50 protein-coding genes and 2 pseudogenes (1 of these 52 cut by a window edge) are annotated in these 56,461 nt (G+C 70.1%); 17 read left to right on the top strand and 35 right to left on the bottom strand.

All coding sequences use genetic code 11. The features are described 5' to 3' along the window. The 6 genes from ACZ7L6_RS37940 to ACZ7L6_RS37915 all read right to left on the bottom strand — a co-directional run. Positions 1–687: the 5' portion of a maleylpyruvate isomerase family mycothiol-dependent enzyme gene (locus ACZ7L6_RS37940; protein ID WP_471932109.1), read on the bottom strand. The gene continues 333 nt to the left of window position 1, outside the view; 687 of the gene's 1,020 nt are visible here — the first part of the coding sequence; the start codon lies at positions 685–687; its stop codon lies beyond the left edge, outside the window. A gap of 55 nt (positions 688–742) precedes the next feature. Next, positions 743–1,360, bottom strand: coding sequence for an RNA polymerase sigma factor (locus ACZ7L6_RS37935; protein WP_471932107.1), 618 nt, complete (start codon positions 1,358–1,360; stop codon positions 743–745). A 46-nt stretch (positions 1,361–1,406) separates the two neighbouring features. Further along, complete coding sequence (locus ACZ7L6_RS37930; protein WP_471932105.1) at positions 1,407–2,459, bottom strand: aminotransferase class V-fold PLP-dependent enzyme; 1,053 nt, start codon at positions 2,457–2,459, stop codon at positions 1,407–1,409. A 107-nt stretch (positions 2,460–2,566) separates the two neighbouring features. Beyond that, entirely contained in the window at positions 2,567–3,298 is a 732-nt protein-coding gene (locus ACZ7L6_RS37925) for a DsbA family oxidoreductase (protein ID WP_471932103.1), read from the bottom strand. A 76-nt stretch (positions 3,299–3,374) separates the two neighbouring features. Further along, positions 3,375–3,878, bottom strand: coding sequence for a GNAT family N-acetyltransferase (locus ACZ7L6_RS37920; RefSeq protein ID WP_471932101.1), 504 nt, complete (start codon positions 3,876–3,878; stop codon positions 3,375–3,377). Beyond that, positions 3,875–4,870: a GlxA family transcriptional regulator gene (locus tag ACZ7L6_RS37915; RefSeq protein WP_471932099.1), complete on the bottom strand. Its 996-nt coding sequence runs from the start codon at positions 4,868–4,870 to the stop codon at positions 3,875–3,877. Before ACZ7L6_RS37915 ends, ACZ7L6_RS37920 begins: the two co-directional genes overlap by 4 nt. 70 nt (positions 4,871–4,940) lie before the next feature. On the opposite strand from ACZ7L6_RS37915, the gene ACZ7L6_RS37910 reads away from it, so the two are divergent. Continuing rightward, the gene (locus ACZ7L6_RS37910) at positions 4,941–6,347 is read left to right on the top strand and encodes an MFS transporter (RefSeq protein WP_471932097.1); all 1,407 of its coding nucleotides are present in this window, start codon (positions 4,941–4,943) and stop codon (positions 6,345–6,347) included. Here ACZ7L6_RS37910 and ACZ7L6_RS37905 read toward each other — a convergent pair. After that, positions 6,307–6,915 carry a DUF1349 domain-containing protein gene (locus ACZ7L6_RS37905; RefSeq protein WP_471932095.1) on the bottom strand — a complete coding sequence of 203 codons (609 nt, stop codon included), beginning with the start codon at positions 6,913–6,915 and terminating at the stop codon, positions 6,307–6,309. The genes ACZ7L6_RS37910 and ACZ7L6_RS37905 overlap by 41 nt on opposite strands. A 176-nt stretch (positions 6,916–7,091) precedes the next feature. Next, positions 7,092–8,621: an aldehyde dehydrogenase (NADP(+)) gene (locus ACZ7L6_RS37900; RefSeq protein ID WP_471932093.1), complete on the bottom strand. Its 1,530-nt coding sequence runs from the start codon at positions 8,619–8,621 to the stop codon at positions 7,092–7,094. Between the two features lie 132 nt (positions 8,622–8,753). Here ACZ7L6_RS37900 and ACZ7L6_RS37895 point away from each other — a divergent pair, with 132 nt between their 5' ends. The 5 genes from ACZ7L6_RS37895 (at position 8,754) to ACZ7L6_RS37875 (ending at position 14,033) form a co-directional block, all read left to right on the top strand. Continuing rightward, on the top strand, positions 8,754–9,527 hold the full coding sequence (locus ACZ7L6_RS37895) for an IclR family transcriptional regulator (protein WP_037743746.1): 774 nt from the start codon (positions 8,754–8,756) through the stop codon (positions 9,525–9,527). Between the two features lie 103 nt (positions 9,528–9,630). Then, a complete protein-coding gene (locus tag ACZ7L6_RS37890; RefSeq protein ID WP_471932091.1) occupies positions 9,631–10,635 on the top strand; it encodes a hypothetical protein in 1,005 nt (334 codons plus the stop codon). Then, entirely contained in the window at positions 10,632–11,885 is a 1,254-nt protein-coding gene (locus ACZ7L6_RS37885; RefSeq protein WP_471932089.1) for a sensor histidine kinase, read from the top strand. The genes ACZ7L6_RS37890 and ACZ7L6_RS37885 overlap by 4 nt, the downstream gene beginning before the upstream one ends. Beyond that, complete coding sequence (locus tag ACZ7L6_RS37880; RefSeq protein WP_471932087.1) at positions 11,882–12,532, top strand: response regulator transcription factor; 651 nt, start codon at positions 11,882–11,884, stop codon at positions 12,530–12,532. The genes ACZ7L6_RS37885 and ACZ7L6_RS37880 overlap by 4 nt, the downstream gene beginning before the upstream one ends. A gap of 55 nt (positions 12,533–12,587) precedes the next feature. Then, positions 12,588–14,033 (top strand): peptidoglycan D,D-transpeptidase FtsI family protein, encoded by a 1,446-nt coding sequence (locus ACZ7L6_RS37875; protein WP_471932085.1) that lies wholly within the window; start codon positions 12,588–12,590, stop codon positions 14,031–14,033. 2 nt (positions 14,034–14,035) lie between these two features. Here ACZ7L6_RS37875 and ACZ7L6_RS37870 read toward each other — a convergent pair whose 3' ends face one another. Next, positions 14,036–15,487, bottom strand: a complete 1,452-nt coding sequence (locus tag ACZ7L6_RS37870) for an NCS2 family permease (RefSeq protein ID WP_471932083.1) — start codon at positions 15,485–15,487, stop codon at positions 14,036–14,038. Positions 15,488–15,736: 249 nt separating this feature from the next. Here ACZ7L6_RS37870 and ACZ7L6_RS37865 point away from each other — a divergent pair, with 249 nt between their 5' ends. The 4 genes from ACZ7L6_RS37865 to ACZ7L6_RS37850 all read left to right on the top strand — a co-directional run bounded on the left by ACZ7L6_RS37865 (position 15,737) and on the right by ACZ7L6_RS37850 (position 19,831). Further along, positions 15,737–16,306 carry a SigE family RNA polymerase sigma factor gene (locus ACZ7L6_RS37865; protein WP_471932081.1) on the top strand — a complete coding sequence of 190 codons (570 nt, stop codon included), beginning with the start codon at positions 15,737–15,739 and terminating at the stop codon, positions 16,304–16,306. Continuing rightward, positions 16,303–17,169 carry a hypothetical protein gene (locus ACZ7L6_RS37860; RefSeq protein WP_471932079.1) on the top strand — a complete coding sequence of 289 codons (867 nt, stop codon included), beginning with the start codon at positions 16,303–16,305 and terminating at the stop codon, positions 17,167–17,169. The genes ACZ7L6_RS37865 and ACZ7L6_RS37860 overlap by 4 nt, the downstream gene beginning before the upstream one ends. A gap of 86 nt (positions 17,170–17,255) precedes the next feature. After that, entirely contained in the window at positions 17,256–18,089 is an 834-nt protein-coding gene (locus ACZ7L6_RS37855) for a pectate lyase (RefSeq protein ID WP_471932077.1), read from the top strand. Positions 18,090–18,148: 59 nt separating this feature from the next. Then, on the top strand, positions 18,149–19,831 hold the full coding sequence (locus tag ACZ7L6_RS37850) for a rhamnogalacturonan lyase B N-terminal domain-containing protein (RefSeq protein ID WP_471932075.1): 1,683 nt from the start codon (positions 18,149–18,151) through the stop codon (positions 19,829–19,831). A gap of 103 nt (positions 19,832–19,934) precedes the next feature. On the opposite strand, the gene ACZ7L6_RS37845 is transcribed toward ACZ7L6_RS37850, so the two are convergent. After that, positions 19,935–21,089, bottom strand: coding sequence for a right-handed parallel beta-helix repeat-containing protein (locus tag ACZ7L6_RS37845; RefSeq protein WP_471932073.1), 1,155 nt, complete (start codon positions 21,087–21,089; stop codon positions 19,935–19,937). 237 nt (positions 21,090–21,326) lie between these two features. Here ACZ7L6_RS37845 and ACZ7L6_RS37840 point away from each other — a divergent pair, with 237 nt between their 5' ends. Further along, entirely contained in the window at positions 21,327–23,525 is a 2,199-nt protein-coding gene (locus tag ACZ7L6_RS37840) for a glycoside hydrolase family 43 protein (protein WP_471932071.1), read from the top strand. 3 nt (positions 23,526–23,528) lie between these two features. Here ACZ7L6_RS37840 and ACZ7L6_RS37835 read toward each other — a convergent pair whose 3' ends face one another. From ACZ7L6_RS37835 to ACZ7L6_RS37715, 25 genes and pseudogenes are all read right to left on the bottom strand, one after another. Next, the gene (locus ACZ7L6_RS37835; RefSeq protein ID WP_471932069.1) at positions 23,529–24,326 is read right to left on the bottom strand and encodes an HAD family acid phosphatase; all 798 of its coding nucleotides are present in this window, start codon (positions 24,324–24,326) and stop codon (positions 23,529–23,531) included. 100 nt (positions 24,327–24,426) lie between these two features. Beyond that, a complete protein-coding gene (locus ACZ7L6_RS37830) occupies positions 24,427–25,539 on the bottom strand; it encodes a right-handed parallel beta-helix repeat-containing protein (protein ID WP_471932067.1) in 1,113 nt (370 codons plus the stop codon). Positions 25,540–25,577: 38 nt separating this feature from the next. Continuing rightward, positions 25,578–26,738 (bottom strand): dienelactone hydrolase family protein, encoded by a 1,161-nt coding sequence (locus ACZ7L6_RS37825; protein WP_471932066.1) that lies wholly within the window; start codon positions 26,736–26,738, stop codon positions 25,578–25,580. Beyond that, a complete protein-coding gene (locus ACZ7L6_RS37820; protein WP_471932065.1) occupies positions 26,725–26,901 on the bottom strand; it encodes a hypothetical protein in 177 nt (58 codons plus the stop codon). The genes ACZ7L6_RS37825 and ACZ7L6_RS37820 overlap by 14 nt, the downstream gene beginning before the upstream one ends. 1 nt (position 26,902) lies before the next feature. Next, positions 26,903–27,925 (bottom strand): pectinesterase family protein, encoded by a 1,023-nt coding sequence (locus ACZ7L6_RS37815; RefSeq protein WP_471932063.1) that lies wholly within the window; start codon positions 27,923–27,925, stop codon positions 26,903–26,905. Between the two features lies 1 nt (position 27,926). After that, complete coding sequence (locus ACZ7L6_RS37810; RefSeq protein ID WP_471932061.1) at positions 27,927–29,057, bottom strand: pectinesterase family protein; 1,131 nt, start codon at positions 29,055–29,057, stop codon at positions 27,927–27,929. Between the two features lie 103 nt (positions 29,058–29,160). Beyond that, entirely contained in the window at positions 29,161–30,471 is a 1,311-nt protein-coding gene (locus tag ACZ7L6_RS37805) for a pectate lyase family protein (RefSeq protein WP_471932059.1), read from the bottom strand. Positions 30,472–30,506: 35 nt separating this feature from the next. Beyond that, the gene (locus ACZ7L6_RS37800) at positions 30,507–31,301 is read right to left on the bottom strand and encodes a rhamnogalacturonan acetylesterase (RefSeq protein ID WP_471932057.1); all 795 of its coding nucleotides are present in this window, start codon (positions 31,299–31,301) and stop codon (positions 30,507–30,509) included. Between the two features lie 108 nt (positions 31,302–31,409). Beyond that, a complete protein-coding gene (locus ACZ7L6_RS37795; protein WP_471932055.1) occupies positions 31,410–32,765 on the bottom strand; it encodes an ABC transporter substrate-binding protein in 1,356 nt (451 codons plus the stop codon). A 79-nt stretch (positions 32,766–32,844) separates the two neighbouring features. After that, positions 32,845–33,101 (bottom strand): annotated as a pseudogene (locus ACZ7L6_RS37790) (pectinesterase family protein); the annotation flags it as partial. Positions 33,102–33,358: 257 nt separating this feature from the next. Beyond that, positions 33,359–34,768: a pectinesterase family protein gene (locus tag ACZ7L6_RS37785; RefSeq protein ID WP_471932053.1), complete on the bottom strand. Its 1,410-nt coding sequence runs from the start codon at positions 34,766–34,768 to the stop codon at positions 33,359–33,361. A gap of 33 nt (positions 34,769–34,801) precedes the next feature. After that, complete coding sequence (locus ACZ7L6_RS37780) at positions 34,802–36,304, bottom strand: glycoside hydrolase family 43 protein (protein ID WP_471932051.1); 1,503 nt, start codon at positions 36,302–36,304, stop codon at positions 34,802–34,804. Next, positions 36,301–37,146 carry a DUF6807 domain-containing protein gene (locus ACZ7L6_RS37775; RefSeq protein WP_471932049.1) on the bottom strand — a complete coding sequence of 282 codons (846 nt, stop codon included), beginning with the start codon at positions 37,144–37,146 and terminating at the stop codon, positions 36,301–36,303. Before ACZ7L6_RS37775 ends, ACZ7L6_RS37780 begins: the two co-directional genes overlap by 4 nt. Next, positions 37,146–38,315 (bottom strand): Gfo/Idh/MocA family protein, encoded by a 1,170-nt coding sequence (locus ACZ7L6_RS37770; RefSeq protein ID WP_471932047.1) that lies wholly within the window; start codon positions 38,313–38,315, stop codon positions 37,146–37,148. The genes ACZ7L6_RS37775 and ACZ7L6_RS37770 overlap by 1 nt, the downstream gene beginning before the upstream one ends. Next, positions 38,312–39,745, bottom strand: a complete 1,434-nt coding sequence (locus tag ACZ7L6_RS37765) for a pectate lyase family protein (protein WP_471932286.1) — start codon at positions 39,743–39,745, stop codon at positions 38,312–38,314. The genes ACZ7L6_RS37770 and ACZ7L6_RS37765 overlap by 4 nt, the downstream gene beginning before the upstream one ends. Positions 39,746–39,921: 176 nt before the next feature. After that, positions 39,922–40,818, bottom strand: a complete 897-nt coding sequence (locus ACZ7L6_RS37760; RefSeq protein ID WP_471932045.1) for a carbohydrate ABC transporter permease — start codon at positions 40,816–40,818, stop codon at positions 39,922–39,924. Beyond that, on the bottom strand, positions 40,815–41,750 hold the full coding sequence (locus tag ACZ7L6_RS37755; RefSeq protein ID WP_471932043.1) for a carbohydrate ABC transporter permease: 936 nt from the start codon (positions 41,748–41,750) through the stop codon (positions 40,815–40,817). Before ACZ7L6_RS37755 ends, ACZ7L6_RS37760 begins: the two co-directional genes overlap by 4 nt. A 156-nt stretch (positions 41,751–41,906) precedes the next feature. Further along, positions 41,907–43,652 (bottom strand): L-arabinonate dehydratase, encoded by a 1,746-nt coding sequence (gene araD / locus ACZ7L6_RS37750; RefSeq protein ID WP_471932041.1) that lies wholly within the window; start codon positions 43,650–43,652, stop codon positions 41,907–41,909. After that, entirely contained in the window at positions 43,649–44,557 is a 909-nt protein-coding gene (locus tag ACZ7L6_RS37745) for a dihydrodipicolinate synthase family protein (RefSeq protein WP_471932039.1), read from the bottom strand. Before ACZ7L6_RS37745 ends, araD begins: the two co-directional genes overlap by 4 nt. Next, complete coding sequence (locus tag ACZ7L6_RS37740; RefSeq protein WP_471932037.1) at positions 44,554–45,222, bottom strand: GntR family transcriptional regulator; 669 nt, start codon at positions 45,220–45,222, stop codon at positions 44,554–44,556. Before ACZ7L6_RS37740 ends, ACZ7L6_RS37745 begins: the two co-directional genes overlap by 4 nt. Before the next feature lie 162 nt (positions 45,223–45,384). Then, positions 45,385–46,171 (bottom strand): annotated as a pseudogene (locus ACZ7L6_RS37735) (MBL fold metallo-hydrolase). A 56-nt stretch (positions 46,172–46,227) separates the two neighbouring features. Continuing rightward, on the bottom strand, positions 46,228–46,875 hold the full coding sequence (locus tag ACZ7L6_RS37730) for a dihydrofolate reductase family protein (RefSeq protein WP_471932035.1): 648 nt from the start codon (positions 46,873–46,875) through the stop codon (positions 46,228–46,230). A 79-nt stretch (positions 46,876–46,954) separates the two neighbouring features. Continuing rightward, the gene (locus ACZ7L6_RS37725; protein WP_471932033.1) at positions 46,955–47,551 is read right to left on the bottom strand and encodes a TIGR03086 family metal-binding protein; all 597 of its coding nucleotides are present in this window, start codon (positions 47,549–47,551) and stop codon (positions 46,955–46,957) included. Positions 47,552–47,829: 278 nt separating this feature from the next. Beyond that, entirely contained in the window at positions 47,830–49,008 is a 1,179-nt protein-coding gene (locus ACZ7L6_RS37720; protein WP_471932031.1) for a hypothetical protein, read from the bottom strand. Beyond that, positions 49,005–49,958, bottom strand: a complete 954-nt coding sequence (locus tag ACZ7L6_RS37715; RefSeq protein WP_471932029.1) for a 5-dehydro-4-deoxyglucarate dehydratase — start codon at positions 49,956–49,958, stop codon at positions 49,005–49,007. The genes ACZ7L6_RS37720 and ACZ7L6_RS37715 overlap by 4 nt, the downstream gene beginning before the upstream one ends. A 177-nt stretch (positions 49,959–50,135) precedes the next feature. On the opposite strand from ACZ7L6_RS37715, the gene ACZ7L6_RS37710 reads away from it, so the two are divergent. The 6 genes from ACZ7L6_RS37710 to ACZ7L6_RS37685 all read left to right on the top strand — a co-directional run bounded on the left by ACZ7L6_RS37710 (position 50,136) and on the right by ACZ7L6_RS37685 (position 56,360). Beyond that, a complete protein-coding gene (locus ACZ7L6_RS37710; RefSeq protein WP_471932027.1) occupies positions 50,136–50,945 on the top strand; it encodes an NAD-dependent epimerase/dehydratase family protein in 810 nt (269 codons plus the stop codon). A 348-nt stretch (positions 50,946–51,293) separates the two neighbouring features. Continuing rightward, positions 51,294–52,076 (top strand): DeoR/GlpR family DNA-binding transcription regulator, encoded by a 783-nt coding sequence (locus ACZ7L6_RS37705; protein ID WP_471932025.1) that lies wholly within the window; start codon positions 51,294–51,296, stop codon positions 52,074–52,076. Between the two features lie 123 nt (positions 52,077–52,199). Further along, positions 52,200–53,561, top strand: a complete 1,362-nt coding sequence (locus tag ACZ7L6_RS37700) for an ABC transporter substrate-binding protein (RefSeq protein WP_471932023.1) — start codon at positions 52,200–52,202, stop codon at positions 53,559–53,561. Further along, on the top strand, positions 53,561–54,508 hold the full coding sequence (locus ACZ7L6_RS37695; RefSeq protein ID WP_471932021.1) for a carbohydrate ABC transporter permease: 948 nt from the start codon (positions 53,561–53,563) through the stop codon (positions 54,506–54,508). The genes ACZ7L6_RS37700 and ACZ7L6_RS37695 overlap by 1 nt, the downstream gene beginning before the upstream one ends. Continuing rightward, on the top strand, positions 54,508–55,374 hold the full coding sequence (locus ACZ7L6_RS37690) for a carbohydrate ABC transporter permease (protein WP_471932019.1): 867 nt from the start codon (positions 54,508–54,510) through the stop codon (positions 55,372–55,374). The genes ACZ7L6_RS37695 and ACZ7L6_RS37690 overlap by 1 nt, the downstream gene beginning before the upstream one ends. Further along, complete coding sequence (locus ACZ7L6_RS37685; RefSeq protein WP_471932017.1) at positions 55,371–56,360, top strand: zinc-dependent alcohol dehydrogenase family protein; 990 nt, start codon at positions 55,371–55,373, stop codon at positions 56,358–56,360. The genes ACZ7L6_RS37690 and ACZ7L6_RS37685 overlap by 4 nt, the downstream gene beginning before the upstream one ends. Positions 56,361–56,461: the final 101 nt, after the last annotated feature.

Raw genomic sequence — 56,461 nt, 5'->3', positions numbered from 1 at the left:
GATCCACGTCTCGAAGGCACGCGCCAGGAAGTGGTCGGCGACGGGCAGCCGCAGTCCCATCAACTCCACGGCGCGGGCCGCGAGTTCGGGTTCGTGGGCCTCCGCCGAGGCGAGCAGGGAGCTTGCCTGCGCCGACCAGGCGGCGACCGTCTTCGCCGGGCTCCGGCGTCGCTCATGGGCGATCACATCGGCCGTGCGCCGGTTCCAGGCGGCCTCCCAGCCCGTGCCCTCCTCGATCCGCGAGAGCGGCACCTGCGCCTCGATCCCGAGCAGCACCGCCAGGTGCTCGTCGGCGGCGAGGAGGTGGGCGACGGTCGCGTGCACGTCCCAGTCGTGCACCACCGGGGCGTTCCAGCGGTCGTACCCCCAGCGGCCGTACACCTGGGGCAGCAGGGCTTTCAGCCCGGTGACGGCGGCGGCATAGGGCGCGGCGTGCGCCGCGACGCGCGGTGCGGCGGGCCGCTCGCGCAGGGCGGAGGACACCACGTCGGCGGCCGGCCGCTCCGGGACGCCGGGCAGCGCCGGTCCCTCCAGCAGCCGTACCGTCTCCCGCAGTCGTTCCGCCTCCGCCGCGCAGCTCTCGCACTCGGCGAGGTGTGCCGGGACCGTCCTCTCCTCGACCGGGTCGAGGGCACCGAAGGCCCAGGCGGCCAGCAGGTCGCGTACCGTCTCGTGTTCGTCGGTCACCGTGCACCTCCTCCCCGTGGCCCGTGCCTGTTCCCTGCTCGTACCCCTGTCGCCATCATGCGCCCCTTTCGAGCGCCGGATCCGGCGGGTCGGCCAAGGACTGGGCCAAGGTGCGCAGGGCGGTGCGCAGCCGGGTCTTGGCCGTGCCCTCGGGGATGCCCAGCTCGACGGCGGCCTGCCGGTAGGTGCGGCCGGCGAAGTAGGCGAGGTGGACGACCTCCCGCTGGGGCTGCGGGAGTTCGGCGAGGGCGGTGTGCAGCAGGAGGGAGCGCTCCCGGTCGACGACCGTCTCGTCGGGGCCGGGCCGGGCGTCGGGGATGGTCTGCAGTGCGGAGTCGTCGGTTCCGGCGTCCTTGCGGTGCCGGGCCTCGCTGCGGACCCAGTCCACGGCCCGCCGGTGGGCGAGCACGGACAGCCAGGTGCGCAGCGAGCCACGGCCCGGCTCGAAGGCGTACGGCCTGCTCCACAGCTGGGCGAAGACCTCCTGGGCCACGTCCTCGGCGGCGGCCGCGGAGCGGGTGACCCGCATGGCGACCCGCCGCACCAGCCCGCCGTACGCCGCATACGCCTCGGCCAGCGCGGACTCGTCGCCGTAGACCAGCCGCCGGTGTATCTCCGCGTCGGCAGGCAGCTGTACGGACGTGTCGTCCGTGGACTCCACCGGCACCACCACCCCTTGGTGCCTTTCCTAGCGTCCTCGCGAGGCCCGCGCCAGTGGTTCAGGCAGACAGGACGTCCAGCAACCGGTCGACGTCCTCGGGGGTGTTGTAGAGGTGGAAGGCCGCGCGCAGGTTGCCCGCGCGGTTGGACACCTCGATGCCGGCCGCGCTCAGCTCGGGCTGGCGGTGGCCGAGTCCGGGGACGGAGACGATGGCCGAGCCCGGTGAGGGCACCGGTTCGTGGCCGAGGCCGGCGAGGCCCGCCCGGAAGCGGTCGGCCAGGGCGAGGTCGTGGGCCTGGACGGCGGCCACGCCGAGCTCCTCGATCAGCTCCAGGGAGGTGCGCAGCCCGGCGTAGGTGAAGAGGCTGGGGCTGATGTCGAAGCGCCGTGCGGAGTGGGCGAGGTCCTCGACGGGGCCGTAGCAGCTGTCCCAGGGGACCTCCCCGGCGACCCAGCCGGCGAGCAGCGGCGTCAGCCCGCCGAAGTCCTCGGGGACGACGCAGAACGCGGCACCGTGCGGGCCCATGAGCCACTTGAAGCCGACAGCGGCGAGGAAGTCGTACTCACCGGCCTCCAGCGGCAGCCAACCGGCCGACTGGGAGGCGTCGACGTAGGTGCGCGCCCCGTGCGTCCGGGCCGCCTCGCGCACCGCGGGCAGGTCGGCGACCCGGCCGTCGGCGGACTGCGCGGCGCTGACCGCGACCAGGGCGGTGTCCGGGCGGACCGACTCGGCGAGGCGCTCCAGCGGGACGGCGCGCACCTTGAGGTCGCCGCGCATGTGGAAGGGGTTCACGAGGGAGGCGAAGTCGGCCTCCGCGGTGAGGACTTCGGCCCCTGCGGGCAGCGAGGCGGCGATCAGCCCGCCGTACTCGGCGACCGAGGCCCCGGTCGCGACCCGCGCGACGGGGACGCCGGCCAGCCGGGCGAAGGAGGCGCGCACGGCCTCCACGTCCTCGTAGAGCGGGCCCAGCGGCGTGCCCTCGGCCCGCATCCGGACGGCCCGGTCCAGGGCGGTCACGGTGCGGGCCGGCAGCAGACCGTTGCTCGCGGTGTTGAGATAGACGTTCTTCGACGCGAACTCGGCACGGACGAGGCTCTCGAAGGTCTCCATGGCTCCACTGTGGGCCCTGAACACCTATTGGTCCATTGCGAATCTTTACGTGGTTTCGCTAAGGAACGCTTATAGATCGCCCTCGACCTGCGTGTTCTTTCACCAGCTCAGCGCTGCGGCACCGCGCACCCGTCGGGCCCGCACGCGTCCGCGTCACCGGGTGCGGCGGCTCCGCCGTCGATGAGCGTCAGCGGCGAGCGCTCGCCCCACGCCTGCGTCAGCGCCTGCTCGAAGACCTCGGCGGGCTGGGCGCCGGAGACGCCGTACTTGCGGTCGAGGACGAAGAACGGCACGCCGGTCGCGCCGAGTTGGGCGGCCTCGCGCTCGTCGGTGCGGACGTCGTCGGCGTAGGCGGAAGGGTCGGCAAGGACCTTGCGGACGTCGTCGGCGTCGAGGCCGGCCTCGACGGCCAGCTCGACCAGCCGCTCGTCGCCCTCGGTGAAGAGGGACCGCTCCTCGGCGAAGTTCGCCCGGTAGAGGATCTGGATCAGCTCGTCCTGCCTGCCGTGCTCCTTGGCGAGGTGGAGCAGGCGGTGCAGGTCGAAGGTGTTGCCGTGGTCGCGGCCCTTCGTGCGGTACTCCAGGCCCTCGGCGGCGGCCTGCGCGCCGAGGTTCTCCTCACCGGCCTGGGCCTGCGCCGCGCTCATGCCGTACTTCCTGGTGAGCATGGTGATCACGGGCTGGACGTCGCCCTTGTCGCGCCCCGGGTCCAACTCGAACGAGCGGTGCACCACCTCGACCTGGTCGCGGTGCGGGAAGGCCTCGAGCGCCTTCTCGAAGCGGGCCTTGCCCACGTAGCACCAGGGGCAGGCGATGTCGCTCCAGATCTCGACGCGCATGTCTGTGGCTCTCTCCAGGTCGTACGGATGCGGAGGCTCTCTCCGCTCTCGTACGTGAACGTTCAAGCAGCCGGGTTCATTCCCCGGCCACGGAGAAGCACAGGAACAGGTGATGGTCCCCCTCGGCGGGCGGGTTCTCCGGGTCCGGGTACCAGCCCCGGCCGACGTAGAAGTTCTGCGCACGCCGGTTGTCCACGTGCACGTCGAGCACGGCCCTGCGCTTGCCGTCGGCCCGCCATTGCTCCACGCAGGCCGCGTGCAGGGCCGTACCGACGCCCCGGCCCCAGTGGTCGGGGTCGACGTGGAACTGGAAGAGCTTGACCGTGCCGGCGGGGGCGTCCTCGGGTGCGCGGAAGGACGCGATCGCGAGGATGCGGCCCTGCTCGACCAGGCACAGCACATGGCCGTCGGGCCGCTCGATGACGCCGCGCCAGGCGGCGGTCCAGTCGGTGCCGTCGTCCGGGATCCCGTCCGGGTAGTACGTCGCCCGGGCACGCGCGTGCAGGGCGACGACCGCCTCCGCCTCGGCGGGCAGGACGGTGCGGATCACCCGGCTGCCGACCACTCGGTCACTGATCATGCAACGGAGGACGTGGCCCCGGGCGCCCCGGTTCCGAGCCGGCTGAACTGCGCCCGGTAGGCACTCGGCGTCAGCCCCGTACGCCGGACCAGATGCCCGCGCAGCGAGTCGGCCGTGCCCAGCCCGCAGGCGCGGGCCACCTGGTCCATGGGCAGGGCGGTGGTCTCCAGCAGTTCCTTGGCGCGCTCGATGCGCTGGTGGAGCAGCCACTGCAGCGGGCTCACCCCGCTCTCGGCGTGGAAGCGGCGGGTGAGGGTGCGGACGCTGACGCCGGCGTGGCGGGCCAGGTCGGTGAGGGTGAGCGGCTTGTCGAGGTTGCGCATGGCCCAGCCGCGGGTGTCGGCGCAGGCGGTGCCGCGCTCGGGCGGCAGCGGGGTCTGGGTGAACTGGGTCTGGCCGCCGGGCCGTACGGGCGCGACGAGGGCACGCCGGGCGACCTCGTTGGCGACGGCGGCGCCGTAGTCGGTGCGGATGACGTGCAGGCACAGGTCGATGCCGGCGGCGTACCCGGAGGAGGTCACGTACGGTCCGTCCTGCACGTACAGCACATCGCCGCGCAGGTCGACGTGCGGGTAGCGGCGGCGCAGTTCCTCGGCGTGCGCCCAGTAGGTCGTGGCCCGGCGTCCGTGCAGCAGCCCCGCCTCGGCGAGTTGGAACGCGCCCGTGCACAGCGACGCGATCCGCTTGCCGTCGTCGGCCGCCTCACGGACGGCGGTCACGATCCGCGACTCCGGCTCGAAGGGCTCCCCGGTCCCCGCGACGAGCACGGTGTCCGCCTCCCGCACGGCGTCGAGCCCGTGCCGTACGTACAGGTCGAGCCCGCCACTGGTGGGCACCGGCCCCGGCTCTGCCGCACAGATGACGACCTCGTAGCCGGGCCGCCCGTCCACCTCGACCTTGCCGAACAGCATCTCCGGGATGGCGAGGTTGAACATCGACACGGGCGAGGGCGCGACGACGGCGATGCGGTGCGGGGCACGCGACTGGGGCATGGCCAGAACCTCCGGGGACATGGCATTCCGGCCACTACTGTACGGCGGCGGAGATCCGCAGCATGGAGGCATGTCCACGAACGAGACACGCACCGGCACTCAACTCGCCCACGGCGGAACCGAGTCGGAGCAAGGCAAGCCCAGGGGGCCCAGGAAGGCCTCCCCCACCCTGACCCTCACCGCCGGTCTCCTCGGTTTCGCGCTGGTCTGCCTCGACGCGTCCGTGGTGAACGTGGCCCTGCCCGCGATCGGTTCGTCCTTCGGCAGCGGAATGTCCGGCCTGCAGTGGGTGGTGGACGCCTACACCCTCGCCTTCGCCGCGCTGATGCTGTCCACCGGGGCGTTCTCGGACCGGGCGGGGGCGAGCCGCGCGTACGCGCTCGGCACCACCGTCTTCACGCTCGCCTCGGCGGCCTGCGGCCTGGCGCCGAACCTGCCCGCGCTGATCGGCGCACGGGTGGTGCAGGGTGTGGCGGCCGCCGTGGTGCTGCCGGCCTCGCTGGCGCTGGTGCGGCAGGCGTACGCCGATCCGGCACGGCGGGCCCGCGCGGTGGCCGTGTGGGCGGCGGGCGGTTCGGTGGCGGTGGCGCTGGGTCCGGTGGCGGGTGGTGCGCTGACCACGGCCTGGGACTGGCGGGGGATCTTCTTCGTCAACCTCCCGATCGGTGCGCTGATCCTCGCGCTGCTGATCCGGGCGCCACGCTCGGAGTGCCGTCCGGCACCGCTGGACCTGCCCGGCCAGGTGACGGCGGTGGTGGCGCTCACGGCCCTCACCTTCGCGGTGATCGAGGGCGGGACGGCGGGCTGGGCGGCACTGGCGGTGGCTGTAGTGGCCGCCGTCGCGTTCCTCCGGATCGAGGCACGCCGACCGCACCCGGTCGTCCCGCTCGGCCTCTTCCGCAACCGGACCGTCGCGGTGACGGTGGCCGCGGGGGCGGCGGTGAGCGTGGCCTTCTACAGCATGGTGTTCGTCTTCTCGCTCTTCTTCCAGCAGGTGCAGGGCCGTTCCGCACTGCAGGCAGGCCTGATGTTCCTGCCGATGACGGGCCTGATCGCGGTGACGAACGTGGTGGCGGGCAAGCTCGCGGGCCGCTACGGTGCGCGGCTGCCCATGCTGGTGGGGCAGGGCCTGGCCGTCGCCGGACTGCTCGCGACGCTCTACGTCGACACCGGCACGCCCGCGGTCGTGGTGGCCCTGCTCCTCGTCCCCATGGCGCTGGGCTGCGCCCTGACGGTGCCGCCGCTGACCGCGGCGATGATGGACGCCGTACCCGCCGAACGGGCGGGCCTTGCGGCCGGCGTCCTCAATGCCGCGCGGCAGATGGCCGGTGCGCTGGGCATCGCGGTGTTCGGGGCGCTGGTCTCCGACGGTTTCGTGGCGGGGATGCGGCTGAGCGTGGGGATCAGCGCGGCCCTGCTCGCGCTGACCGGCCTGCTCAGCTTCCGTCTCGCAGGTCCTTCGGCCAGTTCGGCCTGAACTCGAGATGGTCGTACGTCACGACACACCCCTCCCCCATCGGCGACTGCGTCATGAACCCGACCAGGGCGGCGTCGCTCTCCTTCTCGTCGCCCAGCGTGAAAAGGCGGACGAAGGTCCACCGCTTGCCGTCACGGGAGGCGTGGAAGGCGAAGGCCCGGCCGGTCCGGCTCACCCGGAGCCATACCGAACTGCCGTCCACGGTGAAGGAGTTGGCGTCGTCGGAGTGCCCCCGCGTGACCACCGTGCACACGGTCGGCACATCCGGCGAGTACTCCAGACAGAGCTTGGCCCAGGCGCGGTCGCCGACATGGACGTAGAGCACTCCGGCATCGAAGGCGGCGGCGAACCCGACGGTGACACGGGCTATCAGCTGGAAGTCACCTTCGGGAGCCCCCAAGAGCCGCGGCGCATCGGAGGCCGGGTCCAGGGCCTCCCCGGTGGGCGGCACGAACCGGTCCTGCCGGGGGCCGGCCCATCCGGAGAGGATGCCGTCTTCGTAGGCCCAGTGCCCGTCGGGCCCGTAGGTACGGAGGGGGAAAGGCAGTTCGGGAAGTTCCACGTCCATCGCCACAGTGTCTCAGTAGATCTTCCGCAGCACCTTGAAAGCGCCCGGATCTGCAACGCCCCATAGGGGCGCGGGGCTGTGTTTGATATGCGGCTACCGCCGCGTGGGCGCGACCAGCCACAACCGACCGGTACCCAGCAACGCACCCGCACCCCTACGGCGAATCCCGCGGAGCGTCACCGCTCCAGACGCCCGTTGAACCTACGAGGCAGCCCCAACGGGTTGTCATCCCGCAGCTCCGCCGGCAGCAGGGCCTCAGGCGCCCCCTGATAGGCAACCGGCCTCATCCACCGCTCGATGGCCGTACCGCCCACCGACGTGGACGTCGAGGTCGTCGCCGGGTAAGGCCCACCGTGATGCTGGGCCGGCGCCACGGCAACTCCCGTCGGCCACCCATTCACCAGCACTCGCCCGGCGAGCGGCGTCAGCTCCGCCAGAATCTCCGCGCCCCGGCCCTCACCGGCGGCCTCCTCGGCGGACAGATGAACCGTCGCCGTGAGGTTGCCCGGCAGCCGGGACAGCACGGCCCGCGCCTGCGCGTCGTCGTCGTACCGGACCACCACGGTCACCGGCCCGAAGCACTCCTCGAGAAGAAGGTCGTACGCCCCCTCACTCGCCAGCTTCTCGGCCGCGACCGTCAGGAACCCCGCGCTGACCGTGTGCTCCCCGCCCGCCCCCGGCGTCACCGGCGACTCCACGTCCGGCAGCTCGGCGCGCTCGACGACCCCGGCGAGGAAGTTGTCCCGCATGCGGTGGTCCAGCAGAACCCCCGCCTCGGTGTCGCTCACGGCGTCGGTCAGCGACTTCACCAGCCCGTCACCGGCCGCACCGGACGGCACCAGCACCAGCCCCGGCTTCACACAGAACTGCCCGACGCCCAGCGTCATCGAACCCGCGAGCCCGGTGCCGATCGCCTCGGCCCGCTCGGCCGCCGCGGCCTCGGTGATCACGACGGGGTTCAGCGACCCCAGCTCGCCGTGGAACGGAATCGGCACCGGCCGCGCCGCCGCCGCGTCGAACAGCGCACGGCCGCCCTTCACGGAACCGGTGAAGCCCGCGGCGGCGACCAGCGGGTGCTTGATCAGCTCGATGCCGGCCTCGAAGCCATGCACGAGACCCACGACGCCGGCCGGAATGCCGTGCGCGGCGGCAGCCGTACGCAGCACGTGAGCGACCAGCTCGGACAGGCCCGGGTGGTCGGGGTGGGCCTTGACGACGACCGGGCAGCCCGCGGCCAGCGCGCTCGCCGTGTCACCGCCGGCCACGGAGAAGGCGAAGGGGAAGTTGGAGGCCGAGTAGACGGCGACGACACCGAGGGGCACCTTGTAGCGGCGCAGGTCCGGGATCGGCGGGGTCGCGGTGTCGTCGGGGTGGTTGATGACGACGTCCAGGAAGGCGCCCTCGTCGACGATGTCCGCGAAGGCCCTCAGCTGGTAGCAGGTGCGGGCGAGTTCGCCGGTGAGGCGGACCGGGCCGAGCGCGGTCTCGGCGTCGGCGGCCTCGACGAGCTGGTCCTTGGCGGCCTGGAGCCTGTCGGCGGCGGTGCGCAGGAAGGCCGAGCGGACGGTCCGGTCGGCGAGGGAGCCGCGCGCGTCGTGCGCGGCGCGGACGGCGGTGTCCACCTCCTGGGCTGTGGCCTCCACCGCAACCTGTTCACGCTGCTTCCCGGTTCGGGGGTCGACACTCCAGACTGGTGCTGCTGCCACCGCGGGTCCCTCCACACATGTCATGCCGCAGTACGGGGTCATTCACCAGGCTCGTTCGATATACTGAACGCTGTCTCTGATGATGAATATGCTGTGGAGACTATTTCCCGTCGAACGAAGGGGTCAAGGGCGATGTCGGCTGGCGAGACGGGCGGCGGGGCGCAGGTCAAGTCCGCGGTACGGACGGTTGAACTGCTCGAATACTTCGCCGGACGCCCCGGTATGCACTCCCTGGCGGCGGTCCAGGAGGCCGTCGGCTACCCCAAGTCCAGCCTCTACATGTTGCTGCGCACACTCGTCGAGCTGGGCTGGGTGGAGACGGACGCGACGGGCACGCGGTACGGCATCGGGGTGCGGGCACTGCTGGTCGGCACCTCCTACATCGACGGCGACGAGGTGGTCGCGGCGGCCCGCCCGACGCTGGACCGCCTCTCGGACGACACGACCGAGACGATCCACCTGGCCCGCCTCGACGGCACCAACGTCGTCTACCTCGCCACCCGCCAGTCCCAGCACTACCTGCGCCCCTTCACCCGGGTCGGCCGCCGCCTCCCGGCCCACTCCACCTCCCTCGGCAAGGCGCTGCTGAGCACGTACACGGACGAGCAGGTCCGCAAGATGCTCCCGGAGACGCTTCCCGCGCTGACCGAGAACACGATCACCGACCGGGAGAAGCTCATCGAGGAGCTCCACCAGGTCCGCGAGCAGGGCTTCGCCGTCGACCGCGAGGAGAACACGCTGGGGCTGCGCTGCTTCGGCGTGGCGATCCCGTACCGCACCCCGGCCCGCGACGCGATCAGCTGCTCGGTCCCGGTGGCCCGCCTGACGCCGGCCCACGAACAGATGGTGAAGGACGCCCTGTTCGACGCCCGGGACCGGCTGACGCTGGCGACGCGCAGGCTCTGAGGCAGGTCTCCCCCTGCGAAACGATCGGTCTCCCCCGTCCGGCGGAGACGGATCGTCGCCGTGCACGACGTGCCCGCCCGGCTCCTCGCGGGAGCGTGGACGTATGACGCAGACACTCGCTCCCGCTCCGGAGACCGACGAAGGCGCCGTCGGTCCCAGCCGGTCCCGCCGTGCCCTGAGGGCCGTCGCCGTCGCCTCCTGCGTGCCGTACCTCGCGCTCAAGATCGCCTGGATCGCCGGGAGCCGCATCGGGATCCCGGACGGCAGCTCGCTGCTGGAGCACCGGGGCACCATGGTCGTCGCCAACGGCATCACCGTCCTCATGGACGGGGCCGTGATCGTGCTCGCGCTGGTGCTGACCCGGCCGTGGGGGCTGCGGCTCCCCGCGTGGCTGCTGGCCTTCCCCGCGTGGGTGGCCACCGGGCTGCTCGCGCCGCTCATGGCCGGGTTCCCGGTCCAGCTCGTCGTCAACGCGCTCGGCGGGACCATGGACGACTCCGACGACGCCGGCAGGCCGTTCCTCGACGCCTGGGTCTTCGGGGTCGTCTACACCGGGTTCATCGTGCAGGGCCTCACCCTCGGCGCCCTGTTCGTGCTGTACGCCCACGATCGCTGGGGCCGGCTGTGGGAGGGGCGGGTCTGGGAGCTTCCGGTCGGTGTCATCGGTGCGGCCCAGCGGGCGGTCGCCGTCGCGGCCGCCGTACTCGCGCTGCTGCCGCTGACCGCCCACGTGCTGTGGGCGTGCGGCAGCACCGCGGGGCTCAACGACACCCGGATCGCCGACCGGACCAGCGACTTCTACGTCATGGAGGTCCTGTACGCCGTGTTCCTCGCCATGGCCGTCACCGGCGGCGTCCTCCTCGCCTTCCGGCGCGGCCGGGCTCTGCCCGTCAGGCTTCCCCTGGCCCTCGCCTGGGTCGGCTCCGCCGCCATGGTCTGCTGGGCGGGCTGGCTGTCGCTGGCCTCGCTCACCGAGGTGGCCGACGCCCCGACACAGCTGATGAACCTCGCCTACGCTGGCGAGATGATCGTCGGCATCCTCGTCGCCTGCCTCGGCGTCCACTTCCTCGCGGAGCGCGCCGCGTGCCGGAATCGTCGTACCGCGTGAGCGAGTTCGTCCGGCTCCTGTTCGGCCGGCAGGCGCGTCGCCGATGGCTGCATCTGATCATCGGCGGCGCGCTCGCCATGCCGTACGTCTTCGTCGGCCAACTGGTCGTCAATCCCGCCACCGACTCCCGATACGTCTTCAACGACCTCTCCCTCCAACTCCTCTCCTTCGCCCTCGGGTTGCCCCTCGCCGCGGTCACCGCCGTGCTGTTCCCGCTGACCCGGCCGCTGGAGGCCGGCGCCGTCAGGTGGCTGTGCGGGGTCGACCGGGACCGGCTGGCCTACGGGCCGGCCCGGACACGGGGCGCGAAGGGGCGTACGGCGGCCTGGTTCACGCTGCATCTCGGGTTCGGGGGGATCATCTCCGGGATGTCGCTGGCGGTGCCGCCGTTCGCGGGGTTCCTCGTCGCCCTGCCGATGCTGGCCTGGCTGGGCCACACCGGTGTCGAGTTGCCCGAAGCCCTCGACCACACCTGGGTGTTGGCGCTCGCGCCGGTCGCCGGAGTGGCGACGCTGGTCGCACTCGCCGGCTGCGCGGCCGCCTCCGGGACGCTTCTCGCCCGCTGGGCGCCCGCGTTGCTCGGGCCGACCCCCGAGGACCGGCTCGCGGCGGCCGAGGCGCGCGCCGCCGACCTCGCCGTGCGCAACCGGCTCGCACGCGAACTGCACGACTCCGTCGGCCATGCCCTCAGCGCCGTCACCCTCCAGGCGAGCGCGGCCCGCCGGGTCCTGGACACCGACCCGGAGTTCGTCCGCGAGGCCCTCGCCGCGATCGAGGACACGACCCGGCGCACCGTCGGCGAACTCGACGCCGTGCTGGGCGTGTTGAGGGACGGCGACGCTCCCGGTACGGCCCCGGCGCCCACCCTCGCCGCCGACCTCGACGGACTGCTGCGCCGCACCCGGGCGAGCGGGCTGCGGGTCCAGGCCACGCTCACGGCCGACCCCGACACCCTGCCGCCGGTCGTCTCCCGCGAGGCCTACCGCATCGTGCAGGAGGGGTTGAGCAACGCCCTCAAGCACGCCGGTGACGGGGTGACCGTGGGGCTGCGGACCGCGGTGGCCGACGGGCACCTGGAGATCACCGTCGAGAATCCCGTCGCCCGCACCCCCGAGTGCCGGCCCGGCGGCGGCCACGGCCTGCGGGGCATCGCCGACCGGGCGCGGCTGCTGGGCGGGACGACTCAGGCCGGCGCCGCCCAGGGGACGTGGCGGCTGCACGTACGACTGCCCATGAAGGGACCCGCATGACGATCCGGATCGTCCTCGCCGACGACGAACGCATGGTCCGCAGCGCCCTGCGCGCCATCCTCTCCGCCGAGCCGGACCTGGAGGTGGTCGGCGAGGCGGCCACCGGTGCCGAGGCGGTGGCGGTCGTGCGGGACCGCAGACCCGATGTCGTCCTCATGGACGTCCGCATGCCCGAGATCGACGGCATCCGGGCCACCGAGCAGATCCTCGCCACGCTCACCGACCCGCCCCGGATCGTCGTGGTCACCACCTTCGAGAACGACTCGTACGTGTACGACGCCCTGCGCGCCGGAGCCGCCGGGTTCCTGCTGAAGCGGGCGGAGGCGGACGCGCTGGTCCAGGCCGTACGGCTGGTCTCGCGCACCGACACCCTGCTGTTCCCGTCGGCCGTACGCAGCCTCGCGGCCGAGCACGCGCGCGCGTACCCGGCGCCGCCGCCCTGGGTGGCGAGGCTCACGTGCCGCGAGAGCGAGGTGCTGCGGCTGATGGCGCAGGGTCTGACCAACGCGGAGATCGCACGGCGGATGGACGTCGGTCCGGCCACCGTGAAGTCGCATGTGGCGGCGGTCCTGGCGAAGACCGGCACCCGGGACCGTACGCAGGCGGTGATCGCCGCGTACGAGGCGGGCTTCATGAACGCTCGATGAGAAAACGGGGCGCAAGGGAACGATTGCCCCCATCCCGATCGTCGTCCCGAGTGGGATGAACAAGACGATCAGGCGGGCGTCCGTCTTCTCGCTGCTGCTCGTGCTCGCTCTGCTGGTCAGGGCGACCTGGGTGCAGTTCTACGAAGGCCGGGCCCTCGCGGACGACAAGGACAACCGGCGGAATGCGATCGCGCTGTACAGCGAGCCGCTCGGCAACATCGTCGTGGGCGGCGAGGCGGTCACCGGCTCGGCGCGGACGAAGAGCGGCGACCTCGCGTACAAGCGGACGTACAAGGAAGGCTCGCTGTACGCGGCCGTCACCGGGTACAGCTCACAGGCGTTCGGCGCCACCCAGCTGGAAGGCATCTACCAGGACCTGCTCGACGGCACCGACAACCGCCTGAAGAGCGTGCTGGACACCGTCACCAACAAGCGGTCCGACCCCGGCAACGTGATCACGACGATCGACCCCGATGTGCAGAAGGCGGCGTACGACGCGCTCGGCGACAAGAAGGGCGCCGCCGTCGCGATCGACCCCGCCACCGGGAAGATCCTGGCGGTCGTCTCCACTCCGTCGTACGACCCGTCGACGATCACGACGGGCGACTCGGCCGCCTGGAAGCAGCTGACCAAGGACGCCGACAAGCCGCTCACGAACCGCGCGCTGCGCCAGCCGCTGCCGCCGGGTTCGACGTTCAAGCTGGTCGTCGCGGCGGCCGCGCTGGAGGACGGCCTGGTCTCCTCGGTGGACGAGAAGACGGTCAGCCCGGACCCGTACCCGCTGCCGCAGTCGAGCAGCAAGCTGACCAACGAGAACCCGTCCGCCCCCTGTGAGAACGCCTCGATCCGGGTGGCCCTGCAGTACTCCTGCAACAACGTCTTCGGGAAGATGGCCGTCGACCTGGGCCAGGACAAGGTCCGGGCGATGGCGGAGAAGTTCGGCTTCAACGACGCCGAGCAGGACGTGCCGGTGCGGGCGTACGAGAGCGTGTACCCGACGGACATGGACAAGGCGCAGACCGCGCTGTCCGGCATCGGCCAGTTCGACGTCACCGCGACCCCGTTGCAGATGGCCATGGTGTCGGCCGCCATAGCCAACGGCGGCAAGCTGGTCTCGCCGCACATGGTTTCGCAGATCACCGACGGCGGCGGAAACGTCCTGGAGAACTACGACGACAACGCCGGCACCAAGGAGATCGTCAGTTCCGACACGGCCGAGCAGCTCCAGTCGGCGATGCAGACGGTCGTCGAGAAGGGCACGGGCACGAACGCCCAGATCTCCGGCGCCACGGTGGGCGGCAAGACGGGCACGGCCCAGCACGGCGAGAACAACAGCAAGACGCCGTATGCCTGGTTCACGTCGTATGCGAAGTCCGGGGACAAGGAGGTCGCGGTCGCGGTGGTGGTGGAGCAGTCGGACGCGGCACGTTCGGAGGTCAGCGGCAATGGACTGGCCGCCCCCGTCGCCCAGAAGGTCATGGAGGCGGCACTCGAGAAGTAGGGCTACTTGACGCCCAGAACCTGCTCGATCGGGTTGATCGCGAAGTAGACGAGGAACAGCACCGAGGTCCCCCACAGCAACCAGTGGATGTCCTTCGCCTTCCCCAGCACCGTCTTGATCACGACGTAGGCGAGGAACCCGGCCCCGATGCCGTTGGTGATGGAGTACGTGAACGGCATCACGGCGATGGTCAGGAACGCGGGGATGGCGATCTCGTACTTGTCCCAGTCGATGTGCTTGACCTGGGTCATCATCAGGAACCCGACCGCCACCAGGGCCGGGGCGGCGGCCTGGAGCGGGACGATCGTCAGCAGCGGCGTCAGGAACAGCGCCAGCCCGAACAGACCACCGGTGACCAGGTTCGAGAAGCCCGTGCGCGAACCTTCACCGACACCCGCCGCCGACTCGATGTAGGACGTCGCGGAAGAGGACGACGACGCGCCACCCGCGACCGCCGCCGCACCGTCGATCAGCAGCACCTGGCCGAGGTTGGGCACCTTGCCCTGCTCGTCGAGGAGACCGGCCTCCGCACTGATGCCGACGACCGTGCCCATCGTGTCGAAGAAGTCGGACAGGACCAGCGTGAAGATCAGCAGGACGACGGTGATGGCCGTGGTCTCGCCGAACGCGCCGAACAGGCTGAAGTCACCGATGAGTCCGAAGTCCGGGGTGTCGACGACCTTGTCCGGCCAGGCCGGCGTGGTCAGGCCCCAGGCCTTGATGTCGGCGATCGAGTTGATGATCATCGCGACGACCGTCATGGTGACGATGCTGATGAGGATGGCGCCCTTGACCTTGCGCGCGAGCAGGGCGATCGTCAGCAGAACACCGAGACAGAAGACGAGAATCGGCCACCCGGTGAGCTGGCCGGTACCACCGAGCTGAACCGGCACGGTGGTGTTCGCGGCGTCCGGGATACGGCTGACGAACCCGGCGTCGACGAAGCCGATGAAGGCGATGAACAGGCCGATGCCGACACTGATCGCCTGCTTGAGCGGCTGCGGGATGGCGTGCATGACGGCCTCGCGCAGACCGGTGACCACGAGCGCGCAGATCAGCAGGCCTTCGAGGACGACCAGGCCCATCGCGTCGTCCCAGGACATCAGCGGGGCGATCTGGAAGGCGACGACGGCGTTCAGGCCGAGGCCCGCGGCGAGGGCGAGCGGCAGGTTGCCGCCGACGCCCATGATGATCGTCATGACCGCGGCCACCAGGGCGGTGGCGGTGGTGAGTTGGACCGCATCCAACTGGTGGCCGAACTTGTCCTTCGCGCTGCCCAGGATGATGGGATTCAGGACAAGGATGTAGGCCATCGTGAAGAACGTGGCGAAGCCGCCGCGTATCTCACGGGCGAAGGTGGACCCCCGTTCGGAGATCTTGAAGAACCGGTCGACGCTGTTCACGCCCGGTGGTGTGGCATCTGACCGGTCGGCCACCTTCTGGGACTCGGACATGGCGGTTGCTCCTTGGTGCCTGATTGATCGGTGTGCGGATGCTGGCTGGATTGTTCCCGCGTTGAACCCGTTTCAGGTTTTCTCCGTGTTACGGAATCAGCGCCGCTCAACGTACGGCCTGCCACACGATGTTCGAAGCCTCGTACGAACCAAGTGCTCGATCGCTGCTACGCTTCCGCATCTCGCCCGGATGATCTCCGGACAAACACATGTCATTCACATGACACGCACAGGCAGGAGGGGTCGCCCGTGGGCACAGTCGTCGACGACGCCGCCTCCGTGGAGTTCCACGCCTTCTTCGAGCGCCACTACGCCGAACTGTCGCGCCTGGCCCATCTGCTGACGGGCGAGGCGGACGCCGCCGACGACCTGGCGGCGGACGCGCTGCTGGCACTGTGGCACCGCTGGGACCGGGTACGGGCGGCCGACCACCCGGTGGCGTACGCGCGCGGGGTCGTGGCCAACCTGGCCCGCACCAGGATCCGCAGCGCGGTCCGGGAGCGGCGGCGGATCGCCCTGTTCTGGTCGCAGCGCGAGGAGAAGGCCGAGAACCCGGACGTCGCGGGCGTCGTCGACGTCCAGGAGGCGTTGCGTAGACTTCCGTTCCGCAAACGCGCCTGTGTGGTGCTGCGGCACGCCTTCGACCTCTCCGAGAAGGACACCGCGCTCGCCCTCGGCGTCTCGGTCGGTACGGTGAAGAGCCAGACCTCGAAGGGGATGGCCGAGCTGCAGCGGTTGCTCGGGACGCAGGGCGCTCCGCTCAAGGTGCACGCGGCGGCGATGGCCCGCACCGGGAACGCCGCAGGAAGGAACCGATGATGCGGCGGGACGTGCACGACGAACTGCGCGCCAAGCTGCATGAGGCGGCCGAGGCGCACGAGCCCCACCGGGAGCGGATCCTGGCCCGCGTCGAGCGGGGCATGGCGGATCCGTCGGGGCAGGCCCGCCGCGACCACCGGGCGACCCGTCCCCCGGTGTACGGCTGGTTCCGGGTGGCGACGGCCACTGCCGCGGTGGCCGGTGTCCTCGCGGTCGGCGGTTACGCGGTGGCGTCCGCCGTGAAGGAGGACACCCCGCAGCAGACGGTGGCCACGTCGCCGACGCCCACCCCGTCGCCGGACGCGACGAGCCGCGCCCCGGTCCCGCCCGCCCCGCCGGCCGACCCGACGCCCAAGGACACACCGAAGTCCCGCGAGACGGCCGAGAAGCCGGCGCAGCCGACCGCCCCGGCCGAGCCGCCCGCAGCCCAGGGCGAGGAGGACGGCCCGCTGTGGTCGGACGGCTCGGTGGACCCGCACAGCAACGACTTCTGGGCGCAGAGCAATCTCACCCTCAAGACGAGCGAGCAACTCACCGCGCTCACCGTGCGGTTGAAGGTCGCCCAGACCGGCGGGGTCACCTCGACCGGCGCCTGGCGTTCCCTGCCGGAGGACGACTTCACGCTGACGGTCGAGGAGAAGGACGGCTTCGTCGTCTACACCTGGGTGCTCAAGGAGGGCCGTACGGTCCGCGAGGGCGAGTGGGTGTTCGCGGGGCAGTACGACCATGAGCGCGGCGGCCGGGACGCCAAGGACGACAGCTATGCGATGACGGCCACGGCGGGCGGCGAGCAGCTGTCCGTGGCGGGCGACTTCGCCTCGCACGACGGTGACGACGACGCGACGTCCGACGGGGACTCGTAAAGAATTTCCTACCGGACCGGCAACCCTTTCCGCACGCGTGGCGACCAGGAGACGCAAGGATCCCCCTCCACGCAAGGAACCGGGTCATGACAGCTCAGTCCGAACAGCGCGTCCGTCACCGTCGCAGGGTCACCAAGCGGCGGGCCCTGATCGCCGGGGTCTGCGCGCTCGGCATCACCGGCGCGGCCATCGTCACCACCACGTCGTTACTGTCCACCGCGGGTGCCGCCGCGTCCTGGCCGACGCCCAACGGGAGCAAGCCGGTGTCGAAGACGATCCCCGTGTCGGGCACTTACGACGGCAGGATGGCGAAGTTCTACGGCACCGGCGACCTGGGCGGCAGCGGCCAGGAGGAGGGCCAGGACCCGGTCTTCGAGCTGGCCGACGGCGCGGTCCTGAAGAACGTGATCATCGGCACCCCGGCCGCGGACGGCGTCCACTGCAAGGGCTCCTGCACGCTGCAGAACGTGTGGTGGCTGGACGTCGGCGAGGACGCCGCGACGTTCAAGGGCAAGTCGTCGTCAGCCGTGTACACGGTGTACGGCGGCGGCGCGAAGAACGCCGACGACAAGGTGCTCCAGTTCAACGGCGCCGGGAAGCTGGTCGTCTCCAAGTTCCAGGTGGAGAACTTCGGCAAGCTGGTGCGCTCCTGCGGCAACTGCTCCACGCAGTACAAGCGCACGATCATCATCAACGACGTGGACGTCACCGCGCCCGGCAAGTCGATCGTCGGCAGCAACTCCAACTACGGCGACACGGCCGCCCTGCGCAAGATCCGCGTCCACGGCGACAGCGGCAAGAAGATCAAGACCTGCACCCGCTTCCAGGGCAACAGCAGCGGCAAGGAGCCGAAGGAACTCGGCAGCGGCCCGGACGGAACCTCCTGCAAGTTCTCGTCATCTGACATCACGTACCAGTGAGTGAACGTTCAAGCACTTACCCCGGGGCTTCTCCCGGGCCGTTCCCCGGAGCACGACCTGTGAGCACGCACAAGAGAAGCCTCACCCGCAGACGGGTGCTCGGGGCCTCCGCGATCGGCGTCGCCGCCACCGGCGCCGCCGTCGCGGGCGGCACCGGCCTTCTCTCCTCCGCCTCCGCCGCGACCTTCGGCTACAAGGACGACGGTTCGAACTACGTCGTCGACACCGGAGCCTCGCTGGTCTTCAAGGTCTCCAAGTCGACCGGCGACCTCACGTCCCTGGTCTACAAGGGCAAGGAGTACGAGGGGTACGGCGGCAAGCACTCCCACGTCGAGTCCGGGCTCGGCGCGTCCACGGTCACCATCCGGCAGTCGGGCTCGACGGTCCTGGTGAAGGTCGTGCACGGGGCGATCACCCAGTGGTACGCGGCGCGCAGCGGCCAGAACAACGTCTACCTGTGGACGCACAAGGCGGACGCCTCCTTCACGGCGACCCGCTACATCGTCCGCCTCAAGCCCGGGATCTTCCCGAACGAGGGCTCGGACACCTGGATCGAGGCCTCGGACAAGGTCATCGAGGCCGGTGACGTCTTCAAGCGCGCGGACGGCACGACCCACTCCAAGCACTACTCGGGCAAGCGCACCCTCGACTACGACCATGTCGGCTTCACCACCGGCAAGGCCGGCCTGTGGCTGGTGCGCTCCAACCACGAGAAGGCCTCGGGCGGCCCGTTCTACCGCTCCCTGCTGCGCCACTCCAACGACAAGGGCGCCGCGCTGTACGAGATCCTGCACTACAACCAGGCGCAGACGGAGCCGGAGCGCTTCGGCCTGCAGGGCCCGTACGTGCTGTCCTTCACCGACGGCGGCGCACCCTCGTCGTCCCTCTTCCACGCCAAGCTGGACACCTCGTGGGTGGACGGCCTCGGCATCACCGGCTGGGTCGGCGCGTCGGGCCGCGGCAAGGTGGCGGGCGTCGGTCTGAAGGGCATGGACGCCAAGTACACGTACACCGTGGGCTTCGCCAACAAGGACGCCCAGTACTGGACGAAGGCCGCGGCCGGCTCCGGGGCGTTCTCCTGCAAGGGGATGCTGCCGGGGACGTACACGATGACCGTCCACAAGGGCGAACTCGCCGTGCACACCGGCACGGTGAAGGTGACGGCGGGCGCGACGACCTCGCTGCACACCATCACCCTCACCGGTGACCCGTCGGCGGCCAGGACCATCTGGCGGCTCGGCGACTGGGACGGCACGCCCGGCGAGTTCAAGAACGCCGAGCTGATGACGTACGCGCATCCGTCCGACGGCCGCGCGGCCAAGTGGACGGGGAACGTGACGATCGGCGGCGGGAGCGAGGCGGCGTCCTTCCCGGCGTACATGTGGAAGGACGTCAACGACGGCATCCTGATCTACTTCAAGCTGACCAAGGAGCAGGCGGCCGCCGCGCACACGCTGCGGGTCGGGGTGACGGACGCGTTCCTGAACGGCCGGCCGCGCATCACCGTGAACGACTGGGTCTCGGCCGTCCCCTCGGCTCCCACTCAGCCCTCGACACGCTCGCTCACCACGGGTTCGTACCGCGGAAACAACCACATGTTCACCTTCAGCGTCCCTAGTAGTGCGTGGAAGACGGACACGACCCAGTACAACGTCCTGAAGATCAACATCGTCAGTGGTTCGAGCGGCTCGGCGTACCTCAGCCCGGGCACCTCGTTCGACTGCCTGGACCTGCTGGCCTGAGCCCCCCTCGGCCAGCAGCGCCGCCGGCTAGAGCCCCCCTCGGTCGGCGACAGGAACGCCCCGCCTGTGACGACAGGCGGGGCGTTCTTCTTGACCCTGAGAGCTAGTTCATCGTGGAGCCGATGGTGGTGGAGCCGGTCGTCAGGAATGTCGTCGCGGGCAGTGAGCCGTCCGCCTCGCGGGCGCCGTACGCCGTCGTCGCGGCCGTGGACTTGAAGGAAGGGGCGGACACCCCGCTGTCCCAGTTGTTCGCCGCGGAAACGGCCGACGACCCCAGCTTGGCCGGACCCTTCCTGTTGCTCACGGCGAGATTGCGAGCCAGCCGCGCCTTGCCGGTGGCGAAGTAGAAGCCCGACTCGGCGTTGGTGTACGCGGTGTTGCGGTTCAACACGATCGCCCCGGTGTTGGAGTTCTCCGTGAACCCGTGCAGGGTGTTGTCCCATGCCGCGTTGTTGTTGACGACATGCGCGACCGATGCACCACCACCGCCGAGCTTGAACCCGTTGCCGTTGCCCTCGAAGGCGGAGTCGTTCCACCGGTTCTTGCCGTTGCCGAAGGCCCAGGTGTGCTCGATGGTGACCGGCGAGGAGAACTGCCAGAGGTCGATGCCGTCATCCGAGTTGTTGTACAGACGCGCCCCGGTGATCTTGTTACCCGTCCCGGAGCCGAACTTGATCGCAATCCCGTCGGCGTTCTGACCGTGCCCGGCCGGGTCGTAGTTGCCGTAACTGTCCAGGTTCTGCACGAGGTTGCCGGACGTGCCGTCGCCGCGCAGCGTGAACCCGGAGTCGCCGTTGTTCGCGGTGACGAGGTTCTTGAAGACGCCGCCCACCGACGACGTGGCGACGAAGCCCTGCGCCGGGGAGTTGACGAAGGTGAGGTTCTGCACGGTCCAGTAGTCGCCGTAGATGCCGGCCAGCCAGGAGCCGTCGGGCAGCCTGGACCCGTCGATCCTCACCTTCTCGCTGCCGTACGCCTTCAGCGTGATCCGCGCCGAACTCGTGCCGCTGGCCGTGGACTTGAGGGTGGCGGTCGGCTGGTACGTGCCGCCGCGCACCTGGATCGTCGTACCGGCGGCGGCGTTCTTGACGGCCGACTCCAGCTGGGCGGTGCCGGACACGGTGACCGTCGTCGAGGCGGCCTCGGCGCCGCCGCTGGAGAGGCCGAGGTAGACGCCGCCCGCTCCGGAGGCGACGGCGATCGCCGCGGCGATGGAGAGGGTACGGGTCCTGCGGTGACGGCCGGTGCTCGGACGCACGGGGCGTTCCTTTCCTGGGCAATGGGGACGACGAAGCGGGCCGGAGGGGCCGCCCCGGCCCGCTTCTGACATCCGGTCGCCGCCATGGCCGCGAAGGTTGCCGCACCTCACCGAAAACAAGCGAAACTTTCGCGCCCGCTCATCGCGCACTCACCGATTGACGTGCAGTTTCCCGCTGGTGAGACTCCCAAGGCGCACACCACTCAACAGGAACCCCCACACTCACACAGGACTGATATGCGCCCACGCATACTTCTCGCCGCCTGTCTCTCGCTGCTTCTCGCCCTCCTCACCGCCCCACCCGGTTCCGCCCACTCAGGAGCACCACCCGTGAGCAAGCCCAAGTACGCCGGCTACCTCTTCGCCTACTTCATCGGCGAGGGCACCGCCGACGGCGAGCAGATCCGCTACGCCCTCAGCCGCGGCAACGACCCGCTGCACTGGCGCGAGCTGAACGCCGGGAAGCCGGTCCTCACGTCGACGATCGGTGAGAAGGGGCTGCGCGACCCGTTCGTGATCCGCTCCCCCGAGGGCGACAGGTTCTACATGATCGCCACGGACCTGCGGATGTACCAGAACAGCAGCGGCAGCTGGGACCACGTCCAGCGGCACGGCAGCAAGTCCATCATGGTCTGGGAGTCGACCGACCTGGTCCACTGGACCGACCAGCGCCTGGTGAAGGTCTCCCCCGGCAACGCGGGCAACACCTGGGCGCCGGAGGCCTACTGGGACGCGGGCCTCGGTGAGTACGTCGTCTTCTGGGCGTCGAAGCTGTACGCCGCCGACGACCCCGACCACACGGGATCGACGTACAACAAGATGCTGTACGCGACCACGAAGGACTTCCGTACCTTCAGCGAGCCGAAGATCTGGAACGACCCCGGCTACTCGGTCATCGACTCGACGGTCGTCGAGCACAAGGGCATGTACTACCGCTACACCAAGGACGAGCGGGACCCGACCTCCTCCAGCCCCTGCGCGAAGTTCATCACCGGGGAGAAGTCGACCTCGCTGACCTCGACGAAGTACGACTTCGTGGCCGACTGCATCGGCAGCGGGGCGATGGACCGGGGCGAGGGCCCGACGGTGTTCAAGTCGAACACCGAGGACAAGTGGTACCTGTTCATCGACGAGTACGGCGGCCGCGGCTACATCCCCTTCGAGACGACCGACCTCGACTCCGGCAAATGGAGCCCGTCGCGGAACTACCAGCTGCCGGCCAGCCCCCGGCACGGCACGGTGATCCCGGTGACGCAGGCGGAGTACGACCGGCTGCTCGCCGCGTACCCCGCGAGCCCCGCCTCGGTCGTGGACGCGACGGCGAAGGACCAGAAGGGGTACGCGATCGTCACGGAGAGCGCGTCGAAGGTCGTGCTGCCCATGCGGCCGGACGCGGACCTGTCGCGCCTCGCGCCCAGGCTCTGGGCCGGTGAGGGCGCCACCGTCACCCCGCGCTCCGGCACCCGGCGCGACTTCCGCAAGCCGCAGACGTACACGGTGACGGCGGCGGACGGCACGCGGCGCACCTGGACGGTCGAGGCGGTACGGACCGGCAGTCCCGTCCTGCCGGGCCTCAACGCCGACCCGGATGTGCACTACCTGAACGGCGAGTACTGGATCTACCCGACGACGGACGGCTTCCAGGGCTGGAGCGGGACGCGGTTCAAGGCGTACTCGTCGAAGGACCTGGTCCACTGGAAGGACCACGGGGTGATCCTGGACCTGGGGCCGGACGTGGGCTGGGCCGACAAGTACGCCTGGGCCCCTGCGATCGCCGGGCGCGACGGCAAGTACTACTTCTACTTCTGCGCCGAGCAGCAGATCGGCGTGGCGGTGGCCGACTCCCCGGCGGGCCCGTTCAGGGACGCGCTGGGCAAGCCACTGGTGGCCAAGGGCGGTTCGCTCCCGGGCCAGATGATCGACCCGGCGGTCTTCACGGACGACGACGACCAGGCGTACCTGTACTGGGGCAACGGGCACGGGTACGTGGTCCCGATGAACGACGACATGGTGTCGTTCGACGCGTCTGAGGTGCGGGACATCACCCCGGACAACTTCCGCGAGGGTTCCTTCGTGATCAAGCGGAAGGGCACGTACTACTTCATGTGGTCCGAGGACGACACCCGCAGCGAGAACTACCACGTGGCGTACGCGACGGGACCGTCCCCGCTCGGCCCGTGGACCAAGAAGGGGACGATCCTGTCCAAGCGTCCCGAGTACGGCATCCTCGCGACCGGCCACCACTCCGTGGTGAACGTGCCCGGCACGGACGACTGGTACATCGTCTACCACCGCTTCGCCCTGAACGGGCCCGGCAAGCCGGGCGGCGACGGCATGCACCGCGAGACGACCGTCGACCGCCTGAAGTTCGCGGCCGACGGCACGATCGAGCCGGTGGTGCCGACGCTGGAGGGGACAAGGCCGGTGAAGGGCTGACGCTCAGCTGACGAAGTACGTCGGGTTCGGCAGCTTGTACGTCCGGTCCGCGAAGCCGCCCTCGAGGTCGCTGTACTGGTCGCCGAAGTTGGCGATGATCTCGTACCCGAGGTCGTCCTCGATGTGCTGCCGGGTGCCGGACTTGTACTGCACGGTCGTGCAGTTCCAGGTGCCCGGCGTGGCGCACTCGCCGAGATAGGCCGGCGGGTTCGCCTTGTCCTTGAGGAACATGTGGTCGGCGTCGAGGTTCACATCGGCGCCGACCTTCTTCAGGTTCTCGACGGCGGCGGAGCGCTGGGCCTCGCTCAGGCCGGAGTTGTAGAAGACCTCGACGCCCTTCTTCTCGGCGTACCGCACGAGCTCCGGGCTGCCGAAGACGGCCGGGCGGTCGGCCTTGTTCACGTACTCGGCCCAAGTGGTGCCGTTGTACGTGTAGTTGGTCTTCTTCTCGTAGTCGAGGCTGAGCAGCAGCGTGTCGTCGATGTCGAACACGACGGCCGGCTTCTCGCCCTTGTGCAGCGCCTTGCGAGCCGCCTTGTCGATGTACTTCCGCGCGTCGGCGTCGATGCGCGCGAGGTCCTTGGCGTAGGGGCTGTCCGGGGACGCCTGATACACACCGTTCGCGTCGAGCGTGGTGCCGTAGTAGGTGTCTATGTCCTTGACCAGCACCCCTATGTTGTACGGCTCGTGGGTGCTGTTCGCGGTCGACTGTCCGGCCGTGGCCGCGCCGGCGCCGTAGAGAGCGGCACCGGCGACGGCACAGGCGGCGGTGACGGCCGCGATACGCAGTGGTTTATGCATGACAAAGATTTCTACGCGCGTCACCCTCATGAGCGCGAGACCCGTTGCCCGATCTTTACCTGTCTCACGGACGAACGGGTCTCGCGCTCCCCCGGGCAGATCAGTCCATCGTCGCCCCGATGGTCGTGCTGCCCGTGGTCAGGAAGGTCGTCACCGGCAGGGAGCCGTCGGACTGGCGGGCGTTGTACGTGGTGGAGGCGTCCGTGGACCGGAAGGCCGGGGTCGAGATGCCGGAGTCCCAGTTGTTGCCCGACGAGACGACCGAGCCGCCCTTGCTGACCAGGCCGCTGCCATTGCTCACGGCGAGGTTCTTGCCCAGCCGGGCCGCACCGGTGGCGAAGTAGTAGCCCCACTTGGCGTTGGCGTACGCCGTCGTGCGGTTGATGACGATGGCGCCCTTGTTGCTGTTCTCGGTGAAGCCGTTGCCGGCGTTGTCCCAGGCGGCGGAGTTGTTGACGACGTGGGCCACGGTCTCGCCGTCGCCGCCCAGCTTGTAGCCGTTGCCGTCGCCCGCGAAGGCGGAGTCGCCCCAGCGGTTCTTGCCGTTGCCGAAGGCCCAGGTGTGCTCGACGGTGACCGGGGAGGAGAAGGACCAGAAGTCCAGACCGTCGTCGGAGTTGTTGTAGAGGCGGGCGCCGGTGATCAGGTTGCCGGTGCCCGAGCCGAACTTCACGGCGATGCCGTCGGCGTTCTCGCCGTGGTTGGCGGCGTCGTAGTGGCCGTAGGAGTCGATGTTCTTCACGGTGTTGTTCACCGTGCCGTCGCCGGTGAGCGTGAAGCCGGAGTCGCCGCCGTTGATGGTCTTGATGTTGTTCCAGACCGTTCCGGTGCAGGACTGGCAGACGACCGCGCTGTCCGGGGAGTTCTGGAAGGTGATCTTCGAGACGTTCCAGTAGTCGGCGGTCAGCTTGAAGATCCAGTCGCCCGAGGGGAGCGACGATCCGTCGATCTTGACCGTCTCCGAGCCGTACGCGGTGAGCGTGATCGGCGACGACGAGGTGCCGTTGGCCGTGGACTGGAGCGTGGCCGTCGGGTAGTAGGTGCCGCCGCGGACCTGGATGACGGTGCCGGGCGTGGCGTTCTTGATGGCGTTGGCGAGGTCGGTCGAGTTGCTGACGACCACGGTCGCGGCCTGGGCCTGGGTGGGGAGGACGGCAAGGCCGGTGCCCAGGGCCAGGGCCGTCGCGGTGGCCAGAGCGGTACGACGAGACATGGCGAGCGGGTCCCTTCTCGTGCGGGTGGGGGGATGGTTCACAGGACGGAGTCGAGCCAGTCGAAGACCTCGTCCTGCATGCGGTCGACGAAGACATGGCCGAGGTCGGGCCAGGTCTTCAGGTGCAACCGCTCCTCGGCGTGGCGGGAGCGCCAGACGGCGCGCAGCTTGTCGTACGCCACGCGGACGCCGTCGGCGGGGAACAGCGGATCGAGGCCGCCGTTGAGGAAGAGCATCGGCCTGGGGGCGGCGATGCTCGCCACGTCGGGGAAGTCGAGGAACCGGGGAAGCCCCGGATGGAGCATGTAGTACGACGACTGCCCGCGCAGCGTGTTGTTGCCGGGCACCATCATTTGCTTCAGGCCGGTCATCCAGCAGACGCTCGCCGCGGCGGCGACGTGGTCGCTGAGCGCGGCGGTCTGCCAGGCGCGGTAGGCGCCCATGGAGAACCCGACGGCGGCGATCCGGCGGGCGTCGACGCGGTCGAGACCGGCGAGGAAGCCGGCGGCCCGTGCGTCCTCCCTGGCCATGAGCCCGGCCAGGGACGAGCCCAGGTTGTAGAAGTTGCTCGCGAGTGCCTGCTGCTGGTCGTAGGTGATCGGCCCGCGGTCGCCCCAGCCGAGGGCGTCCAGGGCGAGCACGACATAGCTGCGCCGGGCGAGTTCGTCGCCGACGAAGCATCCGCTGAAGTAGCGGTCGGCCCACGCCTGGGCGGAGGCGAGCCGGGTGTCGTCGTACCAGGGCCGGACGAGTTTCTCCTTGCCGATGTCGAACCGGGCGCCGTGGTCGTGCAGGAGCAGGACGGCGGGGAAGGGCCCGGGGCCGTGCGGGGTGAGCAGGGCGCCGCGGACGCGTTCGTGGCGGGTGAGGGAGAGGGTCACCAGCTCCCGTGTGAAGCCGTCGGCCGGGGATGGTCTCGTGTGTTCGGGTGTGTACGGAACCCCGTCCTGCCGGTCGACGAGGAGGTGCTCCTCGACCTTGGCGCGGGCCGCGCGGCGCCAGGCGCGGAAGTCGCGGACCGGGGACCGTCCCCAGGCGAGCGGGAAGGTCAGCTCGTCCTTCAGCGCGGGGTGGAAGTCGGGCAGCGGCCCGCCCACCACGGCCGCTTCCGCCCGGCTCGTCGCTCCCCCGGCGAACAGCGCGGCCGCGCCCGCTCCCACGACGAACGCCCGGCGCCCCACTGCCTCATGGCCGCTCATACGGCCTCCCCGCCCCGGCATGCCGGACGACGTACTGCTCGACCGCCGACGCGGACGGCAGGGCCTGGTAGTCGTAGCCGTCGGCGGGGTCCCACTCCGGGGCGGGGGCCGCCGAGGCGGGGGTGGGCCAGAACAGGCCCACGCAGACGAGGAGAGCGGCCACCCTACGCATACGGCCGCCAGTCGCCGAGATACGTCCTCCGCGTGTGCAACCGAGCCTCGGCAGCGGCCAGTTGAGGCCGGTTCTCCGGAACCGGGATCGCCGCACCCGGCCCGCTGTTGTGGTACTCCGCGAACCGCATGCTCTGCCAGGGATACTGCTCCCGCATGTCGGTGTACGGCGCCACCGCGTCGATCCCCGGCCCGATCCGGGTGTCCCGCACGACGAGGGACGGCCAGGCGGTGGTCTCGTACGACGGCACCCAGGGCCGTGCCAGCTTGTACGCCCCGTCCTCGGCGCCGGAGGTGACGCGGGAGCGCAGGGCGAGGATGCCGTACGGGTTGGCGCGGGCGGTGGACGGGGCGAAGACCATGCCCTTGGGGGTGAAGCCCACGTCCCGTTGGAGGGTGTGGAAACGGCATTCGTCGAAGACGGCCGTCGCCCGGCCGAAGACGAAGTCGACGTCGCCCTCGATGTAGCAGTGGTGGAAGTACTGCCGGTCGAAGGCGTCGAGCGCGGTCGTGTCGACGAAGAGGGTGTCCTGGTGGGCGAGGAAGCGGACGTTCTCGAAGGACGACCGGTCACCGGTGACGTACGCCGCCACGGCCTGCGTACCGGTGATGTCGGGGTGGTCGGCGCGCAGCCAGTCGTTGGCGAGGGTCAGATCGCGGACGGTCAGTCCGGGGGCGGCCGAGGCGAAGGTGGCGGAGCCCGCCGTGCCGTAGGTGGTGCCGTCGGGCTTCTTAGTGCCGTTGGCGTTGTCGTGGACGATGACGGCGTCGCGCGGGTCGCGGGAGGCGCCGCGCAGGGTCAACTCCACCTTGTCGACGGGCACGTTGACGACCTCGCGGTATGTCCCCGGATGCACGACGATCGTCCAGCCGGGCCCGTCCACCGCGTCCACGGCCGCCTGGACGGAGTCGCCGGGGCGGACGTGCAGGACACGGCGGGACCCGGCGGCGAAGGCGGGGGTGGCCCCGGCGACGAGCAGGCCCGTCCCGGCCGTGAGAAAAGCGCGCCTGCGCATGTCAGCACGCCTCCTTCCACGGCTCCCAGTCGCCCAGGTACGCCGCACGGGTCGCCGACCCGGCCTGCCCGTCGCTGAGTTGGGGCCGGTTCTCGGGGACGGGGACGACCGCGCCGGGGCCGGTGTTGCGGTACTCGGCGAAGCGCTGCTTCTGCCAGGGGAAGGCGTCCGACATGTTGGTGTAGGGCGCGACCGCGTCGATGCCGGGGCCGAGGTGGGTGTCCCGGACGACGAGGGACGGGCGGGCGGTGGTGTCGGAGCTGGGCACCCAGGGGCGGGCCAGCTTGTAGTAGGCGTCCGGGGCCTCGCTGGTGACACGGCTCCGGGTCACCAGGTAGCCGCGCGGGTTGGCGCCCGCCGTCGAGGGCGCGAGGACGAAGCCGTAGGGAGCCGACGCCAGGTCGGTCCGGGTCAGGGTCCGGAAGTGGCAGTGCTCGAAGACGGCGGTGGCCCGGCCGAAGACGAAGTCGACGTCGCCCTCGGCGTAGCAGTGCGAGAAGTACTGGCGGGCGAAGACGCCGAGAGCCATGGAGTCGGCGTACAGGGTGTCCTGGTGGCCGAGGAAACGGCAGTGGTGGAACGCGGACCGGTCGCCCTGCACCTTGATGGCGACGGCCTGGGTGCCGCTGATGCCTGGGTGGTCGGCGCGCAGCCAGTCGTTGGCGAAGGTGATGGCGCGGGCGGTGAAGCCGTCGGCCTGGACGAGGGTGGTGGCGGACCCGGTGGTGCCGTAGGTGCCGCCGCCGGGCTTGGGGGTGCCGGCGGCGTTGTCGTAGACAATGACGACGTCGCGCGGGTCGCCACTGGCGCCGAGCCAGGTCGTCTCCGTGCGGGACACGTCGAGGGTGACCGTCTCCCGGTACGTCCCCGGCGCGACCACCAGCGTCCAGCCACTGCCGATCGCGGCGGCCACGGCGGCCTTGACGGTGGTGAAGTCGCCCTGGCCGGACGGGTCCACGTACAGGGTCTGCGGGGTCAGGCGCGCGGCCGGGGAACCGTGGCGGCCGAACGGTCGCGGTCGGACGGCGGCCCGCGCGGGGACCGTCGCGAGCGCGAGGGCGGTGCCGGCTCCGGCGCCCGCCGTCAGGAATCCCCTTCTGGACAGGGGGAGTGGGTGGTGGGGCGAGGGCATGCGGGTGCTCCTTCGCAGTGCGGCTCTTCGGGGGTGTCGGGGTACTTCCTCGCCGTGGGGGTGGTGGGGCCGGGGCTCGGCGCCCCGGCCCGGTGCGGGTGGGTCAGCCCAGTCGGCCGGCGCCGGCGCAGTGGTCGACGATCCCGGGCACTGCCTTGGGGTTGTCGACCTTCGTCCGCAGGGTCGGCTTCCACCCCGCGCCGGACTGGAGGGTCTCCCCCGGAATCTCGGCGTTGTGGACGGCGATGAGGTCGGTCAGCTTCCCGTTGACGTAGTTGTTCTCGGCGGTCAGCGGGGACTCGTTCCACTTCTTCAGCGTCTTGGCGGCGCTGACACCGGACGGCAGCGAGAAGGCGTTGTCCGTGGCGTACAGCTGCGACTCCTTGCCGACGCCGAAGGTGTAGGCGTACGACTGGTCGCCGGTCACGACGAAGTGGTTGTTGTACGAGTCCACCTGGCCGAACCGTACGCGCGGCGCCCGCTCCACGATGCCCCGGAAGAGGTTGTGGTGGAGGGTGACCTTGAGCTTGCCGCTGTCGGTGGAGCCGGCGCTGTCGCTGTTGCCGATCAGCATCGTCTTGTCGTGGTCCTCGAAGTCGTTCCAGGAAACGGTGACGTGGTTCGCGCCGCGCACGATGTCGAGGAGCCCGTCGTGCTGCTGGAAGACCTTGCCGAAGTACGACGGCAGGGAGCTGTCGGGGTAACGCCCGTCGGTGAGCGTGTTGTGGTCGACCCACACATGCGTGGAGCCGTACACGACGACACCGTCGTACTCGGAGTTCCAGGCGCCGGTCTTGTTGTCGTCGGTGGGGTCCCACTGCGGGAAGCAGTCGATGGGTGCCTCGATCGTCAGGTTGCGGACGATGACGTTGTCCACGGCCTTGATCTGGAGGCTGCCGCCGCGGATCCCGGACCCGTTCCCGACACCGACGATGGTGGTGTTGGCGGGGACGTCGGCCTTGATCTCCTTGTCCTGGTTGGCGGCGGAGGCGGCCCGCAGGTCCTCCTGCTCACCGCTGACCGGCTTGTCGTGACCCCAGACGTCCGGGTCGTAGTCGGCGAGGTACTGCTGGAAGTCGTAACCCTCGACGGCGAAGGCCTCACACCCCTCCGAGACGGCGTCGATCATGCCCTTGACCTTGATGATCTTGGGCGCACTGCCGCCGTCTTTGAGGGCGGCCTTGAACTCGGCCCACGTGGTCACGGTGTAGACGTGCTCGGCGTCGGCGGCCGATCCACCCGTGGTCCCCGCCCCCTCCGAGCCCCAGCCGTCGCCCGCACCGAGGACCTCACGCCCGAGGTCACGGGAGCGGGCCTCCGCCGCGGTGCCGGTGAGGCCGAGGACGAGCGCGGTGCAGCCGATCAGAACGGCGGCCCTTCTTGTGGCATGCCCATGCCATACCTGTGCCTTCATTGTGCGGCTCTCTTTTCTGCAGTCCGGGTTTGGTCCTACGCGGCGGCCTGCGGCCAGGTGATCCAGGACTCCGGGATCTCCTCGTCCAGCCGGCGCACGTCCTGCGGGCCGAGCACCCGCGTACGCAGCAGCTCCCGCGCCACAAGCCGCGCCACGGCGATCGCGCCGGGCGGGTTGAAGTGGGTGTTGTCCTGCTCGGTGGCGGTCCAGTTGAAGTACTTCTTCGTCTCCTCGACCCCGAGCCGCTGCCACAACGCCAGCGACAGCGCCTGGATGTCGAGCAACGTGACGCGCTCCTCCTGGGCCAGCGCGCGCATCGCCGCCGGATAGTCGCCGTGGGTCGGCACGGCGTTGCCGCTCGCGTCGAACTTCCGCCGCTCCACGGAGGTGGCCAGCACCGGCCGCGCGCCCCGGGAACGGGCGCCGTCGACGTACAGCCGCAGATAGTCCTGGTACGTCGTCCAGGGCTCGGTGTACCGAGTGGGATCGGCGACCTTCTCGTCGTTGTGCGCGAACTGGACGAGAAGAAAGTCCCCGGGCCGAATGGCCTGGAGAATGACGTCGAGCCGCCCTTCATCGACGAAGCTCTTGGAACTGCGCCCGTTCACCGCATGATTGGAAACGGGCCGATCCTTGTGCAGAAGGAAGGGCAGCGCCATGCCCCACCCGGTCTCGGGAGCGGCGTCGGCGTATTTCTGGGCGGCGGTGGAATCACCGGCGATGTAGAGGGTGCGAGGGCGCTGCGCCGCTCGAGCGGTACCGGTGCCCGCGAGGGCGAGAGGAACGGCGGCAACGGCCGCCACGGTTACCTGTCTACGGGTAAGAGACACGACAGTCCCTTTCAAGCGCGGGTGGTGCAACCCCCTGAGGGGCGCGGGGAACTGCGCGACCAGCCACAAACAACCCGCAGCCGGCCGCGCACAGAACCGACCGAGCTCTCAGCCGTTCCTTTCCTTCCACTCGGCCTGAGCCTCGTTCAGCTGCCCGGCCATGGTGTCCAGGAATTCCTTGGCACTCAGGTCGCCATTGAGCACCTTCTGGAAGTTCGGCTCGTTGTCCGCCTTGGAGATGGTGTTCCAGTCGGGCAGGTAGTACGGCAGCTGCACGATGGTGGTCGAACCGTCAGTGAGCGCGGCGGCAGCCAACTTCGTCGGCTCGGCCTTGGAAATCCACGCATCCTTGGCCGCGTCATTGTTCGCCGGCACCTGCCCCGCCGCCTCGTTGAACTTCGAGTTCTCCTCGTGCGAGGTGGCGAACTCGATGAACTTCCAGGCGGCCTCCTTGTTCTTGGAGCTCTTGAACAGCCCGATCCCGTCCACGGGGTTGGAGACCTGAACCCGCTTGCCGTCGGCCAGTGTCGGCTGAGGAATGCCCCGGAACTTCTCCGTGCCCAGCGCCTTCACATGGTCCTGGTACGACCCCAGGTTGTGGTTCAGCATCCCGATCGTGCCGGAATCCCACTGGGCGACCATCTTGGTGAAGTCGTTGTTGAGGTCGGCGGCCGGAGTGACCTTCTTGTAGAGCGCGGCGTACTTCTCCAGCGCGGCCACGTTCTTCGGATCGTTGACCGTGGTCTTGTCACCTTTCCAGAAGGACGTGATCCCGGACTGCCCGTACATCGCGTCCAGCGCCTGGGCGATGGACCCGGCACCACCGCGGATGGTGTAACCGAACTCGTTCTTCTTGGCGTCGGTGAGCTTGTCCGCGGCCTCGTAGAACTTGTCCCAGGTCGTCGGCTCGTCCAGCCCGGCCTTCTTGAACAGATCGGTGCGGTAGTACAGCACACCGTTGTTCGCGGAGGTCGGAATCGAGTACAGCTTGCCGTCGCCACCGCCCGCGGCCTTCAGCGAGGCGACCATGTCCTCGTTGAGCTTGCCGTTGAGGGAGGATTTGGCGAGCCGGTCGTCCAGCGGCTCCAGCGCGTTCTGCGCGGCGAACCCGGCGAGCATCGCCGCGCCGACACCGCCGACGTCCGGCAGGCCGCCGCCCTGGATGGCGGTGTCCACCTTGGACTGGTAGTCGGTGGACGGGATCCCGACGTACTCGACCTTGATGTCCGGGTTCGCCTTCTCGAAGTCGGCGATGATCTCCTTCCAGATGTCGGTGCGGACACCGCCGTTGTTGTCCCAGAAGACGATCTTCCCCGTGCCGCTGCCCTCGGCGCCCTTGTCGCCACCGCCGCCGCTGCCGTCGTCACCGCAGGCGGTGGCGGTCAGGGCGAGCACGGCGCTCAGGGCGACGGCGGCCGACGTGCGGCGCCCGCCTGTGCTGCTCCTGCGATTGCTGATCTTCATTGGTCGGCTCTCTCTTCTGGATCAAACGGAGATATGAAGTTGTGGGGGGTCATCGGGTCCCTCAGGCGCAGAGAGACACTCAGCGCCGGACGTGCGGCACCCAGCCATCTGCGCCCTTCAGGTAGTCGGCGACGGTGTGGGTCCGCGCCTCCTCGTCGCTCATCTGCGGACGGTCCGCGGTGATCGCGGTCCCCGCCCGAAGTTCCGGTACTCCGCGAACCGCGCGTCCTTCCACGAGAACCCGCTCATGTCGGTCCACGGCGAGGCCTTGATCGCGGCGGGCAGCTCGGTGTCGCGGATCAGCACCTGGGCGACGGCGCCCGGCTGACCGCGCGGCAACACTGCGTAGTCAAACTGGTACGGTTGGCAACGCCCGTCAGTGATAACCAAGTTGGCGGACATTCCGCCGGGCTGGTGGATGTGGCCTGTGGAGCGAACGTAAGACCGTAGGGCGGCACACCGTCCCTTGCACGTACGTGGACGGCGGGACGCTGCGAAGCAGGAAGCCGAGTCAGCAATGACCGGAGCCTCGTCTCCGACGAGGTCAGGCCAACAGGGTGTCCTGGTTGCACCTACCCACTGGCCATGGGGACTCATCGGGGCGCCCCCATGGCCAGCGCCTGCTCGCCGTTCAGCTCGTGCGCGGCCTCGTCGAAGCCGTTGCTGAAGGTGAGGTTGCGGGCGGTGACGTCGTTCGCGGCGATCCTGACCGTCGCGCTTCCCGTCGAACCGCCGTACGCGGCGGGCGTGTCGAAGACGATGACGGTGTCGGACCGGTCGCGTCCAGTCCCCTGCAGCACGATGTTCGGCTTGCTCGCGGGAACGAACACCTTCTCGCGATACGTCCCCGCAGCCACCGCGACCGTCACCGGGACGGCGTTCCCGTCGGGCACGGCGTCCACGGCCGCCTGCACGGCCGGGTAGTCCCCGGGGACATGAAGGGTCACACCGATCCGCTTCTGCGGCCCGGAGAACCGCGTCACCAGCGCCGGGACGGCCGCCGCCGGATCCAGCCGGTAGTCGTAGAACTCCCGCGGATCGAAGGCGGCACCCCACTCGTCCTGCCGCCCGCTGGCGTTCCTCAGAATCGACCCGCGCTCGACCAACTGGGCCGTGGCATCGGCCTGATAGGGATGCTGAACCCCGTCGTAGTAGCTGTTCTCGATGACCATCCGGGTCTTGCCGCGCGCCCAGTTCCCGTACGTCCACACCGGGTCGCCGTCGGCCACCTGCGCCGACAGGTAGTTGTTGTACAGGTGCGCGTAGGCGCAGTTGTCGGCCGACGGATTGCGCTGCTTCGTGCCCGTGAACCAGTTGTGGTCGATGGTGATCTGCGTCCGGACGTTGGTCGTCCAGCCGATCCCGAACGCCTTGTTGTGGTTCGTGAACTGGTTGTAGGAGACGGTGATGTACTGGCTGTCCTTGCGGATGTCGAGCAGTCCGTCGCCCATGTGCGTGAAGCGGTTGTGGTCGATCCAGACGTGGTCGACGGTGTCCATCTGGACGGCGTCGAAGTCGGTGGTCTTGCCGTCCCAGTCGCCCTCGACGTAGGAGTCGCGGATCGTCAGGTTGCGGATGATGACGTTGCTCGTGCCGGGGTTGAGATGCAGCTCGCCGTGGACGATCTCACCGGTGTCACCGACACCGACGATGGTCTTGTCCGACCCCACCACGATGTCCGAGCCGAAGGGTTCGACGTCGATCGACCCCGCCACCCGGATGATGTACGGCTCCGGCGCCGCCGCGTACTTCACCAGCGAGGCCTGGTCCGTGACCGTTACGACCTTGCCGCCCGCGCCTCCGGTCGTGCCGCCGGCGAGGGAGGCGAAGCCGTGCGGCCGGTCGGTCCAGTGGGCGGCGGAAGCCGGCGTCGCCGTCGGGCCCGCGGCCCTCGCCTCCCCGATCGCCCCGAGGCTCAGCGCGGTGACCAGGCCGAGCACGGCGGCCAGGGCCTTGCCGCCCCCCGATCTGCGCAAGCGCTTGCTATCAAGGTGCTGCGTCATTGCGGCTCCCAACAGGCATACGGGTCAGGTGCGTTACAGGGTGTCGATCCTGAAGTGCGAGAAGGTTGCCGCGCCGGCGTGTCCCGCTCCGGCGGGCGCGAGAGCGAACAGGCCGAGCAGGGCGCCGACCCAGCGCCACGGAGTGGCGGCGAAGACGGGCCCGGACGGACGGAGCCCGTCACCGGTGTCGGAGAAGAACCGGCACCGCGCCCCCGCCCCGATCTCGATCCGCAGCCGCACCCGACCGTCCGGTGCGAGCCGCGCGTGCTCGGCGTCCCGTTCCCTCTCCGCGACGGCCTCGGCGAACCGGTGCACGACTTGCACCGCCCCGTCCGTGCCCCGCTGCAGCCCGATCCAGCCGAACGCGTCCCCGAGCACCGCGAGCCCGGCCCGCGCCCCCGGCTCCTCGCTGTCCAGTCGTAGCTCCACCTCGACCGCGCAGGGCGTGCCCGGCAGTCGCTGGGTGAGGATGTTCGGCAGTCTGCGCAGGTCGTGCGCGTCGGCCGAGCGGACGCAGGTCAGTTTCAGCCCGTCGCCGGAGTGCTGGGTGGCCCAGCCGTCCTGCGGGTTGGCGGTCCAGCTCCACTGGCGTCCGAAGCGTCCGCCGGGGAAGTCGTCGTCGGTGGCGGGCGCGGCCGGCGGCTGCGCCGGCAGGTCGGGCAGCGGGTGTACGGCCACGGGGGCGCCCTCGTCGCCGAGCACCGGCCAGCCGTCGGTCTCCCAGCGCATCGGCTGGAGGTGGACGACCCGGCCGTAGGCGCCCCGCTGCTGGAAGTGCAGGAACCAGTCCTCACCGGACGGGGTGCGCACCCAGCCGCCCTGGTGCGGTCCGTTGACGTCGGTGTCCTTCTGCTCGAGGACGATCTTCTCCTCGTACGGCCCGAAGAACTCGCGCGAGCGGAAGGCGCCCTGCCAGCCGGTCTCCACGCCCCCGGCGGGCGCGAGGATCCAGAACCAGCCGTCGTGCCGGTAGAGCTTGGGCCCTTCGAGGGTGAACCAGCCGGGGATCCGGTCGCCGTCGACGACGACCTTCCCTCCGTCGAGGAGTTCGGTGCCGTCGGGGTGCATGCGGTGGCCGGTGAGGCGGTTCTTGATCCCGGAGCGGGACTTGGCCCAGGCGTGCACGAGGTACGCCTCGCCGGTCTCGTCGTCCCAGAGGGGGCAGGGGTCGATCAGGCCCTTGCCCGCCTTCACCAGGTGGGGCTCGGTCCAGGGGCCGCGGATCTCGGGGGCGTTGACCTGGAAGATGCCCTGGTCGGGGTCGCCCCAGAAGATCCAGAAGCGGTCGTCGTGGTGGCGGATCGACGGGGCCCAGACACCGCAGTCGTGCCGGGGTGCCGCGAACTCCTCGGCCGGTTCGAGGCGTTCGACGGCGTGTCCGACCAGGGCCCAGTTGACCAGGTCCCGGGAGTGCAGCAGGGGAAGACCCGGGGCGCGGCCGAAGCTGGAGGCGGTGAGGTAGAAGTCGTCGCCGACGCGGACGACGTCCGGGTCGGACCAGTCGGCGTTGAGAACGGGGTTCGTGTAGGTGGTCATGGGCTCACCGCCTTGCGGACCAGGGACGCCGCTTCGAGCCGGCTGACGCGGCCGTCGGCGACGACGGTGACGATCCGGCGTACGGCGGTCTCGCCGGGCGGGATCGGCAGACGTTCCTCGGAGGCGAGGGAGGAGCCGACGCCGGGGTACTCCGTGGCGCGTACGAACCACGGGTCCCGGCGCGTCTGTTCGGTGGCCCCGGCGAAGATCAGGGTCCAGGTGGCGCCCGCGAGAGCCACCCAGGGGGCGCGGGTGCCGTGGATCTCCTGCTCGCCATCCCGGTCGACGGTGAACACATCCGGCGCCGACGCCTCCTTGCGGGCCCGCCAGAAGAAGCCGCCGTACGCGGCATCCGGGCGGCCGTTCGTCGCCGGGCTGCCGATCGACAGGGGGCTGGAGGTGACGTTGGTGAGGGAGAAGGTGAAGTCCAGCGCCCAGGCCAATTCGGTCAGTTCGGTGGCCGCGACCGTACGGCGTTCGCGCAGCAGCTCGGTGCCTGCCGCGACCCAGCGCAGTTCCTCGACGAAGCCGTCGGGGTCGCGGAGCTGGAAGGCGGTGTGCCGCTGGGCGCCGTGGTTGTCCAGCTCGGTCGGGCCCTGGTCGCGGACGTAGGTGCGTCCGCCCCAGAAGTTGGACCCCTCGACGTCGGGAACGGCGACACCGACGCCGAGGTGGTGTGTGTGGTCGGCGGGGCCGAGCTCGGTGACCGCCGTGCCGGCCAGGGTGGTGACGGGGTGCAGGTAGGGGCGTGGGGAGAGCCGGGGCGGCAGTTCGGGCCGGGTGACGTACCGGCCGACGGGGCGGCCCGCGACGCGCAGCACCGCGGTGTCGTGGGGGGTCATCAGGTGCTCACCTCTTTCGATCTCGCCGGCAGCGCCCAGGGGGCGCCCAGCTCGGAGTAGAGGGCGAGGGTGTCGGCGGCGGCTGCGACCAGGCCGTCGATGCCGGGCACGACCCGGCGCTGCTCGTCGGGGAGCAGCTGCCAGGCCCCGTCGGGCAGGGGGGCCGGGTCGGGGGCCAGGCGGATCGCCTCGACGACCTTCATGAAGGCGCCGGTCGCCTCGGGCGTGACCAGCAGGTCGGTGCCGTCGGCGAGGTGCTCGACCAGGTTCTCCAGCAGGTCGGTGCGGCCGTACTCGTACTCCTCGGGGCCGTGGTTCGCGCGCTGGAGCAGGACGCGGTCCTGCTTGTACCAGAAGGTGATCCGGCCGCGGTCGCCGTGGACGACGACGTACGGCTCGTCGGGGTCCTCGGCGCACAGGGTCGCGCCGACGACGACCTCGGGGCCGTGGTGCGTGGTGACGCGGACGCAGGAGGTGTCGTCGGACTCGATGTCATTGGCGCGGTAGAGCTCGGTCTCGATCTCCGTGACGTCCTCGGCGCGGGTCGTGCCGCCCAGTGCGAGCGCGGTGGCGACGGCGTGCGCGAGCGGGTTGGTGAGCACGCCGTCGATCACGTCGACGCCGTTCAGCCTGCGCTTGCCCGCCCAGGGCGCCCGCCGGTAGTACGCCTCGGCCCGCGCCCAGGCACCGGCGCCGCCGATCCCGGCGATCTCGCCGATCGCGCCCTCGGCGATCAGCGTCCGGATCGCGGGCACGGCGTGCGAGCCCAGCGACTGGAAGCCGATCTGGCAGGCGACGCCGGCCTCGGCGACCCCGTCGGCCATGCGCCGGAACTCGGCGTACGAAGGGGCGGGCGGCTTCTCCAGCAGGAGGTGCACGCCACGCCGGGCCGCCGTCAGCGCCAGGTCGGTGTGCGTGGGGATCGGCGTGCAGATCACCGCGATCCGCGCGCCGGTGGAGTCGAGCAGGGCACCGAAGTCGGCGGACTGCTCAGGGGCGCCCGAGGGCAGGACGAGCCCCTCGGGGAGCTCCTCCTCGCTCAGCGGGGTCAGCTCGCAGATCCCCGCCAGCCGCACGATGCCCTTGTCCTGGAGCCGGCGGATGTTCTCCAGGTGCCAGCGGCCGTGGCCGCGCGCGCCCGCGAGGACGATGGGGACGGCAGTGCTCATGGGATCCTCCCTGCGCCCGCGCCGCGTGCCACCGCTCGGTCGGCCGCCTCGGCGCTGTCGATCTTTGTGTGCAGGGTAGGTGTCCAGCCGACGTCCGCCGTGAGGTCGCGCTCGCTGCCGGAGTTGTAGGCGTTGTAGATGGCGAGCAGGTCGACCGGGTAGCCGTTGAAGAGGGTGCCGGACTGGTGGAGGGCGGTGCCGTTCCAGCTCTTGACCAGGTCGGCGGCCTCGATGTGGCCGGGGGTGTGGAAGGCGTTGTTCTCGGCGTAGATCGCCGACTCGGTCGACACGCCGAGGGAGTAGCGGTAGTCGTGGGCGTCGGCCGGGACGACGTACCGGTTGTTGTAGACGTGCACCTGCCCGAAGCGGACGCGCGGGGCGCGCTGGACGACGGACTCGAACTCGTTGTGGTGCAGGGTGACGCGCAGCTTTCCGCGATCCCCCGTCGCCGTGTCGCCGTTGCCGATGAGCATCGCCTTGTCGTGGTCGGCGAACCGGCTCCAGGAGACGGTGACCAGGTCGGAGGCGTTGGTGATGTCCAGCAGGCCGTCGTGGCGGAGGTAGTTGCGGCCGAAGTAGGTGGGTTCCTTCTCGTCCGGGTGGCCCTTGTCGCTGATGGTGACGTGGTCGATCCAGACGTGGGTGGCGCCACGCAGCCAGATGTTGTCGTACGCCGTCTTCCAGTCGCCGAGGCCACCCGTGTTGGGCTGCCAGACGGGGAAGCAGTCGTAGGCGTCGCGGAGTTCGAGGTTGCGGACGATGACGTTGTCCGCGCCCCTGAGCTGGAGGCCGGCGCCCTTCAGCACGGCCTTGTCGCCGAGTCCGACGATGGTGGTGTTGGAGCCCACGGCCAGCTCGATCCGCTCCGCCTGCCTGGCCGCCGACGCCTTACGGGCCTCCTCCAGCGGGCCACTGGGCTTGGCGGAGCCCCAGGTGCGGGGGTCGTAGGCGGCCAGGTACTTCCTGGTGCTGTAGCCGTCGGTGGCGTAGTCGGCGCAGTCCAGGTGGTCGCCGTCGTCGTCGGTGTTGGCGTCGATGGTCCCGGCGACCTTGATGATCTTCGGAGTGGCGCTGCCGCCGTCGAGGGCCCGGACCAGCTCACTGCGGTTGCGTACGGTGAAGACGTGGGCGTCGTCGGCGGTGGAACCCCCCGTGGTACCACCGTCGGCCGCCGCCCAGCCGTCGTTCGGGGGCAGCGCGTCGCGGCTGATGTCGCGAAGCGGTTCGGCAGCGCGCCGAAGGGACGCAGGGCTGTATCGAGATGCGGCTCCGCCGAGAGGCACGACCAGCCACGATGACGCCGCAGACGATCGACCACCCATCGCGGCTCTTCCAGCGGAGCGCTCCGCGTCGTCGGCGGTGGAACCCCCCGTGGTACCACCGTCGGCCGCCGCCCAGCCGTCGTTCGGGGGCAGCGCGTCGCGGCTGATGTCGCTGAACGGGGCGTCCGCGGCAACGCCCTCAAGGGGCTCGGGGAACTGCGCGACCAGCCACGACGGCGAAGCAGACGCTTGACCACCGGTCGCGGCACTTCCAACGGCGTCGGCGTGAGCAGGGACGCACAGGAGCCCCAACAGACCGGTCACCGCACCTATATGACGGATCCTCATCCCTTCACCGCCCCCGCACTGAACCCCGTGATCAGCCACTTCTGGATGAACGCGAACACGATCACCACCGGCACGGCAGCGATGATCCCGCCGGCGGCCAACGCCCCCAGGTCCACACTGTCCGCGCCCATCAGGGTGTTGAGGCCGACCGGGATGGTCTGCCGCTCCGGGTTGTTGAGGAACATCAGGGCGAACAGGAAGTGGTTCCAGGAGTGCACGAAGGCGAAGGAGCCGACGGCGATCAGACCGGGCCGCAGCAACGGCAGGACGACGATCCTGAAGGCCGTCATCCGGTTGCAGCCGTCGACCCAGGCCGCCTCCTCCAGGGAGTACGGCACGTTCTTGATGAAGTTGCTGATCAGGATCATCGACAGCGGCAGCTGGAAGACCGTCTCCGCGATGATGACGCTGCCCAGTGAGTTGATCATCCGCAGCTCGGCGAAGATCTCGAACAGCGGCACCAGAAGCAGCGCGCCCGGCACGAACTGCGAGCACAGCAGGGCGAGCATGAAGGCGCGCTTGATCTTGAAGTTGAAGCGGGCGAGGGCGTATCCGCCGGCCAGGGCGACGAGGGTCGTCATCAGCAGGGTGACGACGCCGACCAGCACGCTGTTCTGGAAGTAGGTGCCGAAGGCCCGCTCCGTCCAGACCTTCTCGAAGTGGTCGAAGGTGACCGGCCAGGGCACGAGCGAGGTCGAGCCGGACGGGCGCAGGGAGAACAGCAGGATCCAGTAGAAGGGGATGAGGGTGAAGACCAGGTAGATCGACAGCGGGAGGTAGATCTGCCAGCGCGGGACCTCGTCCCAGGCCCGGTTCCTCTTCGTCGGACGCGGCGGTTCGGGGGCGGCGCGCACGGGCGCGGGCGCGGCCTTGGTGGCTTCCTTCACGCTCACTTGTCCTCACCTCCGAACTTGCTCAGCCGCAGATAGACGATCGAGCAGAAGAGCAGAATCACGAACGCGACCGTGGTCAGGGCGGACGCGTAGCCGAAGTTGTGGGCCTCGACACTGGTGTTGGCGATGTAGAGCGGGAGTGTCGTGGTCTCGCCGGCCGGCCCGCCGCCGGTGAGGGTGTAGAGCAGGTCGACGTTGTTGAACTCCCAGACCGCGCGCAGCAGCGTGGACAGGACGATCGCGTCCTTCAGATGGGGCAGGGTGATGTTCCAGAACTGCTGGAGGCGGCTGGCCCCGTCGACCTCGGCGGCCTCGTACAGGTCCTTCGAGACGGACTGGAGGTCGGCGAGGATGAGGATCGCGAAGAAGGGCACGCCGCGCCACAGGTCGGCGACGATCGCCGCCGGGAAGACGGTGGAGGTGTCCGACAGCCAGCTGGTGCCGTAGGAGCCGATGCCCATGTCGGCGAGGTAACGGGTGATGCCGGTCTGGGAGTTGTAGAGCAGCACCCAGATCGCCGAGGTCAGCACGCCGGAGACGGCCCACGGCGAGAAGACCAGGGCGCGGCCGACCGCGCGGCCCACGAAGGTCTGGTTGACGATCAGCGCGAGCGCGAGCCCGAACAGCAGTTGCAGCCCGACCTCGACGAACACCCACTTGGCGCTGAAGACCAGCGTGTCCCAGAACAGCGGGTCCTCGGTGAAGGCGTGGACGAAGTTGTCGAAGCCCGCGAAACCGTTGCGCCACGGCTTGGTGGGGTTGTACTCCTGCAGGCTGTAGTAGAAGACACTGATGACCGGGTAGGCGATGAAGCCCAGCATGAGCAGGGCCGCCGGGGCGATCAGCAGGTACGGGAGCCTGCGCGGCGTGGCGGAGGCACGGCGCCGCCGGGGTGGCGCGGGCGGTTTCGCCACGGCTGCGGCTTGGGCCATGACAGGATCTCCGATCTCGGTACGTCGTGCGAGGTCGTACAGGAAGCGCTTTCTCGATATGCGGAGGTAGGTCCCGGTTTCGCGGTATGGGGTGCCTCTTGTGGTTGTGTGGCGAGTGCGGGTGTGTTGTGGCTGGTCGCGCAGTTCCCCGCGCCCCTAAAGGGCGTAGGGGGCCGGGGAGTTGCCCGGCCGGGCCAGGAACTCGAAGTCGCAGCCCGTGTCGGCCTGGGTGATCTGTTCGTTGTAGAGGGCGCCGTAGCCGCGCTCGTAGCGGGTGGGCGGTGGGGTCCACTCGGCTCGGCGGCGCTCCAACTCATCGTCGTCCACGTTGAGTTGGAGGACGCGCGCCTCGACGTCCAGGGTGATCGTGTCCCCGGTGCGGACGAGGGCCAGCGGTCCGCCGATGTACGACTCCGGCGCCACATGGAGCACACAGGTGCCGTAACTCGTGCCGCTCATCCGGGCGTCGGAGATCCGCACCATGTCCCGTACGCCCTGCTTGAGCAGGTGGTCGGGGATCGGCAGCATGCCGTACTCGGGCATGCCCGGGCCGCCCTTGGGTCCGGCGCCCCGCACCACGAGGACGCTGTCGGCGGTGATGCCGAGGGACGGGTCGTTGATGGTGCGCTGCATGGTCTTGTAGTCGTCGAAGACGACGGCCGGACCCGTGTGCTTGAGCAGGTGCCGCTCGGCGGCGATGTGCTTGATGACGGCGCCGTCCGGGCAGAGGTTGCCGCGCAGTACGGCGACCCCGCCCTCGCTCGCGACCGGGTTGTCGCGGGTGCGGATGACGTCGTCGTTGTGGACGACGGCGCCCTCGATCCGCTCCCCCAGGGTGCCGGCCACGGTCGGCCGGTCCAGGTGCAGCAGGTCGGTGATCCGGGAGAGGAAGGCGGGCAGGCCGCCGGCGAAATGGAAGTCCTCCATGAGGTACGTCTGTCCGCCGGGCCGGACGTTGGCCAGGACCGGGACGGTGCGGGCGATGCGGTCGAAGTCGTCCAGGGTGAGCTTGACGCCGGCCCGTCCCGCCATGGCTATCAGGTGGATGACCGCGTTCGTGGAGCCGCCGAGCCCGAGCACCGTGGTGACGGCGTCCTCGAAGGCCTCGCGGGTGAGGATCCCGGACGGCTTGAGGCCGGTCCAGGCCAGCTCCACGGCGCGGCGCCCGGAGGCGGCGGCCATCCGCTCGTGCCCGGAGTCGACGGCCGGGATGGAGGAGGCGCCCGGCAGTGTCATGCCGAGGGCTTCCGCGGCCGCGGTCATCGTGGAGGCGGTCCCCATGGTCATGCAGTGACCGGGTGAACGGGCCAACCCGCCCTGGAGCTCCCGCAGTTCGCAGTCCGTCAGGTTGCCCGCGCGGTGCTCGTCCCAGTACTTCCACATGTCGGTGCCGGACCCGAGGGTCTCCCCGCGCCAGTGCCCCGGCAGCATCGGCCCCGCGGGCACGAAGATCGACGGTACGTCGGCCGAGGCCGCGCCCATCAGTAGCGCCGGCGTCGACTTGTCGCAGCCGCCGAGCAGCACCGCCGCGTCGATCGGATACGACCGCAGCAGCTCCTCCGTCTCCATCGCCAGGAGGTTGCGGTAGAGCATGGGGGTCGGCTTCTGGTACGTCTCCGAGAGAGTGGAGACCGGGAACTCGAGCGGGAAACCCCCGGCCTGCCACACCCCCCGCTTGACCGCCTCGGCGCGCTCGCGCAGATGGACGTGGCAGGGGTTGATGTCGGACCAGGTGTTGAGGACGGCGATCACCGGGCGGCCCCGGTACTCCTCCGCCTCGTATCCCAGCTGGCGCATGCGGGCGTTGTGCGACCATGTGCGCAGCTGGCCCTCGGTGCCGTACCACTGATGGCTTCTGAGCTCTTCGGGACGCTTTCTGTCGGTGCTGTTCCTGTCGGTCATATCGACCACCCGGCGGCTATGGCGGCGACCTCGGCACGCTCGCCCTCGGGCAGGTGCCGGCTCGGCGGCCGGACGTCCCGGCGGCACAGGCCGAGGGAGGCGAGGGCCTCCTTGACGACGGTGACGTTGTTGGCGGACCCGTTCGCGGCGCGCAGCTCCTCGAAGCGGCGGATCTGCTCCCAGACCTTCATCGCGCCCGGGTAGTCCCCGGATCGAAGCGCTTCGATCATGTTCAGCGAAATGGACGGGGCGACGTTCACGAGCCCGGAGGTGAAGCCGGTGGCCCCGGCAGAGAAGTACGAGGGCGCGTACGGCTCGGCGAGCCCGGCGACCCACACGAAGCGCTCCAGCCCGGCGTCGCGCGCGAAGGCGGCGAACTTGGCGGCGTCGGGGACGGCGTACTTGACGCCGATGACGTTCGGGCAGGTGTCGGCGAGTTCGGCGAGGCGATGGCCGCTGAGCTGGGCGTTGCGGATGTACGGGACGACGCCGAGCTCGGGGACGGCCTCGGCGATGGCGCGGTGGTAGTCGACCCAGCCGCTCTGGGAGACGTACGGGTGGACGGGCTGGTGGACCATCACCATCTCGGCGCCGAGCTCACGGGCATGCCGGGCGGAGGCGATGACGGTGGGGATGTCGTGCCCGACGCCGACGAGGACGAAAGCCCGCTCCCCGGCCTCCTCGACGGTCAACTCCGTGACGAGGCGCCGCTCTTCGGGCGTGAGGGCGTAGAACTCGCCGGTGTTCCCGTTGGGGGTCAGGGTCCTGATCCCCCCGTCGAGGAGACGACGCAGCAGGGCCCGGTGGGCGGTCTGGTCGACGGTGCCGTCCTCGGCGAACGGGGTCACCGGGATCGCCACCACGTCGGCCAGGGCTGTCCGCTGGGTCTCGAACGTCGCTGTCATGCCGGACCGTCCTCTCCCTGGGCCTCGGAACCCGCTTCGGGGAAGGCCCGCTCGACGAACGACGCGATGTGGGCGTGCAGGGCGCGCGCGGCGCCGTCGGCGTCCCCGTCCAGCGCGAGCCGCAGGATCTCCCGGTGCTCGCCGGCCTCCCGCTCCCAGGAGGGCGAGGCGGCCCAGGCGACGGCGGAGACGAGGGCGGCCTGGTCACGGACCTCGTCGAGCATCCGGCCGAGCAGCGGGTTGCCGCACGGCAGGTACAGGGCACGGTGGAACTCCCGGTTGGCGAGCGACCGTTCGGCGGTGTCGGTGGCGGCGTCGGCACGGGTCAGGGCGTCACGCGCGGCATCGAGCGAGGCCCCGCGCCGCACGGCCCGCTTCAGCGCCTCGGGCTCCAGCAGCAGCCGTACGTCGTACACCTCGCGCGCCATGTCCGCGTCCACCATGCGCACCGTGACGCCCTTGTACTGGCTCATCACGACCAGCCCGGTCCCGGCCAGCGTCTTGAGCGCCTCGCGCACGGGGGTCTTCGACACCCCGAACTGTGCGGCGAGCTCGGTCTCGACCAGGGCCTGACCGGGCGTCAACTGCCCGGTGAGGATGCGGCGTTTGATCTCCTCCAGCACGTACTGCGTGCGCGAGGGGATCGGCGTGGGCACAGAGGTCATGCGCGCCTCTCGGATCTTCGCGAGATGGATCTCGCGTATGGGATCTCAGATGTGGGATCTCACGTATCGCGTCTCATATATGACGTACGAAGTACGACGCGATGAAGGTAGGAGGGGGCGCAGTGTTCGTCAATGCTTCTGACAAAGGAAGTTGAGGTTGCCTCAGATGCGCATGAGGTGACCTTCGCGTGCGGTGCGGGTCGGCCCGCCGAAGGCCGCGGCGGCTCGGGAGGTCGCGGCCTCCGGGGTGAGCGTGGGCCCGACATGCGTGACGACGAGCTCGTGTACGCCCGCCTCGCAGGCGGCGGCGCCGACGTCCTCGGGCGTCAGATGTACCTGTTCGCCTTCGCGATGCTCGTCGATGTCCGCCTCGCACAGGAACAGGTCGGCGTCGCGGGCGAGTTCGGTGAGCGCGGGGCAGGGCCCGCTGTCTCCGGAGTACGCGAGAACCCGCCCGCCGCTCTCCACCCGCAGCCCGTACGCCTCGACGTCGTGCACGACGGCACGCGAGGTGAGCAGCATCTCGCCGTGGCGAGCGGTGTGGCCGTCGTACAGGGGCCGGAAGTCGAAGATGCCGCTCAGAAAGCCGGTGTCCGCCCGCCCGAAGAACCCCGCGAGCCGCTGCGCGCAGTCAGCGGGCGCATAGACGGGAATCGGCGCTTCCGGAGTGAGCCCGCCAAAGGCCAGCCCGTACAACGCGGCAAGCAGATCGGCGTTGTGATCGGCATGCAGATGCGAGATCCAGATCGCTCCCCCACTGCCTTAAGGGCGTGGGAGGTGCCCCCATTCGCCGCGCGGGATCCGTATGCCGCTGCAACTCCGCGAAGGTCCCGGTCCCGGCGTCCACCCACACCTCGGCCCCTCCTCCGCGCACCAGATAGCCGGAGCAGGGGCGGCCGGGGGAGGGGTGCGGGGAGGCGGTGCCGAGGACGGTGAGAGTGAGGGACATGAAGGGAAGCGTACGTACTGTCCGGCCCTCGGGCGTTTTCCTCGACCGCGGCGGCCTCAGAGCCCCGCGCGGGTGAACGTCACGTGCGTGACTCCGCTGGGCGAGGAGGTGGCCTCGACCTCGTAGTCCTTCTGGACGTCCTCCAGTCCGTCCCAGAGGCGTTCGCCTCGGCCCAGCAGGATCGGGACCACGACCACGTGCAGGTGGTCGATGAGCCTGGCGGCAAGGAAGTCGCGGATCACGGTGACACCCCCGCCGATGCGCACGTCCTGGCCGCCCGCGGCCTCGCGGGCCGTCTCCAGCGCCTTGGCGGGCGAGGCGTCGAGGAAGTGGAACGTCGTGCCGCCCTCCATCTCGATCGACGGGCGCGTGTGATGGGTGAGGATGAAGGTCGGTGTGTGGAACGGCGGGTTGGGCCCCCACCACCCCTTCCACTCCGGGTCCTCGTGCCATCCGGGGAAGCCGAACTTCCCGGCGCCCATGATCTCGGCGCCGATCCCGGGCGCGAACTGTCGCGCGAAGGCGTCGTCGAGGCCGCCGCTCCCGCCGGGCTTGCCGACCATCTCGTGCCAGAACCTGGTGGCGAACATCCACTCGTGCAGCCGTTCGCCGGCGTGGCCGAACGGCGCGTCATGGCTCAGACCCTCACCGGTGCCGAAGCCGTCGAGCGAGATGGAGAAGTTGTGGACGCGGGCGAGTGACATGGCTGACGATTCCCTTCTTCAAGTCTTCAAATCTGCGATCTGCGAGTCTGCGAGTTGGTTGCGGCTTGTGGAAGTGGGCCTATCCGGCCGGCGCGCGCCACTGCGGATCCCGCCCGCTCAACCCCACCGCCCGGTCGAGCAGCGGCGCGTCGTCCGGGACGGGGACGACCGGGCCGAAGATGCCACCGCCGCGGCTCGGGTCGTCGGCGGCCGCGAGGAGCATGCCGTACGACAGCTGCAGGGCGGCCGGATCGGGCTCGTAACTCTGGCCGGTCGACCTGGCCAGGTCCCAGCCGTGGATGACCAGCTCGTTCACGGCGACGACCCCCGCCTCCGCGCCCGTCAGCGGCACGCCGCCCGCACGGGTCTCGCCGGTCCAGGCGACCGGCTCGCGCCAGGCCTCGGCCAGCTCCGCCAGGACCTTCGGCAGCTCCTCGCGCCAGCCGGGCCCGATGTCCGGCACGGCGGACCCCGGGTCGGTGTCGGTCGTGGGGCCCAGGTCCTTGCGGCCGGCGTCGCGGAAGGCGACGGTCAGCCCGAGCAGGTGCCCCAGCAGGTTGCGCACCGTGTACGCCGGACACGGGGTGGCATACGTCAGCTGATCGTCGCGGACTGCGTCCGCCAGGCGGGCGATGACGCGGGTCTGTGGATCGAGGTCGAGGGTGGTGTCAGTCATGGGCCGGCTCCTCACGGGTCTGTTCCTGAGAGGTTGACCGACGGCGTCGGCGAAACTCATCGCCGACACGGGCCGCCGTACACTCCGATCCCGGCTCCTCCACCCGAGCCGCCTCACCCCGCACCGCGCTCTTGGCTCCTTTGGACCGTCCTCGGCATGGCGTTGCCGGCGTCGGCGGTGCCGCTGCTACGGCACGATTGCCGCGACGCGCCACGCGCGCGTGGCGGACGCAAACGCAGCACCACAGCCAGTGATGCCCGTTGTGCAAACCCGGCGCCTTAGCGCCGGGTAGTTGACAGCCCGGCGAGCCCTTCCCGCACCGCCACCAGGTCCCCGTCCGACGCCAACCCGGCGTGATAGAGCCGGATTTCCGTGGCCCCGAGTTCACGCGCGCGTGCCGTGTCCGCCGCGAGCGTGCCCGGGCTGCCGCCCATCCCGGAGACCACGCCGAAGTTGGCGGCGATGACGGCGCCCTCGCGGCCCTGCTCGGCGAACGGGGTCAGCAGACCGGGGCCGCCCGCGCACGGCACGACCACACCGTCCGCGACGGAGAGGATGTGCGCGGGGTCGACGCCCGGGTTGGCGCCGCAGTGGTACGTCACCGGGTCCGCGTGCAGCAGCACCTGGAAGCCGTCGGGAGCGGCCCGGCGAACCGCCCCGACCGCCGCCTCCTGGAGGGTGCCGGCGGTTTCGTCGCGCCACGCGCGCGTGGCCGCCGCCTTCGCCTCGCCGAGCAGCTTCTCGACCCCGGCCCAGCCCTCGTCGGCGACCGTGCCCTGCCACAGCGGCTCCAGGGCGGCGCGTACGGCGGCCGCGAGCTCTTCGGCGTCCAGGCCCTGGGCGCCGTAGCCCTCCCGGCAGGTGGGACAGAAGCAGAGCGCCATCAGGTACTGCCCGGCGTCCCCGAGCGGTACCCCGGCCGTCTTGTCATGGGCGTGCAGATGCTGGAGCCCGTACCAGCCGAGGGACTCCAGCTCGGTGCCGTGCGCCCCGGGGCGTACGGCGGCCTCGGCGGCCAGGTCGACGAGGTACGCGCGCGTGGCGGGCTGTGCGATGCAGGGGGCCCACGGGTAGCGGTCGCCGTAGGCGTTGACGACCGAGGTGTCCGGGTGTTCGGCGCCCAGGCGGGAGTTGTGCGCGAGGACCACCCAGGTGTGCACCTCCAGGCCGGCGGCCGCGAGCGCGGCGGCCGCCTCGCCGAAGGCGTCGCCGGGCGCCCAGTCCCCCGCCGGGTACGGGCGCAGCTCCCGGCCCTGCCAGCGGTCGTCCGTGGGGTAGAGCACGGCCGCGTGTTCGGCGGTGACGATGCGGTGGCGCGGATGGCGGGGGGTGAGGGCGCGCGTGGAGTGGTAGGCGGCGGCGAGCGTCACCTGCCGCACGCCGAGGGCGGCGATGCGGTCGGGGGCCTGCGGGTCTCCGTTGACGTCCCAGGGGTAGACGAATGTCGACGCCTTCACTTGGTGTCCTCCGGCTCCTTCTCCAGCAACGCGTACCCGCGCTCGATGATCTGAGCGAGCTGCTTGACATGATCCTCGCTCGGCTCGTGCAGCGGAGGCCGGACCTCCCCCACGTCCAGGCCGCGCAGCCGTACGCCCGCCTTGACGAGGGCGACGGCGTATCCGCGGCCCTGGGCGCGCAGTTCGACGAAGGGGCGGTAGAAGCCGTCCAGGAGGCGGCCGGCGGTCGTGTCGTCGCCCGTCTCCAGGGCCCGGTGGAAGGCTTGGGCGATCTCCGGGGCGAAGCAGAACACGGCGGAGGAGTAGAGCGGGACGCCGATGGCGCGGTAGGCGAGCTGGGTCTGCTCGGCGGTCGGCAGACCGTTGAAGTACAGGAAGTCGCCGGGGATTTCGGTGCGTACGGCGCTGACGATCCGCTGCATGAGGTCCAGGTCGCCGAGACCGTCCTTGAGGCCGATGATCCCGTCGGTGCGGGCCAGTTCGACGACGGTGTCCGGGGTGAACACGGCGTTGTCGCGCTGGTAGACGATGACGGGGAGCGCGGTCGCCGCGGCGACCTCCCGGTAATGCCGCAGCAGCCCTTCCTGCCCGGCGACGACGAGGTACGGCGGCATGGCGAGCAGCCCGTCCGCCCCGGCCGCCTCGGCGAGCCCGGCGTACCGCACGGCGAGGGCGGTGCCGTATCCGGCGCCCGCGACGACCGGTACGCGCCCCGCCGTCTCCTCGACCGCCGCCCGTACACACGCCTCGAACTCCTCGGGTGTGAGCGCGTGGAACTCACCGGTGCCGCAGCAGGCGAACACGGCGGCGGCCCCGGCCTCCACGCCTCGGCGCACATGGGCGCGGTAGGTGTCGAGGTCGACCGCGCCGTCGGGGCCGTACGCAGTCACGGGGAAGAACAAGGGCCCGCTGGGGATGCTGAGTCGTGCGGCGAGAGGGGCAGACGTCACGGGCTCTCCCTGGGACGAGACGGGGACGGGAACGAGTGAGTACATGATTCTGATCGGAGTTTACATTTATGAACACCCACTGCACCACTCTTGACGCGAAAGGGTGATGATCCTTAACTGGTCCACGAATGTGAATACCGTGCATGCAGGCGGCCATCGATCGAAGGAGAACCGAGGATGCCAGCCCCCCGCACCGTTCTGCTCACCGGCGCCGCAGGCGGGCTCGGCACCCTGATGCGGGACCTGTTCCCGGCGTACGGCTACGAGCTGCGGCTGCTCGACCTGCGCCCCGTCGAGGGCGAGCCGGACGCGATCGTCGCCGACCTCGCCGACAAGGACGCCGTGCGCGAGGCCGTCCGGGGCGTCGACGCGATCATCCACCTCGCCGGCATCTCCCTGGAAGCCCCCTTCGAGAAGATCCTCAAGGCCAACATCGAGGGCACCTACCACCTGTACGAGGCCGCCCGCGAGGAGGGCGTCCCGCGCATCGTCTTCGCCTCCTCCAACCACGCCGTGGGCTTCACCCCCCGGCCTCAGGGCGACGATCCGCTCATCCCGGTCGACACCCCGCGCCGCCCGGACACCTTCTACGGCCTGTCCAAGTCCTTCGGTGAGGACCTGGCCCAGTTCTACTGGGACAAGCACGGCCTGGAGACGGTGTCCGTGCGCATCGGCTCCTGCTTCCCCGAGCCGACCAGCGTGCGCATGCTCTCGGTGTGGATGAGCCCCGCCGACGGCGCCCGCCTCTTCCACGCGGCGCTGACCGCCGAGCACGTCGGGCACACGGTCGTCCACGGCTCCTCCGCGAACACCCGCCTGTGGTGGGACCTGACCACCGCCCGCGCCCTCGGCTACGAACCGCAGGACGACTCCGAGCCGTACGCCGAGAAGCTCATCGCCGAGCAGGGCGAGCTCGACCCGGACAACATCGCGCACGCCTACCTTGGCGGCCACTTCGTGAGCGACCCGCCGATCTGGCCGTACTGAGGCATACGGCCGTACTGGGGTTCTGGCCGTACTGAGGCCGCCGGCACGGCGGAAAACGAGCGTCCGGAGAGCGGACGGGCACCGAACGGGCCCGTCCGCTTCCGCATTCGGGCATCGACGCTGCCCGATCTCACGTCACGATCTACGGCCGCCCAGGTCCGAGACGGTCACATGCCGAGCCGAACGGGCAGAAACGGGCAGCATCGACTTGACAACAGGCCTGTTCAGTCCCGCTTTGCCGCTGTAGAACTTCCCCCATGGGCCTCACCGGGCCCGAACGGGCAACAAGGCCCGACCGCCCCGCAGGCGATCGAGTCACGCAGCACAGCACGGAAGCGGGTGTCGACGATGACGACGGCGAATACGGCGAAGACCGCCGAGGAACGCCAGCGTGAGATCGTGCGCCTCGCGCGGGCCGCCGGTTCGGTGGACGTCACCGAGCTCGCCACCGAACTGGGCGTCGCCAAGGAGACCGTACGCCGGGACCTGCGCGTCCTGGAGGACCACGGCCTGCTCCGCCGCACCCACGGCGGCGCCTATCCCGTGGAGAGCGCCGGCTTCGAGACGACGCTCGCCTTCCGCGCCACCAGCCATGTGCCCGAGAAGCGCCGGATCGCGGCCGCGGCGGCCGGGCTGCTCGGGGACGCCGAGACGGTCTTCGTCGACGAGGGCTTCACCCCGCAGCTCGTCGCCGAGGCCCTGCCCAGGGACCGGCCGCTGACCGTGGTCACCGCGTCCCTGCCGGTCGCGGGCTCGCTCGCCGAGGCCGAGAACATCTCGGTCCTGCTGCTCGGCGGCCGGGTGCGCTCCGGCACGCTGGCGACCGTCGACCACTGGACGACGAAGATGCTCGCCGGCTTCGTCATCGACCTGGCGTTCATCGGCGCCAACGGCATCTCCCGCGACCACGGCCTCACCACGCCCGACCCGGCGGTCAGCGAGGTCAAGTCGCAGGCGATCCGGTCCGCCCGGCGCACGATCTTCGCCGGGGTGCACACCAAGTTCGGAGCGGTCAGCTTCTGCCGGTTCGCCGACGTCGGCGCGCTGGAGGCGATCGTGACGAGCACGCTGCTCCCCGCGGCCGAGGCCCACCGCTACTCACTGCTGGGACCGCAGGTCATCCGCGTCTGACGGCCGAGCCGACCCCGGCATCCACCCGCCCACCCATAGATCCGGAAATCCAACCGACCCACCCACCAGGGCACCCCCATACCCACCCCGTCCCCTTTGTGCCTAAATGTCCAGGAGCACCCCATGCGAACCCAGAGCCGACGCGCGCCACGACGCCTCCTCCTCGTGGCTGCCGTAGGGACGCTGATCACTCCGCTCGCCGCCTGCGCGGGCGCCGGCGGGTCCGGATCCTCCGGCGGCGACTCCATCAACGTCCTGATGGTGAACAACCCCCAGATGGTGGAGCTGCAGAAACTCACCGCCGACAACTTCACCAAGGACACCGGGATCAAGGTGAACTTCACCGTCCTCCCCGAGAACGACGTCCGCGACAAGATCAGCCAGGACTTCGCCAACCAGGCCGGCCAGTACGACGTCGCCACCCTGAGCAACTACGAGATCCCGATCTACGCCAAGAACGGCTGGCTCCACTCCCTGGACTCCTACGTCAAGAGCGACAAGGCCTTCGACCAGGGCGACATCCTCAAGCCGATGACGCAGGCCCTCACCGCGGAGGACGGCAAGCTCTACGGTGAGCCCTTCTACGGCGAGTCCTCCTTCCTGATGTACCGCAAGGACGTCCTCGAGAAGGAAGGGCTGACCATGCCCGCCAAGCCCACCTGGAAGCAGGTCGCCGACCTCGCCGCGAAGGTGGACGGCGCCGAGTCCGGCATGAAGGGCATCTGTCTGCGCGGCCTGCCCGGCTGGGGCGAGGTCATGGCCCCGCTGACCACGGTCATCAACACCTTCGGCGGCACCTGGTTCGACAAGGACTGGAACGCGCAGCTGGACTCCAAGGAGTCCAAGGAGGCCACGCAGTTCTACGTCGACCTCGTCCGAAAGCACGGCGAGTCCGGCGCGGCCCAGTCCGGCTACGCCGAGTGCCTGAACAACATGACCCAGGGCAAGACGGCCATGTGGTACGACGCCACCGCCGGCGCCGGCTCCCTGGAGGCCTCCGGCTCCCCGGTCAAGGGCAAGATCGGCTACGTCCCGGCGCCGGTCGAGAAGACCGACAGCTCAGGCTGGCTCTACACCTGGGCCTGGGGCATCCAGAAGGCGTCCAAGAACGCCGAGAACGCCTGGAAGTTCATCTCCTGGGCCTCCGGCAAGGACTACGAGAAGCTCGTCGGCGAGAAGATCGGCTGGGCCAACGTGCCCGGCGGCAAGCGGACGTCGACCTACGACATCCCGGAGTACCGCAAGGACGCGGCCGCCTTCGCCGACGTCACCCGGGACGCCATCGCGAACGCCAAGCCCGAGGACCCGGGCGTGCAGCCCCGGCCCGCGCCCGGCATCCAGTTCGTCGGCATCCCCGAGTTCACCGACCTGGGCACCAAGGTCTCCCAGGAGATCAGCGCCGCGATCGCCGGCCGCCAGTCGGTGGACAGCGCGCTGAGCAAGGCGCAGAAGCTCGCCGAGGCCGTCGGAAAGAAGTACCAGTGATGACCGTGACGACTCCCCCCACCCGGGTCGCCGCCGCCCCCGCGCGGCCGGCGGCCCAGCGGCCCGACCGTATGCGCGCCTGGGCCACCCGGGCCCCGCTGCTCCCCGCGCTGATCTTCATGATCGTGGTGACGCAGCTGCCCTTCGTGGCCACCCTGGTCATCTCGTTCTTCGACTGGAACGCCCTCTACCCCGACGACCGCCACTTCGCCGGCTTCGCCAACTACTCGGAAGTGCTGAGCACGCCCGAACTGCGCAAGTCGGTGTGGACGACGGTCCTGCTGACCGCCACGGTCGTCCTCGTCAGCCTGGTGCTGGGCCTGATCCTGGCTCTCCTGTTGGACCGGAAGTTCCGTGGCCGGGCAGCGGTCCGCACCATGCTCATCGCCCCGTTCCTGCTGGTGCCGATCGCGGCCGCGCTGCTGTGGAAGCACGTGCTGTTCAACCCCGAATACGGCCTCTTCAACGGCATCCTGCACTGGATCGGAGGGAACGGCGCGGCCCAGCCCGACTGGATCTCCGAGATGCCGCTCATGGCGGTCGAAGCGTCCCTGATCTGGCAGTGGACCCCGTTCATGACGCTGATCCTGCTCGCCGGCCTGCAGAGCCGCGACCCGCAACTCATCGAAGCGGCACGGGTGGACGGCGCGAACGACTGGCAGGTGTTCGTCCACATGACGCTGCCGCACATCCGCCGCTACATCGAACTGAGCGTGCTGCTCGGCTCGATCTACATCGTGCAGAACTTCGACGCGGTGTACACCATCACCTCCGGCGGCCTGGGCACCGCGAACCTGCCGTACACCATCTACCAGACCTTCTACCAGGCCCACGAGAACGGTCTCGCCTCGGCGGCCGGCGTCATCGTCGTCATCGGCTCGATCATCCTCGCGACCTTCGCCCTGCGCGTCGTGTCGTCCCTGTTCCGCGCGGAGGTGTCCCGCTGATGACCACGCTCACCACCGCAGCCCCGCGACGGCTGCCGCTGCGCGGCCGGTTCCCGGGCGCCGCCCTGGGAGTCGCCGCCTGGCTGGCCGGCATCCTGTTCGTCCTGCCCATCCTCTGGATGGTCCTGACGTCCTTCCACTCGGAGGCGGACGCCGCGACCAACCCGCCCTCCGTCGCCGCCTCCCTCACCCTGGACAGCTACCGCGAGTTCTTCGGCGCGGGCGGCGGAGCCAGTCCCTGGCCCTCCCTGATCAACTCGCTGACGGCCTCGTTGGCCTCGACGCTGCTGACCCTGCTCCTGGCCCTGCCCGCCGCCTACGCACTGTCGATCCGCCCGGTGAAGAAGTGGACGGACGTCCTGTTCTTCTTCCTCTCCACCAAGATGCTGCCGCTGGTGGCGGGCCTGCTGCCGATCTACCTCTTCGCGAAGAACACGGGCCTGCTCGACAACATCTGGGCGCTGGTCATCCTCTACACGGCCATGAACCTGCCGATCGCGGTGTGGATGATGCAGTCCTTCCTCGCCGAGGTGCCGGTCGCGATCATCGAGGCGGCGCAGATCGACGGCGCGAGGCTGCCGACGATCCTGGGGCGGGTGGTAGCTCCCATCGCGCTGCCCGGCATCGCCGCAACATCCCTGATCTGCTTCATCTTCAGCTGGAACGAACTGCTCTTCGCTCGTGTGCTGACCGGCGTGGTGGCCGAGACGGCCCCCGTTTTCCTGACCGGCTTCATCACCAGCCAGGGCCTGTTCCTGGCGAAGGTGTGCGCCGCGTCGCTCGTCATCTCCCTGCCGGTGCTCACCGCGGGGTTCGCCGCCCAGGACAAGCTGGTCCAGGGCCTGTCGTTGGGAGCCGTGAAATGAAGGCCGCCGTCATCGAGTCCGTGGGCAAGGCCGTGGTCGCGGAGGTCCCGGATCCGACGCCGGGCCCGCGGGAGGTCGTGGTCGAGGTCGCTGCCTGCGGCCTCTGCGGCACCGATCTCCACATCCTCCAGGGCGAGTTCGCGCCGAAGCTGCCGATCGTGCCCGGGCACGAGTTCGCGGGCGAGGTGGTCGGGGTCGGGACTCAGGTCACGGAGCTGTCGGTGGGCGACAGGGTGGCAGTCGACCCCTCCCTCTACTGCTACGAGTGCCGCTACTGCCGTACCGGCCACAACAACCTGTGCGAGCGGTGGGCGGCGATCGGCGTGACGACGGCGGGGGGCGCGGCGCAGTACGCGGTGGCGCCGGTGGCGAACTGCGTGAAACTCCCGGAGCACGTCCGCACCCAGGACGCGGCTCTCGTGGAGCCCCTCTCGTGCGCCGTCCGTGGCTACGACGTCCTGCAGTCCCGTCTCGGCGCCCATGTCCTGATCTACGGCTCGGGAACGATGGGCCTGATGATGCTGGAGCTCGCCAAGCGGACGGGGGCGGCGAGCGTGGACGTGGTGGACGTGAACCCCGCGCGGCTGGAGACAGCCCGGCGCCTCGGCGTCTCGGCCTCGGCCGCGAACCCGGACGAACTGGACCGGCCGCAGGGCTGGGACCTGGTGGTCGACGCCACGGGGAACGCGGCGGCGATCCAGGACGGCCTCGACCGGGTGGCGAAGGCGGGTACGTTCCTGCAGTTCGGGGTGGCGGACTATGCGACGCGGGTGACGATCGATCCGTACCGCATCTACAACCAGGAGATCACCATCACGGGCTCCATGGCGGTCCTGCACAGCTTCGAGCGCGCGGCGGAACTGTTCGCGAACGGGGTCCTGGACCCCGAGGTCTTCATCAGCGACCGGATCCCGCTGGAGCGGTACGCGGAGGCCCTGGAGCAGTTCGCGGCGGGGGTGGGCCGCAAGATCGTCGTGGTCCCGTAACCAGTCCCTCGCCCCCGCCGCCCCTACCCGTCCCATCCTTGAAGGGGCTCCGCCCCTTCGACCCCGCCAGGGGGCTCCGCCCCCTGGACCCCCGCTCCTCA

The organism is Streptomyces sp. NPDC107522, from assembly GCF_055657525.1.
Note: the sequence above shows the minus strand (reverse complement) of the source record. Positions and strands in the feature narration are given on the sequence as shown.

Excerpts from the sequence above, each read along its gene's own strand:
- ACZ7L6_RS37930 (WP_471932105.1), bottom strand. The coding sequence starts at position 2,459 with ATGGAGACCTTCGAGAGCCTCGTCCGTGCCGAGTTCGCGTCGAAGAAC.
- ACZ7L6_RS37925 (WP_471932103.1), bottom strand. The coding sequence starts at position 3,298 with ATGCGCGTCGAGATCTGGAGCGACATCGCCTGCCCCTGGTGCTACGTG.
- ACZ7L6_RS37920 (WP_471932101.1), bottom strand. The coding sequence starts at position 3,878 with ATGATCAGTGACCGAGTGGTCGGCAGCCGGGTGATCCGCACCGTCCTG.
- ACZ7L6_RS37915 (WP_471932099.1), bottom strand. The coding sequence starts at position 4,870 with ATGCCCCAGTCGCGTGCCCCGCACCGCATCGCCGTCGTCGCGCCCTCG.
- ACZ7L6_RS37910 (WP_471932097.1), top strand. The coding sequence starts at position 4,941 with ATGTCCACGAACGAGACACGCACCGGCACTCAACTCGCCCACGGCGGA.
- ACZ7L6_RS37905 (WP_471932095.1), bottom strand. The coding sequence starts at position 6,915 with ATGGACGTGGAACTTCCCGAACTGCCTTTCCCCCTCCGTACCTACGGG.
- ACZ7L6_RS37895 (WP_037743746.1), top strand. The coding sequence starts at position 8,754 with ATGTCGGCTGGCGAGACGGGCGGCGGGGCGCAGGTCAAGTCCGCGGTA.
- ACZ7L6_RS37890 (WP_471932091.1), top strand. The coding sequence starts at position 9,631 with ATGACGCAGACACTCGCTCCCGCTCCGGAGACCGACGAAGGCGCCGTC.
- ACZ7L6_RS37880 (WP_471932087.1), top strand. The coding sequence starts at position 11,882 with ATGACGATCCGGATCGTCCTCGCCGACGACGAACGCATGGTCCGCAGC.
- ACZ7L6_RS37875 (WP_471932085.1), top strand. The coding sequence starts at position 12,588 with ATGAACAAGACGATCAGGCGGGCGTCCGTCTTCTCGCTGCTGCTCGTG.
- ACZ7L6_RS37870 (WP_471932083.1), bottom strand. The coding sequence starts at position 15,487 with ATGTCCGAGTCCCAGAAGGTGGCCGACCGGTCAGATGCCACACCACCG.
- ACZ7L6_RS37860 (WP_471932079.1), top strand. The coding sequence starts at position 16,303 with ATGATGCGGCGGGACGTGCACGACGAACTGCGCGCCAAGCTGCATGAG.
- ACZ7L6_RS37855 (WP_471932077.1), top strand. The coding sequence starts at position 17,256 with ATGACAGCTCAGTCCGAACAGCGCGTCCGTCACCGTCGCAGGGTCACC.
- ACZ7L6_RS37840 (WP_471932071.1), top strand. The coding sequence starts at position 21,327 with ATGCGCCCACGCATACTTCTCGCCGCCTGTCTCTCGCTGCTTCTCGCC.
- ACZ7L6_RS37835 (WP_471932069.1), bottom strand. The coding sequence starts at position 24,326 with ATGCATAAACCACTGCGTATCGCGGCCGTCACCGCCGCCTGTGCCGTC.
- ACZ7L6_RS37830 (WP_471932067.1), bottom strand. The coding sequence starts at position 25,539 with ATGTCTCGTCGTACCGCTCTGGCCACCGCGACGGCCCTGGCCCTGGGC.
- ACZ7L6_RS37825 (WP_471932066.1), bottom strand. The coding sequence starts at position 26,738 with ATGAGCGGCCATGAGGCAGTGGGGCGCCGGGCGTTCGTCGTGGGAGCG.
- ACZ7L6_RS37815 (WP_471932063.1), bottom strand. The coding sequence starts at position 27,925 with ATGCGCAGGCGCGCTTTTCTCACGGCCGGGACGGGCCTGCTCGTCGCC.
- ACZ7L6_RS37810 (WP_471932061.1), bottom strand. The coding sequence starts at position 29,057 with ATGCCCTCGCCCCACCACCCACTCCCCCTGTCCAGAAGGGGATTCCTG.
- ACZ7L6_RS37805 (WP_471932059.1), bottom strand. The coding sequence starts at position 30,471 with ATGAAGGCACAGGTATGGCATGGGCATGCCACAAGAAGGGCCGCCGTT.
- ACZ7L6_RS37795 (WP_471932055.1), bottom strand. The coding sequence starts at position 32,765 with ATGAAGATCAGCAATCGCAGGAGCAGCACAGGCGGGCGCCGCACGTCG.
- ACZ7L6_RS37785 (WP_471932053.1), bottom strand. The coding sequence starts at position 34,768 with ATGACGCAGCACCTTGATAGCAAGCGCTTGCGCAGATCGGGGGGCGGC.
- ACZ7L6_RS37780 (WP_471932051.1), bottom strand. The coding sequence starts at position 36,304 with ATGACCACCTACACGAACCCCGTTCTCAACGCCGACTGGTCCGACCCG.
- ACZ7L6_RS37775 (WP_471932049.1), bottom strand. The coding sequence starts at position 37,146 with ATGACCCCCCACGACACCGCGGTGCTGCGCGTCGCGGGCCGCCCCGTC.
- ACZ7L6_RS37770 (WP_471932047.1), bottom strand. The coding sequence starts at position 38,315 with ATGAGCACTGCCGTCCCCATCGTCCTCGCGGGCGCGCGCGGCCACGGC.
- ACZ7L6_RS37755 (WP_471932043.1), bottom strand. The coding sequence starts at position 41,750 with ATGGCCCAAGCCGCAGCCGTGGCGAAACCGCCCGCGCCACCCCGGCGG.
- araD (WP_471932041.1), bottom strand. The coding sequence starts at position 43,652 with ATGACCGACAGGAACAGCACCGACAGAAAGCGTCCCGAAGAGCTCAGA.
- ACZ7L6_RS37745 (WP_471932039.1), bottom strand. The coding sequence starts at position 44,557 with ATGACAGCGACGTTCGAGACCCAGCGGACAGCCCTGGCCGACGTGGTG.
- ACZ7L6_RS37740 (WP_471932037.1), bottom strand. The coding sequence starts at position 45,222 with ATGACCTCTGTGCCCACGCCGATCCCCTCGCGCACGCAGTACGTGCTG.
- ACZ7L6_RS37730 (WP_471932035.1), bottom strand. The coding sequence starts at position 46,875 with ATGTCACTCGCCCGCGTCCACAACTTCTCCATCTCGCTCGACGGCTTC.
- ACZ7L6_RS37725 (WP_471932033.1), bottom strand. The coding sequence starts at position 47,551 with ATGACTGACACCACCCTCGACCTCGATCCACAGACCCGCGTCATCGCC.
- ACZ7L6_RS37710 (WP_471932027.1), top strand. The coding sequence starts at position 50,136 with ATGCCAGCCCCCCGCACCGTTCTGCTCACCGGCGCCGCAGGCGGGCTC.
- ACZ7L6_RS37705 (WP_471932025.1), top strand. The coding sequence starts at position 51,294 with ATGACGACGGCGAATACGGCGAAGACCGCCGAGGAACGCCAGCGTGAG.
- ACZ7L6_RS37700 (WP_471932023.1), top strand. The coding sequence starts at position 52,200 with ATGCGAACCCAGAGCCGACGCGCGCCACGACGCCTCCTCCTCGTGGCT.
- ACZ7L6_RS37695 (WP_471932021.1), top strand. The coding sequence starts at position 53,561 with ATGACCGTGACGACTCCCCCCACCCGGGTCGCCGCCGCCCCCGCGCGG.
- ACZ7L6_RS37690 (WP_471932019.1), top strand. The coding sequence starts at position 54,508 with ATGACCACGCTCACCACCGCAGCCCCGCGACGGCTGCCGCTGCGCGGC.
- ACZ7L6_RS37685 (WP_471932017.1), top strand. The coding sequence starts at position 55,371 with ATGAAGGCCGCCGTCATCGAGTCCGTGGGCAAGGCCGTGGTCGCGGAG.